General features: G+C 65.2%; 60 protein-coding genes (1 of these 60 only partly in view). 25 read left to right on the forward strand and 35 right to left on the reverse strand.

What is annotated here, in order from left to right; all coding sequences use genetic code 11:
* Window positions 1-96: 96 nt before the first annotated feature.
* A complete protein-coding gene (locus tag GGC65_RS16365) occupies window positions 97-810 on the forward strand; it encodes a 2OG-Fe(II) oxygenase (RefSeq protein WP_192648125.1) in 714 nt (237 codons plus the stop codon).
* A gap of 5 nt (window positions 811-815) precedes the next feature.
* Here GGC65_RS16365 and GGC65_RS16370 read toward each other — a convergent pair whose 3' ends face one another.
* From GGC65_RS16370 to GGC65_RS16380, 3 genes are all read right to left on the reverse strand, one after another.
* The gene (locus GGC65_RS16370) at window positions 816-1,262 is read right to left on the reverse strand and encodes a MarR family winged helix-turn-helix transcriptional regulator (protein WP_192648126.1); all 447 of its coding nucleotides are present in this window, start codon (window positions 1,260-1,262) and stop codon (window positions 816-818) included.
* Between the two features lie 115 nt (window positions 1,263-1,377).
* Window positions 1,378-1,773 (reverse strand): Ohr family peroxiredoxin, encoded by a 396-nt coding sequence (locus GGC65_RS16375; protein WP_192648127.1) that lies wholly within the window; start codon window positions 1,771-1,773, stop codon window positions 1,378-1,380.
* 337 nt (window positions 1,774-2,110) lie between these two features.
* A complete protein-coding gene (locus tag GGC65_RS16380) occupies window positions 2,111-4,261 on the reverse strand; it encodes an alpha/beta hydrolase family protein (RefSeq protein ID WP_192648128.1) in 2,151 nt (716 codons plus the stop codon).
* A 257-nt stretch (window positions 4,262-4,518) separates the two neighbouring features.
* Between GGC65_RS16380 and pip the strand changes: the two genes are divergently transcribed.
* On the forward strand, window positions 4,519-5,610 hold the full coding sequence (gene pip, locus GGC65_RS16385; RefSeq protein ID WP_192648129.1) for a prolyl aminopeptidase: 1,092 nt from the start codon (window positions 4,519-4,521) through the stop codon (window positions 5,608-5,610).
* Here the strand turns inward: pip and GGC65_RS16390 are convergent.
* Together GGC65_RS16390 and GGC65_RS16395 are read right to left on the reverse strand one after the other, a co-directional pair.
* Complete coding sequence (locus GGC65_RS16390; protein WP_192648130.1) at window positions 5,590-8,430, reverse strand: M16 family metallopeptidase; 2,841 nt, start codon at window positions 8,428-8,430, stop codon at window positions 5,590-5,592. The two genes, pip and GGC65_RS16390, sit on opposite strands and share 21 nt — an antisense overlap.
* 107 nt (window positions 8,431-8,537) lie before the next feature.
* The gene (locus GGC65_RS16395) at window positions 8,538-8,933 is read right to left on the reverse strand and encodes a YkvA family protein (protein ID WP_192648131.1); all 396 of its coding nucleotides are present in this window, start codon (window positions 8,931-8,933) and stop codon (window positions 8,538-8,540) included.
* 24 nt (window positions 8,934-8,957) lie between these two features.
* Between GGC65_RS16395 and GGC65_RS16400 the strand changes: the two genes are divergently transcribed.
* The gene (locus GGC65_RS16400; RefSeq protein WP_192648132.1) at window positions 8,958-9,950 is read left to right on the forward strand and encodes a dipeptide epimerase; all 993 of its coding nucleotides are present in this window, start codon (window positions 8,958-8,960) and stop codon (window positions 9,948-9,950) included.
* Between the two features lie 2 nt (window positions 9,951-9,952).
* On the opposite strand, the gene GGC65_RS16405 is transcribed toward GGC65_RS16400, so the two are convergent.
* Together GGC65_RS16405 and GGC65_RS16410 are read right to left on the reverse strand one after the other, a co-directional pair.
* A complete protein-coding gene (locus GGC65_RS16405; protein WP_192648133.1) occupies window positions 9,953-10,417 on the reverse strand; it encodes a pyridoxamine 5'-phosphate oxidase family protein in 465 nt (154 codons plus the stop codon).
* Window positions 10,418-10,481: 64 nt separating this feature from the next.
* Complete coding sequence (locus GGC65_RS16410; protein WP_192648134.1) at window positions 10,482-10,877, reverse strand: VOC family protein; 396 nt, start codon at window positions 10,875-10,877, stop codon at window positions 10,482-10,484.
* 85 nt (window positions 10,878-10,962) lie between these two features.
* On the opposite strand from GGC65_RS16410, the gene soxR reads away from it, so the two are divergent.
* A complete protein-coding gene (gene soxR, locus GGC65_RS16415) occupies window positions 10,963-11,433 on the forward strand; it encodes a redox-sensitive transcriptional activator SoxR (protein ID WP_192648135.1) in 471 nt (156 codons plus the stop codon).
* A 148-nt stretch (window positions 11,434-11,581) separates the two neighbouring features.
* Here the strand turns inward: soxR and GGC65_RS16420 are convergent, their stop codons facing one another.
* The 9 genes from GGC65_RS16420 to GGC65_RS16460 form a co-directional block, all read right to left on the reverse strand.
* The gene (locus GGC65_RS16420) at window positions 11,582-11,872 is read right to left on the reverse strand and encodes a putative quinol monooxygenase (RefSeq protein WP_192648136.1); all 291 of its coding nucleotides are present in this window, start codon (window positions 11,870-11,872) and stop codon (window positions 11,582-11,584) included.
* Between the two features lie 16 nt (window positions 11,873-11,888).
* On the reverse strand, window positions 11,889-12,473 hold the full coding sequence (locus tag GGC65_RS16425) for a carboxymuconolactone decarboxylase family protein (RefSeq protein ID WP_192648137.1): 585 nt from the start codon (window positions 12,471-12,473) through the stop codon (window positions 11,889-11,891).
* Between the two features lies 1 nt (window position 12,474).
* The gene (locus tag GGC65_RS16430; RefSeq protein ID WP_192648138.1) at window positions 12,475-13,656 is read right to left on the reverse strand and encodes an acetyl-CoA C-acyltransferase; all 1,182 of its coding nucleotides are present in this window, start codon (window positions 13,654-13,656) and stop codon (window positions 12,475-12,477) included.
* 65 nt (window positions 13,657-13,721) lie between these two features.
* Complete coding sequence (locus GGC65_RS16435; protein ID WP_192648139.1) at window positions 13,722-14,180, reverse strand: MaoC family dehydratase; 459 nt, start codon at window positions 14,178-14,180, stop codon at window positions 13,722-13,724.
* 95 nt (window positions 14,181-14,275) lie between these two features.
* Entirely contained in the window at window positions 14,276-15,481 is a 1,206-nt protein-coding gene (locus GGC65_RS16440) for a mechanosensitive ion channel family protein (protein ID WP_192648140.1), read from the reverse strand.
* Between the two features lie 21 nt (window positions 15,482-15,502).
* Window positions 15,503-16,513: a DNA topoisomerase IB gene (locus tag GGC65_RS16445; RefSeq protein ID WP_192648141.1), complete on the reverse strand. Its 1,011-nt coding sequence runs from the start codon at window positions 16,511-16,513 to the stop codon at window positions 15,503-15,505.
* 58 nt (window positions 16,514-16,571) lie between these two features.
* Window positions 16,572-17,702 (reverse strand): acyltransferase family protein, encoded by a 1,131-nt coding sequence (locus tag GGC65_RS16450; protein WP_192648142.1) that lies wholly within the window; start codon window positions 17,700-17,702, stop codon window positions 16,572-16,574.
* The gene (locus GGC65_RS16455) at window positions 17,699-19,036 is read right to left on the reverse strand and encodes a putative O-glycosylation ligase, exosortase A system-associated (protein ID WP_192648143.1); all 1,338 of its coding nucleotides are present in this window, start codon (window positions 19,034-19,036) and stop codon (window positions 17,699-17,701) included. The genes GGC65_RS16450 and GGC65_RS16455 overlap by 4 nt, the downstream gene beginning before the upstream one ends.
* Window positions 19,029-19,193: a hypothetical protein gene (locus tag GGC65_RS16460; protein WP_192648144.1), complete on the reverse strand. Its 165-nt coding sequence runs from the start codon at window positions 19,191-19,193 to the stop codon at window positions 19,029-19,031. Before GGC65_RS16460 ends, GGC65_RS16455 begins: the two co-directional genes overlap by 8 nt.
* Window positions 19,194-19,258: 65 nt before the next feature.
* Here GGC65_RS16460 and GGC65_RS16465 point away from each other — a divergent pair, with 65 nt between their 5' ends.
* Window positions 19,259-20,464: a TIGR04063 family PEP-CTERM/XrtA system glycosyltransferase gene (locus tag GGC65_RS16465; RefSeq protein WP_192648145.1), complete on the forward strand. Its 1,206-nt coding sequence runs from the start codon at window positions 19,259-19,261 to the stop codon at window positions 20,462-20,464.
* Window positions 20,465-20,497: 33 nt separating this feature from the next.
* A complete protein-coding gene (locus GGC65_RS16470; protein WP_225940860.1) occupies window positions 20,498-21,355 on the forward strand; it encodes a hypothetical protein in 858 nt (285 codons plus the stop codon).
* On the opposite strand, the gene GGC65_RS16475 is transcribed toward GGC65_RS16470, so the two are convergent.
* A complete protein-coding gene (locus GGC65_RS16475) occupies window positions 21,352-21,678 on the reverse strand; it encodes a hypothetical protein (RefSeq protein WP_225940861.1) in 327 nt (108 codons plus the stop codon). The two genes, GGC65_RS16470 and GGC65_RS16475, sit on opposite strands and share 4 nt — an antisense overlap.
* The gene (locus GGC65_RS16480) at window positions 21,675-21,938 is read right to left on the reverse strand and encodes a hypothetical protein (RefSeq protein WP_192649702.1); all 264 of its coding nucleotides are present in this window, start codon (window positions 21,936-21,938) and stop codon (window positions 21,675-21,677) included. The genes GGC65_RS16475 and GGC65_RS16480 overlap by 4 nt, the downstream gene beginning before the upstream one ends.
* A 135-nt stretch (window positions 21,939-22,073) precedes the next feature.
* Between GGC65_RS16480 and GGC65_RS16485 the strand changes: the two genes are divergently transcribed.
* On the forward strand, window positions 22,074-22,742 hold the full coding sequence (locus GGC65_RS16485) for a helix-turn-helix transcriptional regulator (RefSeq protein ID WP_192648147.1): 669 nt from the start codon (window positions 22,074-22,076) through the stop codon (window positions 22,740-22,742).
* A gap of 110 nt (window positions 22,743-22,852) precedes the next feature.
* Here the strand turns inward: GGC65_RS16485 and GGC65_RS16490 are convergent, their stop codons facing one another.
* Complete coding sequence (locus tag GGC65_RS16490) at window positions 22,853-23,158, reverse strand: hypothetical protein (RefSeq protein WP_192648148.1); 306 nt, start codon at window positions 23,156-23,158, stop codon at window positions 22,853-22,855.
* A gap of 180 nt (window positions 23,159-23,338) precedes the next feature.
* Here GGC65_RS16490 and GGC65_RS16495 point away from each other — a divergent pair, with 180 nt between their 5' ends.
* Together GGC65_RS16495 and aqpZ are read left to right on the forward strand one after the other, a co-directional pair.
* Window positions 23,339-24,625 carry a methyl-accepting chemotaxis protein gene (locus GGC65_RS16495; RefSeq protein ID WP_225940862.1) on the forward strand — a complete coding sequence of 429 codons (1,287 nt, stop codon included), beginning with the start codon at window positions 23,339-23,341 and terminating at the stop codon, window positions 24,623-24,625.
* Between the two features lie 101 nt (window positions 24,626-24,726).
* Window positions 24,727-25,452, forward strand: a complete 726-nt coding sequence (gene aqpZ / locus GGC65_RS16500) for an aquaporin Z (RefSeq protein WP_192648149.1) — start codon at window positions 24,727-24,729, stop codon at window positions 25,450-25,452.
* 37 nt (window positions 25,453-25,489) lie between these two features.
* Here the strand turns inward: aqpZ and galU are convergent, their stop codons facing one another.
* From galU to GGC65_RS16530, 6 genes are all read right to left on the reverse strand, one after another.
* Entirely contained in the window at window positions 25,490-26,353 is an 864-nt protein-coding gene (galU, locus tag GGC65_RS16505; RefSeq protein ID WP_192648150.1) for a UTP--glucose-1-phosphate uridylyltransferase GalU, read from the reverse strand.
* A gap of 61 nt (window positions 26,354-26,414) precedes the next feature.
* Window positions 26,415-26,915 (reverse strand): OmpA family protein, encoded by a 501-nt coding sequence (locus GGC65_RS16510; protein WP_192648151.1) that lies wholly within the window; start codon window positions 26,913-26,915, stop codon window positions 26,415-26,417.
* 16 nt (window positions 26,916-26,931) lie between these two features.
* On the reverse strand, window positions 26,932-28,158 hold the full coding sequence (locus GGC65_RS16515; RefSeq protein WP_192648152.1) for a diguanylate cyclase: 1,227 nt from the start codon (window positions 28,156-28,158) through the stop codon (window positions 26,932-26,934).
* Window positions 28,155-28,694 (reverse strand): YfiR family protein, encoded by a 540-nt coding sequence (locus tag GGC65_RS16520; protein WP_192648153.1) that lies wholly within the window; start codon window positions 28,692-28,694, stop codon window positions 28,155-28,157. The genes GGC65_RS16515 and GGC65_RS16520 overlap by 4 nt, the downstream gene beginning before the upstream one ends.
* A 139-nt stretch (window positions 28,695-28,833) precedes the next feature.
* A complete protein-coding gene (gene msrA / locus GGC65_RS16525) occupies window positions 28,834-29,370 on the reverse strand; it encodes a peptide-methionine (S)-S-oxide reductase MsrA (RefSeq protein ID WP_192648154.1) in 537 nt (178 codons plus the stop codon).
* 57 nt (window positions 29,371-29,427) lie between these two features.
* Entirely contained in the window at window positions 29,428-30,408 is a 981-nt protein-coding gene (locus GGC65_RS16530) for a M48 family metallopeptidase (protein ID WP_192648155.1), read from the reverse strand.
* 103 nt (window positions 30,409-30,511) lie between these two features.
* Here GGC65_RS16530 and GGC65_RS16535 point away from each other — a divergent pair, with 103 nt between their 5' ends.
* The 5 genes from GGC65_RS16535 (at window position 30,512) to GGC65_RS16555 (ending at window position 33,922) form a co-directional block, all read left to right on the forward strand.
* Complete coding sequence (locus GGC65_RS16535; RefSeq protein WP_192648156.1) at window positions 30,512-31,561, forward strand: COX15/CtaA family protein; 1,050 nt, start codon at window positions 30,512-30,514, stop codon at window positions 31,559-31,561.
* The gene (locus tag GGC65_RS16540) at window positions 31,558-32,367 is read left to right on the forward strand and encodes a hypothetical protein (RefSeq protein ID WP_192648157.1); all 810 of its coding nucleotides are present in this window, start codon (window positions 31,558-31,560) and stop codon (window positions 32,365-32,367) included. The genes GGC65_RS16535 and GGC65_RS16540 overlap by 4 nt, the downstream gene beginning before the upstream one ends.
* A gap of 167 nt (window positions 32,368-32,534) precedes the next feature.
* Window positions 32,535-33,014 carry a 50S ribosomal protein L13 gene (gene rplM / locus GGC65_RS16545; RefSeq protein ID WP_192648158.1) on the forward strand — a complete coding sequence of 160 codons (480 nt, stop codon included), beginning with the start codon at window positions 32,535-32,537 and terminating at the stop codon, window positions 33,012-33,014.
* Window positions 33,014-33,511: a 30S ribosomal protein S9 gene (gene rpsI / locus GGC65_RS16550; RefSeq protein ID WP_192648159.1), complete on the forward strand. Its 498-nt coding sequence runs from the start codon at window positions 33,014-33,016 to the stop codon at window positions 33,509-33,511. Before rplM ends, rpsI begins: the two co-directional genes overlap by 1 nt.
* 105 nt (window positions 33,512-33,616) lie before the next feature.
* The gene (locus tag GGC65_RS16555; RefSeq protein WP_192648160.1) at window positions 33,617-33,922 is read left to right on the forward strand and encodes a hypothetical protein; all 306 of its coding nucleotides are present in this window, start codon (window positions 33,617-33,619) and stop codon (window positions 33,920-33,922) included.
* On the opposite strand, the gene GGC65_RS16560 is transcribed toward GGC65_RS16555, so the two are convergent.
* From GGC65_RS16560 to GGC65_RS16575, 4 genes are read right to left on the reverse strand one after another with little or no spacing between them, the layout of a single operon-like run.
* The gene (locus tag GGC65_RS16560) at window positions 33,919-34,962 is read right to left on the reverse strand and encodes a phosphotransferase (RefSeq protein ID WP_192648161.1); all 1,044 of its coding nucleotides are present in this window, start codon (window positions 34,960-34,962) and stop codon (window positions 33,919-33,921) included. The genes GGC65_RS16555 and GGC65_RS16560 overlap by 4 nt on opposite strands.
* Window positions 34,959-36,065 (reverse strand): hypothetical protein, encoded by a 1,107-nt coding sequence (locus tag GGC65_RS16565; protein WP_192648162.1) that lies wholly within the window; start codon window positions 36,063-36,065, stop codon window positions 34,959-34,961. Before GGC65_RS16565 ends, GGC65_RS16560 begins: the two co-directional genes overlap by 4 nt.
* Before the next feature lie 49 nt (window positions 36,066-36,114).
* Window positions 36,115-36,963, reverse strand: coding sequence for a metallophosphoesterase family protein (locus GGC65_RS16570; protein ID WP_192648163.1), 849 nt, complete (start codon window positions 36,961-36,963; stop codon window positions 36,115-36,117).
* Window positions 36,960-37,790, reverse strand: coding sequence for a diacylglycerol/lipid kinase family protein (locus tag GGC65_RS16575; RefSeq protein ID WP_192648164.1), 831 nt, complete (start codon window positions 37,788-37,790; stop codon window positions 36,960-36,962). Before GGC65_RS16575 ends, GGC65_RS16570 begins: the two co-directional genes overlap by 4 nt.
* Window positions 37,791-37,912: 122 nt before the next feature.
* Here GGC65_RS16575 and GGC65_RS16580 point away from each other — a divergent pair, with 122 nt between their 5' ends.
* From GGC65_RS16580 to GGC65_RS16590, 3 genes are read left to right on the forward strand one after another with little or no spacing between them, the layout of a single operon-like run.
* A complete protein-coding gene (locus tag GGC65_RS16580; RefSeq protein WP_192648165.1) occupies window positions 37,913-38,839 on the forward strand; it encodes an alpha/beta hydrolase in 927 nt (308 codons plus the stop codon).
* Window positions 38,836-39,630, forward strand: coding sequence for a nucleotidyltransferase family protein (locus GGC65_RS16585; RefSeq protein WP_192648166.1), 795 nt, complete (start codon window positions 38,836-38,838; stop codon window positions 39,628-39,630). Before GGC65_RS16580 ends, GGC65_RS16585 begins: the two co-directional genes overlap by 4 nt.
* Complete coding sequence (locus GGC65_RS16590) at window positions 39,627-40,391, forward strand: sugar phosphate nucleotidyltransferase (RefSeq protein ID WP_037517822.1); 765 nt, start codon at window positions 39,627-39,629, stop codon at window positions 40,389-40,391. Before GGC65_RS16585 ends, GGC65_RS16590 begins: the two co-directional genes overlap by 4 nt.
* On the opposite strand, the gene GGC65_RS16595 is transcribed toward GGC65_RS16590, so the two are convergent.
* From GGC65_RS16595 to GGC65_RS16615, 5 genes are read right to left on the reverse strand one after another with little or no spacing between them, the layout of a single operon-like run.
* Window positions 40,379-40,807, reverse strand: a complete 429-nt coding sequence (locus GGC65_RS16595; RefSeq protein WP_192648167.1) for an HIT family protein — start codon at window positions 40,805-40,807, stop codon at window positions 40,379-40,381. The genes GGC65_RS16590 and GGC65_RS16595 overlap by 13 nt on opposite strands.
* A complete protein-coding gene (locus GGC65_RS16600) occupies window positions 40,804-41,862 on the reverse strand; it encodes a CDP-alcohol phosphatidyltransferase family protein (protein ID WP_192648168.1) in 1,059 nt (352 codons plus the stop codon). Before GGC65_RS16600 ends, GGC65_RS16595 begins: the two co-directional genes overlap by 4 nt.
* Window positions 41,859-42,935, reverse strand: a complete 1,077-nt coding sequence (locus tag GGC65_RS16605) for a glycosyl transferase (RefSeq protein WP_192648169.1) — start codon at window positions 42,933-42,935, stop codon at window positions 41,859-41,861. Before GGC65_RS16605 ends, GGC65_RS16600 begins: the two co-directional genes overlap by 4 nt.
* 45 nt (window positions 42,936-42,980) lie before the next feature.
* A complete protein-coding gene (locus GGC65_RS16610) occupies window positions 42,981-43,682 on the reverse strand; it encodes an HAD family hydrolase (protein ID WP_192648170.1) in 702 nt (233 codons plus the stop codon).
* Window positions 43,679-45,223, reverse strand: a complete 1,545-nt coding sequence (locus GGC65_RS16615) for a lipopolysaccharide biosynthesis protein (RefSeq protein WP_192648171.1) — start codon at window positions 45,221-45,223, stop codon at window positions 43,679-43,681. The genes GGC65_RS16610 and GGC65_RS16615 overlap by 4 nt, the downstream gene beginning before the upstream one ends.
* A 127-nt stretch (window positions 45,224-45,350) precedes the next feature.
* Between GGC65_RS16615 and GGC65_RS16620 the strand changes: the two genes are divergently transcribed.
* From GGC65_RS16620 to zapE, 4 genes are read left to right on the forward strand one after another with little or no spacing between them, the layout of a single operon-like run.
* On the forward strand, window positions 45,351-46,133 hold the full coding sequence (locus GGC65_RS16620; RefSeq protein WP_192648172.1) for a succinate dehydrogenase iron-sulfur subunit: 783 nt from the start codon (window positions 45,351-45,353) through the stop codon (window positions 46,131-46,133).
* Window positions 46,133-47,113 (forward strand): MBL fold metallo-hydrolase, encoded by a 981-nt coding sequence (locus GGC65_RS16625; protein ID WP_192648173.1) that lies wholly within the window; start codon window positions 46,133-46,135, stop codon window positions 47,111-47,113. Before GGC65_RS16620 ends, GGC65_RS16625 begins: the two co-directional genes overlap by 1 nt.
* Window positions 47,110-47,601, forward strand: a complete 492-nt coding sequence (locus GGC65_RS16630; RefSeq protein WP_192648174.1) for a PaaI family thioesterase — start codon at window positions 47,110-47,112, stop codon at window positions 47,599-47,601. The genes GGC65_RS16625 and GGC65_RS16630 overlap by 4 nt, the downstream gene beginning before the upstream one ends.
* The gene (zapE, locus tag GGC65_RS16635) at window positions 47,598-48,737 is read left to right on the forward strand and encodes a cell division protein ZapE (RefSeq protein WP_192648175.1); all 1,140 of its coding nucleotides are present in this window, start codon (window positions 47,598-47,600) and stop codon (window positions 48,735-48,737) included. The genes GGC65_RS16630 and zapE overlap by 4 nt, the downstream gene beginning before the upstream one ends.
* Here zapE and GGC65_RS16640 read toward each other — a convergent pair.
* The gene (locus tag GGC65_RS16640) at window positions 48,690-49,733 is read right to left on the reverse strand and encodes a polysaccharide deacetylase family protein (protein WP_192648176.1); all 1,044 of its coding nucleotides are present in this window, start codon (window positions 49,731-49,733) and stop codon (window positions 48,690-48,692) included. The two genes, zapE and GGC65_RS16640, sit on opposite strands and share 48 nt — an antisense overlap.
* Window positions 49,734-50,141: 408 nt before the next feature.
* On the opposite strand from GGC65_RS16640, the gene mdh reads away from it, so the two are divergent.
* The 4 genes from mdh to GGC65_RS16660 all read left to right on the forward strand — a co-directional run.
* Window positions 50,142-51,104, forward strand: a complete 963-nt coding sequence (gene mdh, locus GGC65_RS16645; RefSeq protein ID WP_192648177.1) for a malate dehydrogenase — start codon at window positions 50,142-50,144, stop codon at window positions 51,102-51,104.
* Window positions 51,101-51,772 (forward strand): hypothetical protein, encoded by a 672-nt coding sequence (locus GGC65_RS16650; RefSeq protein WP_192648178.1) that lies wholly within the window; start codon window positions 51,101-51,103, stop codon window positions 51,770-51,772. The genes mdh and GGC65_RS16650 overlap by 4 nt, the downstream gene beginning before the upstream one ends.
* Window positions 51,773-51,818: 46 nt before the next feature.
* Window positions 51,819-52,709, forward strand: coding sequence for a succinate--CoA ligase subunit alpha (gene sucD / locus GGC65_RS16655; RefSeq protein WP_037517798.1), 891 nt, complete (start codon window positions 51,819-51,821; stop codon window positions 52,707-52,709).
* 82 nt (window positions 52,710-52,791) lie between these two features.
* A protein-coding gene (locus GGC65_RS16660) for a 2-oxoglutarate dehydrogenase E1 component (protein ID WP_192648179.1) crosses the window boundary here: on the forward strand, window positions 52,792-54,308 show its 5' portion. It continues 1,306 nt past the right edge of the window; the window shows 1,517 of its 2,823 coding nt (coding positions 1-1,517); its start codon is at window positions 52,792-52,794; its stop codon lies beyond the right edge, outside the window.

Raw genomic sequence — 54,308 nt, forward strand, 5'->3', positions numbered from 1 at the left:
TTTCGATACGCCTAGCATGCGGTCGCGCCGCGTCGCCAATGATTTGACAGCAAGAAACGGGGCGTGCGGACGGGCGGGCGCTGGCAGGGTCGCAGTATGACAGAGACTATCGAAACGAAGATCGCCGCGCTGGATTGGGACGCGGTTGCCGCATCGCTCGACCGCGAGGGCTGGGCGGTGCTGCCGGGGTTGCTGGGCGGGGGGGCGTGTGACGCGACCGCGGCGCTCTATGCGCAGGACGCGGGGTTTCGCAGCCATGTCCATATGGCGCGGCACGGGTTCGGGCGGGGGGAGTATCGCTATTTCGCCTATCCGCTGCCGCCGCTGGTCGCGGATTTGCGTGGCGGATTATATCCGCACCTCGTGCAAATCGCGAACCGCTGGCACGAGCGGATGGGGATGGCGGTGCGCTTTCCGGACGAGCATGCCGCGTTTCTGGCGCGATGCCATGATGCAGGCCAGCGGCGGCCGACGCCGTTGCTGCTGCAATATGGCGCGGGCGATTATAATTGCCTGCATCAGGACCTGTATGGCGAGCATGTGTTTCCGTTGCAGGTCGCGGTGTTGCTGTCGGCGCCGGACGCGGACTTTGCCGGCGGCGAGTTCGTGCTGACCGAACAAAGGCCGCGGATGCAATCAAGGGCCGCTGTCGTGCCGCTGGCGAAAGGCGATGCCGTCGTCTTTGCGGTGAATGTACGGCCGGTGCGGGGTGCTCGCGGCGATTATCGGGTAATGATGCGCCACGGGGTGAGCGAAATCCGGTCGGGGCGGCGGCATACGCTCGGCGTCATCTTCCACGACGCGGCGTAGGCGCCTTAGTCGCCCAGCGACCGCATCAGATTGTCGCGGAGCTTAGCGACCGACTTCTGGACGTCGAAAAAGCTGTCGCCGAGGCCGGTCGCGTCGAAGAGTTCGTTGCCGATCTCGTGACTGCGCAGCTCGCTGCCCTTGGGGGTCAGGCGGATACGCACCTGGCGTTCGTCGGCGGGATCGCGGCGGCGCTCGATGAAGCCCGATTGTTCGAGCTTCTTGAGGATCGGGGTCAGCGTGTTCGATTCGAGGAACATCTTTTCGCCAAGCTCGCCGACGGTCTGGTCGTCCTGCTCCCACAAGGCGACGAGCGCGACATATTGGGTGTAGGTGAGGCCGAGCTTGTCGAGGATCGGCCGATAGGCGCGGCCGAAGGCGAGGTTCGCCGAATAGACCGCGAAGCAGAGGAATTCGCCGAGCTTGGGCCGGTCGGGGGCAGGCGATTTCGTCATGGGTTTTCCTTGGTCGATATCCGATAATTCAAGCGCATACGATGAAATCGGAATCCGGGGGTGTCAACCGGGCGGTGCCTGCCAAGGGAGAGAGCGGCACCGCCCGGTCGAGACATCAGACGAGGTTCAGTTCGATGTCGATATTGCCTTCGACCGCCTTCGAATAGGGGCAGATCTTGTGCGCGGTATCGACCAGCTCGCGGGCGGTGACGGCGTCGATGCCGGGGACCGCGATGTCGAGGCGGGCGCGGAGGAAGAAGCCGCCGTCGTTCATCAGAACTTCGATCGTGGTGTCGGCCTCGGGGCTGGCGGGCAGCTTGATCTTCTTCTGCGACGCGGCGAGTTCGAGCGCGCCGATGAAGCAGGCCGACCAGGCGGCGGCGAAGAGGTTTTCGGCCGCGGGGTGCGGCTGGGGCAGCGCGAGATCGAGGACGCCGTTGGTGCTGCGGGCATAGCCTTCGGCGCCGCCTTTGACGTGGGTCGTTCCGGTGAAGATAATTTTGTCAGCCATTTCAGGTTCCTTTCGGGGGTTGTGATCGCATCCGTTTAGATCGGATGCGAGTTAATTAAGTGGGGCGCGTGGCGTAGTCAAGCGTATACGATTAAATCGTATCTGATATAATTATAAGTTATTGTAATTAGGTTTATATAATTTCGCGGCTGATGGCGTTTTCGATCTTTTGGGGTGCCCGAGCGAATCTTTCCAGCCGGAATTCGCCCTATCCATCATCGTCACCCCGGACTTGATCCGGGGTCCACGGCGACGGCGCAGCTATGGATCCCGGATCAAGTCCGGGATGACGAGAGAAAATTGGATAGCGTTCGCGTCCTACCCCAAGGTGGGCCGGCTATTTCCCTGCCGCATCCGCCGCCGGGCGTGTCCAGCCTTTCTTATATTTCTCGAACCAGGCTAGGATTGCCGAAGCCTTGGCGGCTGATTGTGAGGGGCGCGCGGCGATACCGCCATGGCTGGCACCGGGAACCTTGATCAGCGCACTGGGCACGCCGCGGAGGCGGAGTGCGGTGTAATATTGTTCGGATTCGCTGACCGGGGTGCGGTAATCCTCGGCGCCGACGATGACGAGCGTCGGGGTTTCGACATTGCCGACGAGCGAAAGCGGCGAGCGCGACCAGAAAAGTTCGGGCTTTTCCCATGGCTCGGCGCCGAGCCAATAGGGGCCGAAAAAGCCGGGGCCGTCGGCGGTGAGCGCTTGCGTCGTCCAGTTGATCACCGGCTTTTGCGTGACCGCGGCCTTGAAGCGGTTCGTCTTGCCGACGATCCAGCTGGTGAGCACGCCGCCGCCCGAACCACCGGTGACGAAGAGCGCGTTCGGATCGGCGACGCCGAGCTCGATCGCGCGGTCGACGATGCTGATGAGGTCGAAATAGTCGTTGCCCGGATATTGCTTGTCGATCTCGTTCGCGAAGGCGGCGCCATAGCTGGTCGAGCCGCGCGGGTTCGCCGAGAGGACGGCATAGCCGCTGGCCGCATAAAGCTGGTTGTCGGTCGAGAAATGGCCGCCATAGGCCGCGAAAGGTCCGCCGTGGATTTCGAGGATCAGCGGCACGCGCTGGCCCTCGCGATAGCCGGGCGGGAGCGTCAGCCAGCCCTCGATTGTCTTGCCGTCGTGGCTCGACGCCACGGTGATCTTGCGCACCTCGCCGAGCGATTTGACTTCGCGGAGGCTGCGATTGAGGTCGGTGAGGATGCGCGCAGTGCCGCTGCGGTTCAGCTGAACCTCGGCCGGGCGCGTTCCGGTGCCGCCGGTGAAGGCGATCGCGCCGCCGTCCGAAACCGAGAAGCTGCCGCCCGTATAGGGGCGGTCGAGCCCGCCGCCCGACAGGCCCGTCGCGGCGGTGCGCACCGATCCGTCGAGGCCGATGCGCGCGACCTTGGTTTCGCCATGATCGTCGTACTGCGCGTAGACCGACTTGCCGTCGGCCGCCCACTGGATCGCATCGACCCCATAATCCCAATTGGCCGTCAGGCTGCGCTTGCCCGATCCGTCGCGGTTCATGACGTAGAGCTGCGTATTTTCATAGGCGCGCAATTTGTCGTCGAAGCCGAGATAGGCGATCTTGCCGCCGTCGGGCGAGACGAGCGGATTGCTGTCGGGACCGTTGCGATCGGTCAGCGCGGTGACCGCGCCGCTCGTCACGTCGAGCGCGTGGATTTCGCTTTCGACGGGGTCGCGCTCCCAGTCGGGCTTGCGGTTCGCGCTGAAATAGAGGGTGCGGCCATCGCGCGACCAGCTAAGCGGGCCGCCGTCATGATAGGGGCCGAAGGTCAGCTGGCGCGGCGAGCCGCCGGTCGCGGGCACGACGAAAATCTTCTCGAAGCCGGGTTCGAGATAGCCTTCGCCGTCGGCGCGATAGGCGAGAAGATCGTGGACCTCGAGCGGATCGGCCCATTTTGCGCCCTCGGGCTTGTTCTTCGGCGCCGAACCAAAGCTCGGGCCCTCATCCTTGACGAGCATCGTATAGGCTATCGATCGGCCGTCGGGCGACCAGGCGAGGCTCGACGGGCTGGTCGGCAGGCCGGTGAGGCGCACCGCCTCGCCGCCGTTCATCCAGCGCACCCAGAGCTGCGCGCTGCCGCCCTCGGTCGAGGCGAAGGCGAGGCGCTTGCCGTCGGGCGACCAGCGCGGCGCAAAGGCCCCGCCACTGCGGCCCGCAACGGGCGTTTCCTCTCCCGTCGCCGTGTCGATCAGCCAGATCGAGTTGACGGCGCGGTCGGTCATGATGTCGTTCGAACGGCGCACATAGGCGATGTGGCGACCGTCGGGGCTGATCTGCGGATCCGAAGCGATCGACAGGTCGAAGAGGTCGGCGCCGGTCAGGCGGCGCTCGGGGGTGAACCGCGCGCTGCCAGCGGCGGAGGCGGATATGGGGGCAGTGGGGGCGGCGGTCTCTGCGGCGGGCGCGGGCTCTTCCTGCGCGAGGCTCATTTGCGGGATGAGCGCGAGAAGGCTCGCGCCGAGGAATGCGAGTTTGTGCATGAAAAGCAGCCCCTTGTTGGATTGTCCCGGTCTGCTCCGTACCCACTATCGGCCAGCCGCGTACAAGGGGTCGCAAACTATCGCGACTTCTTCAACCCAAAATGCTGGAGCGATGTCTCCCCGTTCATCCCGCGATCATGGGTGGTTTTTGAGCGACGGCCTGACCAACAGCTTGCCAGGGTCCGCACAGAGGCGGTGGACATGGCGGCGCGGGAGGTTAAGTCGGCGACGCGAGACAGCGAAGAAAGGCATCGATCATGGATTTTTCCCGGCTTCAGGCCACGAGCAAGATCGGCGATAATTGGGTCTATCCGCAGCCGCCGTGCCTGAATTTCGGTTGGCTGGAGGTCGATCGCGATCCCGCGCACCGCATTTATTGGGAAGAATATGGCAATCCGGCGGGCGAGCCGGTGATGTTCCTCCACGGCGGGCCCGGCGGTGCGTGCGCGCCGGTGATGGCGCGCTTCTTCGATCCCAAACGCTACCGCGTCATCCTGTTCGACCAGCGCGGGTGCGGGAAGAGCGAGCCGACGGTGGCGTCGGCGGGCCCCGCCGTGGCGCTCGCCAAGAATACTACCGCCGACCTGATCGGCGATATCGAGAAATTGCGCGAGAAGCTGGAGATTAGCGGGCCGATGCATGTGTTCGGCGGGAGCTGGGGCAGTACGCTGGCGATGGCTTATGCAATCGCGCATCCGGCGCATACCGCGAGCCTGATCCTGCGCGGCATCTTTCTCGGCGCGCCCGAGGATTTGCTCTATCTCTATCAGGGCAATGCAGCGACGTGGGAGCAGGACCCCTATGGTCTGACCGAGCCCGGCGCTTACATGAAATATCCCGAGGAGTGGGCCGATCTGCTGTCGCTGCTGACCGCCGACGAACGGCAGGACGTGATGAAGTCGTACAAGGCGATTTTCGACATGGTGCCCGCGACCGAGGCCGAGAAGGAGCGGCAGCTCAAGGCCGCGCTGACCTGGTCTCTGTGGGAAGGCGTGATCTCGAACATGATCCCCGAGACCGCCGACACGGGCAAGTTCGGCGAGGCCGATTTCGCTTTAAGCTTTGCGCAGATCGAGGCGCATTATTTCGCCAATGAGCTCTTCATCCCGGCGGGGCATTTCTTTGACCATATCGACATACTCGCGTCGATCCCAGTCCATATCGTGCACGGCCGCTTCGACGAGGTGTGTCCGCTGACGCAGGCCTCGCGGCTGGTTCAGGCGCTGCGCGACGCGGGCAGCGAGCCCGCGACCTATGTTGTCACCAACGCCGGGCATAGCGCGATGGAGCGCGAGAATGCTCTCGCGCTCACCGCGATCATGGACGGATTACCGCGCCTCGGCACCTAATGTAGGCGACTCCAGATCGAGCTTGCTCGCCGGGATGACGACGAGGTCGGGGCGCAGCGCACGCAGCTTGTCGATGAATTTGGCGGAGTCGCCGACGACGATCAGCGACGCGCTTTCGGGAGTGACATTCTTCGCTGCGATCGCGTTAGCCGCTTCGGGGGTCACCGCGCCGAGCCGCGCGGCATAGTCGAGTGCGTCGGCGGGCTGGAGCCCCTGGAGGATCAGGCCCGCGACGATAGCGCCATAGCCGCCGCCGGTTTCCTGCTGGCGGCCATAGGCGCCCTCGAGGAAAGCGCGGCGCTTGGCGAGCGCGTCGGGGGTGATCGGTTCGGCACCGAGGCGCTTGAACTCGTTCAGGAAGATTTCGGCGACCTCGGTTGCGCTCTCATTCTTCGTCTGCGCGCTCGCGCTCAAAAGCGGGGTGTCGGCGCGCGCGGGCATCGAGCTGTACGCGCCATAGCTCAGCGCGCGTTTGCTGCGCACCTCGGTGAAGAGGCGGCCGTTCGAACCGACGCCGAGCACCGAATTGGCCAGAAGGAGCGAGGGGTAATCGGCGCTCGACCGGCTGACCCCGCGCACTGCGGCGAGCACCGCGGCCTGTCCCGCACCGGGCAGGTCGACGACGATCGTTCGCGGCGGCAGCGCGGCGCCTGCGCGCGATTTGGGCAGAACGGGTGCGGCACCATCGGCCTTCCAGTCTCCGAACAGGCGCTTTGCGAGCGCGGCGCCCGCTGCCGGATCGGCGCCGCCGGTGACGACGACCGACATATTTGCAGGGTGCCACCACGCGCGGCGATAGGCGACAAGGTCGTCGCGAGTAATCGCGGCAAGGCTCTTCACGGTGCCGCCTGCCTGGCCGCCATAAGGTGCGGCGCCATAGAGCAAAGGCTGCGCGACCATAGCGGCGATCGCGCCGGGGTCGTTGAGCGCAATGCGCAGGCCGTCGGTCATGCGCTTGCGCTCGAGCTCGAACTCGGCCTCGGGATAGCTGGCGTTCCGGATCACATCGGCCAGAATCGAGCCGACCGCATCAAGGTTCGCCGCGGGCGCGGTGACCGAAAAGATGCTGCCGTCGGGGTTGGCGCCCGCGTTGATCGATGCGCCGAGGCTTTCGAGCGCGGCGGCGATGTCTTCGGCCGAGCGCGTCGCGGTGCCTTTCGCTGCCAGATCGGCGGCCATTGTCGCGACGCCCGCACGGCCCTTGGGGTCGGTCGACGATCCGCCGCCGATCACGACACTCAAGGTCGCAAGCGGAACGCTGCCGGTCTTGACCGCGACCACGCGGATACCGTTGGCGAGGCGGCTTTCGGCAATCTTCTGCGGGGTTACTGCGGGGGCGGCGGTCGGCGCGGGGGGCGCCTGTCGCGCGGCTTCGGCGGCGAGTTCGTTCGCCGTTCCGGTCGCGGCGGGGACGCTCGGGAAGACGGGCATCGGCTTCGGGTTCGCCCAGCTCTTGGGATCGCCGTCGCCCGCCGTGTAGCGCAGCTCGACGCGTGCCTTGGGGTCGAGATAGTGTTTCGCAACGCGCGCGACGTCGGCCTTGGTGACGCGCGCGATCGCATCGAGGCGCTTGTTCGCGGCAGCGGGGTCGCCGGTCAGGACGAGCGCCTCGCCGAGTTCGAAGGCGCGACCCGAGAAGGTTTCGCGTTCCTCGAGTGTCGCCGCGAGCAGCTCGGTTTTCGCTTCGGTGAGTTCGGTGTCGCTGACCTCTGTCGCCGCGATACCCGCGAGCACCGCGTCGAGCGCGGCGGCGACCTTCTCCGGATCCTGCCCATCGCTCAGGAACGCGAAGGGAGTGAGGCCGCCGGCTTCTTCGGTGTAGTCGAAAATTGCGATCGCCTCCGTCGCGAGGCCTGTCCGCACGAGCGCCTTGTGCATCCGCGAGTTTTCGCCGCTGCCGAGAACCGCGTTCATGACTTGGAGTGCGGCAACATCGGCATGGCTCGCGCCGGGGGCCTTGTAGATGGCTCCGACGACCGGCAGCGGGACATTGGGGGCGGTCGCGTTGACGCGGCGCGGCGCCATCGGCGGTTCGGCGCCCGGAATCGCGAGCGCGATCGGCTTGGCACGTCTCGGGATTGCGCCGAAATAATTGTCGACGAGCGATTGGAGCCTCGCTTCGTCGAAATTGCCCGCGACGATCAGCGTCGCGGTGTCAGGGCCATAGAAGGCCTCGTGGAACGCGCGTGCGTCGTCGAGTGTCGCGGCGTCTAGGTCGGCGATGCTGCCGATCACCGGGCGGCGGTGCGGAAGAACGTCAAACGTGTTCTCGCTGAGCGCGAAGTTGAACAGCCGGCCATAGGGCGGCGCGAGCACGCGCTGGCGCAATTCCTCCTTCACGACATTGCGTTCGGTCTCGAACACCTCCTTGTCGACGACGGGGCGCGCCATGCGTTCGGCGTGCGTCCACAGCATCGTTTCGAGATATTGCGCGGGGACCGTCTCATAATAGTTGGTGCGGTCGAAGCTGGTCGACGCGTTGCGCACCCCGCCGACATCCTCGGTCAGCCGGTTGATCATATTATACGGCATGTTCACCGTCTTGCGGCTGAGGATATGTTCAAACAGGTGTGCGAAACCTGATCGTTTTTCGGGATCATGCTTCGACCCGACGTCGTACCACACCGACACCATGACATTGGCAGTCGAATTGTCCTGTAGCGAGAGGACGCGCAGGCCGTTCTTCAGGATGCGTTCTTTGTAGGCGATCGGCGGAACTTGCGTGGCGGCCGCAGCCGGATCGACGGCGGTGTGGGCGCTCGCGGCCGTCGCGGTGGCAAGCGCAAGCATGGCGGCGCCAAGAAAAGGAAATGCTTTCATGAAGATGCCCCTTCGAAATTTGAGCCGGATGAACCGGTCGATGGAGGAATTTTGCAGGGGTGGGGGCGATGTCAACTGCTGTTCTACGAAGTGCAGATATCCCGGCTTCAATGCCAGGGCGATGTGCGGACCGCCCAATAAACAAGATATAACAGCATCGCCCACAGCAGCAGGATGAACGCTAGGCCGGCGCGGCTTGAGGGGCGCTCGCTCGCGGTTTCGGCGGCGGCGTGGAGTTCGGCCCAGAGCGGATCGGCGATCAGTCGGCGCACGACCCACAGGCCGAGCGGTACGATCAGCAAATCGTCGAGCCAGCCGAGCACAGGGATGAAATCGGGGATCAGGTCGATCGGCGACAGCGCATAGGCCGCGACCGCGATCGCCAGCAGGCGTGCCGGCCAGGGCACGCGCGGGTCGCGCGCGGCGAGCCACGCGGCGTGGGCCTCGACCGCGAGACGGTGGCCAAGATCGCCGATGCGTTCGGAAAGGGATTTGCCGGTCATCGCGATCTACACTAGCCTTCCTTCATGGCTATCCAACTGAAAAGCGCGCGTGTCGAACGCTGGCCGGTCGCGGGATCGTTCGTGATCAGTCGCGGGGCGAAGACGCATGTCGATGTCGTCGTCGCCGAAATCGAGGGCGAGGGCATGCTGGGGCGTGGCGAGGGAACGCCCATCTATTATCTCGGCGAGGACGCGGCAGGGTGCCGCGACCAGATATTGCTCGCCGCGCCGCATATCGCCGATCTGGACGCCGCGAGCGCCCGCGCCGCGGTGCAGGAATTGATGGCGGCGGGCGCAGCGCGCAACGCGCTCGACTGCGCCTTGTGGGATCTCGAAGCGCGGCAACGCGGACTCCGCCTCTGGCAGCTCGCGGGGTGCGATGGCGCACCGACGTCGCGCGTCACCGCCTTCACCATCTCGCTCGGGTCGCCCGGCGCGATGGCGGAGCAGGCCGCGACCGCCGAGGCCGATGGTTATCGCCTGTTGAAGCTCAAGCTGACCGGCGAAGACGACCGTCTGCGCGTCGCGGCGGTACGCAAGGGCGCGCCCGAAGCGCGGCTGATCGTCGATGCCAACGAAAGCTGGCGCGACATCGACATTTTGAGCGAGGCCGAGGCGCTCGCCGATTTGGGGGTGGAAATGATCGAGCAACCGGTGCCGGTGGGCGCGGACGCGCTGCTCGATCCGATCTATGCGCCCATACCCTTTGTTGCCGACGAAAGCTGCCAAACGGCGGCCGATGTCGCGCGGATCGGGGCGTTTTACGATGGGGTGAATATCAAGCTCGACAAGGCGGGCGGGCTGACCGAGGCGCTCAAGATCGCCGATGCGGCGGACGCGGCGGGGCTATCGATCATGGTGGGATGCATGTTGTCGACCAGCCTTGCGATCGCGCCGGCGTTCGTGCTCGCGCAGCGCGCGCGCTGGGTCGACCTCGACGGCCCCGCGCTGTTGGAGCGGGACCGCGAGGGCGGGTTCGAATTCAGGGAAGGGCGGATCGGGCCGCCCGTCAGCTGAGACTATAGCGCAACCTCGGCATGAGCGCCGAGTTCGCCTTCCTTCATCGTCATTCCGGTTGCGAGCTTGAAAAGGCCCTTGATCCCGGGGTCGGCGGTCCAGATTTCGGCATTGTCCAAGTCGAAGCGGAGGAGGACGAGCTTCGGGTCGTCCTTGCCGCCCGGGTACCAGGCCGCGATACTGTTGTTCCACAATTTGTCGAGGACGGCGCGGTTGCTTTCGCGAACCAGCGTACCCGAAATGCAGGCGAACAGGTCGTGACCCTTGGCAGCGAATTGCGCCATCGCCGGGCCGCCTCCGGCAAGCCGATTGTCGGTTGCGGTGAAGAACCAGAAGGCGCTGTTCGCATCCTTGTCGAGCTGCGCGTTCATCGGGATATGATGTTCGCGCTCGCCGGTTGCGCCGACCATGACATAGGGGCTGTCGGCCAGCGCCTTCCAAAACTGCTTCTTGATGTCGTCGCTCATCGAAAGGCTCCTTCATGCCCCCCGATGATCGATCAACGCGGCAAAGGCGCGGTCGTTGCCCGGTTCAGCGTGGTCGCGCCTCGGCATAGCTGACGACCTCATATTCGATGCCGTCGGGGTCGAAGAAATAGAAGCGGCGGCCGGGTTCGTAATCGCCGTGGTTGAACGGGGTGAGGCCGACCGCCTTGACGCGCATTTCGATCGTGTCGAGATCGTCGACCTGCACCCCGACATGGTTGAGCGGCGCGCCCTTGGGATGTTGCGCGTCGGCGTGCTGGCCGTCGGGGCCCGTGTAGAGCGCGACATAGGCGGCATCGCTGCCGAGGTGGATCGTCCGCCCGCCGTCGCGCGCGGGGCCGCGCCAGCGTTCGTGCCAGCCAAAGATCGCCGAGAGGATTCCAGCGGTGCGATCGGGGTCGCTGACCGTCAGATTCACATGCTCGATGAAGGGATGCGTCACTTATCTTCTCCTGATTCGCGTTGACGCACGGCTTATGAAAGCTCAAGTCAGGTTGAGATCAAGCGGAAAGCGAGGAGTGACCGCGATGCATCGGACCGACCTGATCGCGATCGGCGAACTCGCGGCGCGCACCGGCGTCGCGGTTTCGGCGATCCGTTTTTACGAGGCGAAAGGGCTGATCGAGGCGCTGCGCACGGGCGGCGGGCAAAGGCGCTTTCTGCGCGCCGATATCCGCCGCGTCTCGTTCATCCTGATTGCGCAGCAACTCGGGCTGAGCCTGGAGGAGATCGCCGCCGAGCTGGCGCGGCTTCCCGCGGGTCGGACGCCGAATGGCGCCGACTGGACGCGGATCAGCACGGGGCTCAAGTCGCGGATCGACGCGCAGATCGCGTCGCTCGAACGCACGCGCGAACTGCTCGGTAACTGCATCGGTTGTGGCTGCCTGTCCTTGAAGAAGTGCGGGCTCTACAACCGCGAGGACAAAGCCGCGCAGCGTGGCGCGGGACCGCGATATGTGCTGGGCGATCGGTCGGGCGAGATTGCCGAGGTCGGGTGATGGGCGACGGGTTTGGGGGTGGTCAGCTGCCATTCTCGATTTTTGTCATCCCGGACCTGATCCGGGATCCGACGGCGCAGCTATGGATCCCGGATCAAGTCCGGGATGACGATGAAAGGAAGATCAGCTTGGGGTCGAAACCGGCCGCTCAGGCTGCGCTGAGCGTCTCGATCTCGGGTGCTCCGGCGAGACAAGGGCCGAGGCGCGCGCCGATGCTGCGGAAATGGTCCGAGGCGCGGTGCGCTTCGAGTGCCGTCTGGTCATCATAGCATTCGAGTACCTTGTAGACGCCCGTTTCGCCCGTCCGGAACAGGCGATAATAGCTGTTGCCCGCCTCATTGGCGTTCACCGCGGCGGCGAGTTCGGCAAAAACGCCTTCGAATTCGGCTTCCTTGCCGGGCTGGACGCGCAGCGTTGCGATCACACCGATTGCACTCATATCTCTCTCCTAAATTTCAGATTTTGAGGTCGGGGTCGACGTCCCAGCCGTCCTCGACCTGTATGCCGAAGCTGTTCAAAATCATCGATACCTGCGTGTACTGGCCGACGGTCATGACAAGATCCATGCGGCCCTTGTCACCGAGCCGCGTGAGCGCGGCCCAGCTTGCGTCGCTGACAAAATGATTGGTGGTGAGTTCGTCGGTCGCGCGGAGCATTGCGCGGTCGAACTCGTTCCAGCCGGCCGCGTCGGGGCCAGCCTTGATGCGCGCAATCTCGTCTTCGCTCAGGCCGCAATCGAGCCCGATGCGCTTGTGCTGCGTCCACTCATAACCCGAGCGGCAGTTATAGCCGGTGCGCAGGATCACGAGTTCGCGATCGCGGGGCGAAAGCGCATTTCGCTTCGATAGGATATAATTGCCCCAGCCGAGGAAGGCGGTGAGCGCCTTGGGCGCATGGGCAAGGGTGCGGAAGATATTGAGGATCTTGCCGCCCCCGACCTTGCCCCCATCGGTGGCAAGGAAGGGTTCGAGCGCGGCGCGCTGGTCGGCATCGAGCCGGTCGAGGTCGACCGGCTCGATACGCGGAGCACTCAGGCGCAAATCAGAAGACCTCGAACAGGCCCGCTGCGCCTTGGCCGCCACCGATGCACATGGTGACGACGGCATATTTGACGCCGCGGCGCTTGCCTTCGATCAGCGCGTGGCCGACGCAGCGCGCGCCGGTCATGCCAAAGGGGTGGCCGATCGAGATCGAGCCGCCGTTGACGTTCAGCAGCTCGTTCGGGATGCCGAGCTGATCGCGGCAGTAGAGGACCTGAACGGCAAAGGCTTCGTTGAGTTCCCAGAGGCCGATGTCGTCCATCTTGAGGTCAAAGCGTTCGAGCAGCTTGGGGATCGCGAAGACGGGGCCGATGCCCATTTCGTCGGGCTCGGTGCCCGCGACCGCCATGCCGACATAGCGGCCGAGCGGCTGGAGGCCCTTCTTTTCGGCGACCTTGGCTTCCATCAGCACCGCGGCCGATGCGCCGTCGGCGAGCTGGCTGGCGTTGCCCGCGGTGATCGAGAAACCTTCGCCCATCACGGGCTTCAGGCTGGCGAGACCTTCGAGCGTCGTGTCGGGACGGTTGCACTCGTCCTTGTCGGCGACGACGTCCTTGAAGGTGACTTCCTTGGTTTCCTTGTTCACGACCGCCATGGTGGCCGGGCAGGCGACGATTTCGTCGTCATATTTGCCGGCAGCCTGTGCTGCGGCGGTGCGCTGCTGCGACTGGAGCGAATATTCGTCCTGCAGCTCGCGGCTGATATTGTAACGCTTCGCGACGACCTCGGCGGTGCCGATCATCGGCATATAGGTGTCCTTGTGCATCGCGATCAGCTCGGCATCGGTCTCGATGAAGACCTTGCCGCTGCCGCTGACCTTCGAGATCGACTCGATGCCGCCGGCAACCGCAATGTCCTGACGGTCGACGATGATCTGCTTCGCGGCGGTCGCGATCGTCATCAGGCCCGACGAGCACTGGCGGTCGATCGACATGCCGGGGACGGTGACGGGCAGGCCCGAGCGCAGCGCGATCAGTCGCGCGACGTTCATCGTCTGCGAACCCTGCTGCATCGCGGCGCCGAACAGCACGTCGTCGATCTCGCCGCCTTCGATGCCGGCGCGCTCGACCGCGGCGCGAACCGCATGCGCGCCCAGCGTCGGGGCGAGGGTGTTGTTGAACGAGCCGCGCGCCGCCTTGGTCAGCGGGGTGCGGGCGGTGGAGACGATAACTGCGTCACGCATGTTGGGAGTCCTTCTTTCTGGTTCCGGTTATCTTAACGGGGGAGGTCGGCCGGCAAAACTATGCTTTAGACGAAGAACTGGCTGATCCATTCGGCGATCAGCGCGGGCTTTTCCTCGCCTTCAATCTCGACCGTGACTTCGTTGGTCTGCTGCCACTGGCCGGGACGCTTTTCCTCGAGCTCGAGCAGCTTGATGTGGCTGCGCACGCGCTTGCCCGAACGGACGGGCGACAGGAAGCGGACCTTGTTGCAGCCGTAGTTGACGCCCATCTTGACGCCGCCGACTTTGGGGCCGTCGGTGCTCGCGCCGAGCAGCGGCATGAGCGACAGGGTGAGGAAGCCGTGCGCGATCGTGCCGCCGAAGGGCGTCAGCTTGGCTTTTTCCTCGTCGACATGGATGAATTGATGGTCGCCGGTTGCGTCGGCGAACTTGTTGATCATGTCCTGATCGACGAGCACCCAATCGGACGTGCCGAGATGTTCGCCGACCTTGGTTTGCAGTTCCTGCGGCGTGATGGTGGCCATATATCGTTCCCTGAAATTGCTGGTTCGGGGCGCGTTCTAGGCCTCTCCGGACGCGTAGCACAAGGGCCTAGCGGCCACGCTACGGCGCCGTAGCGTCAGCCGGGCTTGGCCGCCTTTGTCGCCGCGGCCTTGCGCTTCGGGGACTCGGGATAGGGCAGGACCATCGTGCCGTCGGGCGCGGCGGTGAAGCTGGTCTGTGTCGGATAGGCGAAGGAATAGCCGGCCCTGGTCATCGCATCGAAAAGGCGGATCGCGACGTCGGTGCGCGCCGCCGCGACGACGTCATATTCGTCGCTGAACACGTCGAAGAGCAATTCGAAATCGAGGCTCGACGCGCCAAACGACAGAAAGCTCGAGCGGATGAATTCATGCCCCCCCGCAACGACCTGTTCCTCCAGAAGCTTGGGTAGGTCGCGCAGCATTTCGGGCGTCGTCTGATAGATGACGCCGAGCCGGAACGTGATCCGGCGGCGGTGGAGATGCGCGAAATTGGTGATTTCCTTGCTCAGCAAATTGGTGTTCGAGATCACCAGCAGTTCGCCGTTCAATGAGCGCAGGCGCGTACTCTTGAGCCCGATGCGTTCGACCGTCGCGGTGCTTGTGTCGTACTTGATCGTCTCGCCGACGCGGAACGGGCGGTCGAAGATGATCGAGAGCGAGGCGAAGAGGTCCGAGAAAATGCCCTGCGCAGCAAGGCCGATCGCGATGCCGCCGATGCCGAGGCCGGCGATCAGGCCGGTGACGTTCACCCCCATATTGTCGAGAATGACGATTGTCGCGATCGCGAACAGCGCGACGCTGATCAACAGGCGGATGATCCCCATCGCGTTGCTGAGCGTTTCGTTATTGCCCTCGGCGGCGCGGCGCTGGATCAATCCGAGCACGATCTCGCGCACCCAGATCGCGACCTGCAGCACGACCGCAACGGTGAAGACGAACTGGATCATCTGCATGATGACCGCGGGGGGCTGCGCATAGCCCGCGACCATGCGGATCGCGATGATGGCGAGCACGGACGATTTGGTCTTGTGGATGACGCGCCCCGCGATGTGCGTCAGCGTCATCTCGCCTTCCGCCCGTTGGGCATGCTTGAGCGCGAAAGTGCGGACCATCGACAGGACGAAATAGATCAGCAGCCCGGCGCCGATCGCGATGCCGATCTGCAGCCAGTGGCTGTTCACCCACGCGACGCTGAGGTCCCAATAACGCTGGATATCATCGAGCGGATTGGTCGCGGCGGCCTTTGCAGGCGCGGCTTTCGGGGCGGCGGTGGTCGCGGCGGCGAGCAGGGAGAAAGTCACGTCAGGTCCTCTTGGGTCGGATCAGGCGGATTGGAGCAGCACCGCGGCCGCGGGTGCCTGCTCCAGATAGGTCAAAAATCCGCGTTCGTAACGCGAAAGATAGCGCGTCGCGCGCGGCAGGCTGCCGACGGATGCGGCAAAGTCTTCGCGCGCCTGCGCCGCGGCGAGCATCGCGGGGTGGACATAGGCCTTGCGCGCGATAGCGGGGGTGTTGCCGAGGCGGCCCGCGACATGTTCGAGCATCGCCTTCAACGTCGGTGGTTCGGGCGCATCGTAAAGGAAGGCGAAAGCCTCGACGCTCGCCGACCAGGTGCGGAAATGCTTGGCGCTGAATTCGTCGCCCATCGCCTCGCGGATATAGGTGTTCACATCTTCGGAGGCGACGGCGCAGATGCCGTCGCCATCGTCATATTGGAAGAGGTGTTGGCCGGGCAGATCCTGAAGACGGCGGACGAGCGTCGTCAGGCTGCGATCGCTGATCGTTACCTCGCGCTTCGCGCCGCCCTTGGCGATATATTTGAGGCGCAGCGTCTTACCCGACAGTTTGGCGTGGCGCTGGCGCAGCGTCGTCGCGCCGAAGCTCTTGTTCGCGGCGACATATTGCTCGTTGCCGACGCGGAGCGCGGCTAGGTCGAGCAGGCGCACGACCGCCGCAACGACGCGCTCGGAACAGAGCGTCCGGCGATTGAGATCGTCCTCAAGGCGCGCGCGCAGCAAGGGCAGCGCGTGGCCGAAGGCGGCGCAACGATCATATTTGTCGGCCTCGCGCGCTATGCGGAAATCGGGGTGATAGCGGTATTGCTTGCGCCCGCGCGCATCGTATCCGGTCGCAAGAATATGGCCGTTGGGCGCGGGGCAGAACCACGCATCCTCATAGGCGGGCGGCAGCGCGATCGCGTTGAGGCGGTCGATTTCGTCGCGATCGCGGATGATCTTTCCCTTGGCATCGCGATAGAGCCAGCCGACGCCCGACCGCTTGCGGCTGATGCCGGGCAGGCTGTCGTCGACATGGATCAGGCGGGGTGCGGACATGGAGCAATAGCGCCTCGCCGCCGCCGATGGTTCCCCGTCTTGGCGGGGTGACGGCGGATCAGCTCTCGCTGCGGCCCGCCGCAAAGATGGTACGCGGCGCGGCGAGCAGGCGGTCGCCGACGCTCTGGGCGATGCGCCGTGCCGGCACTTCGAGCGCGATATGGAGCAGGTGCGACGCGGTCAGCGTTAGCAGGGTGAATGCCAGAATCATCGCCGGATGCACCCTCGCCGGGTCGTCGACGAAGAACAGTTTGAAGAGGATCCACAGGAAGAAATGCAACAGATAGACGGCATAGCTGATGTCCCCCAGCCATTGCGCGATCCGGCCCGACAAGAACGGCCGCGGCGCCGTCGAGGCCTGCAGCGCCAGGATGACCACCGCAGTCATGAACAGCGGCACCGCCGCCGGCTGCGACCCGGCCACGCCGAACAGGAGTGCCGCTACGCCGATCAGTCCGAGCGCAGTGCCATAGATGATCGTCGCGCCGCGAGGCCCTTGGCGCTGCGCCGTCCACCATTGGCAAAGCAGGACGCCGATACCGAACTCGACGAGGCAGCGCAGCAGTCCGGTCGCCGGGATATCGTCGCCGATGCTCGCGCGGCCCGTTGCCGCGAACCACCATCCCAGCGCCGCCGCCATCGCGATGATCAGCAACGGAAAACTCCATGCGCCGCGCGGCAGGCGTGCCAGCCAGCCGCCGGTAATCGCGAGCAGCAGATAGGCCGCCCATTCGGTCGAGATCGACCAGGCGGGGTCGTTCCACGCCAGACGGTCGCTGAACCCCCAATTCTGTACGAGGAGATAATGGGCGGGGAGTTCGGCGAAGCTGTAGTGCTCGCCCGGGTCGCGGCCGCTGACGATCAGGGCCGCCGCGAACAGCAACATCGCCGACAGGACCGCAAGGTGGAGCGGGAAGATACGGGCAAATCGGCGGACGATGAAATGCGGCGCGGCGCGCAAGCCGCGATCGCGGAATTGGTTGCCATAGGTCCACCACAGGACGAAACCCGACAGGACGAAGAACAGATCGACGGCGAGATAGCCCTGCGCCAAGACCGAAATGACGCGATCGGGCAGGAAGCCGGTCATTCCGCCGCGGATATGGTAAAATACCACCATCAGCGCAGCGAAGCCGCGCACGCCGGTAAGCGTTGGCAGCATTTGCCCCGGCGTGACGGCTCCGGTCATGCGGCGACCGTCCGATGCGTGGTCAGCGGACGCCAGCCTGCTTCCTGTTCGCGGCGGCGGCAATAGGTCGTCAGCCCGATCTCGAGCGCAAGCATCATATAGATGAAGGGCTGGAAGGCGATCGCGACGAACAGCGAACCGACGAGATAGACGATATGGCCGTGCTGCAGCGCGGTCGCCAGCGGCGCGATCCATTGCTCTTCGCCGCGCCGCGTTTTCAGGTAGCGCCGCCTGATCCGTTCCATCTGGACCAGACCCGCGATATGGAGGAGCAGCCACATGGCGGTTCCGGGATAGCCCTGTTCGCCCAGCATTTCGAAATAGGCGGAGTGATAGGCGCGCGATTCTTCCTCATAGACGCTCGCCGTTTCTTCGGGGCTGCTGGCTTCCTTTTCGACCCGAACGCGATTTTGCAGAAAGGCATTGAAGCCGCCGCCGAACGGATTGTCCTTGGCATATTCCCACGTCCACGCCCAAACCGCGACGCGCGTCGACGCCGACTGATCGGCCTTGTAACTGCGGATCGTCTCCATGCGTTCGGTATAGCTTTGCGGCAGGAAGGGAATCGCGGCTGCCGCGAGCAGCCCGGCGCCGACAATATAGAGAAGCCGGTGCTTGACCGCGCGCAGTGACAATATGCCAAGCACGACGAGGCAGATGAGCCCGGTGCGCGCCTGTGTCCCGACGGGCAGCAGGGCGCAGGCGAAGACCAGCGCGAAGCAGAAGAGCGAGACCATCCAGTCGGGCGGAAAGATCGTCCCGTGGCGGCGGTACCACAGGATCAGCGGGATGATCGATATCGCGACGCACGACATGGTGCTGCCCTCATACAGTCCGTAATTTTCGCTCATCAGCAGTTGGAGCGAGCCGTATCCGCCACCTCCGGCCGCGGTCTTGATTCCCCCCGCGATGGCGATCGCCGCCGCCGAGAGCAGCAGGATCAGCGCCAATGCCTCGATCCGGAGCTTGGTCCGCAAGGTGAGCGGCAGGAAGATGGCCCAGATCAGCGCCTTCCACACCCAGCTCCACTTGTCGGCGGCCTCGACCGGGAAGTCGGCGTAGATCGTTGTCATCCAGCAATAGACGAGCAGCATTACGAGCAGCGTTTGCCGTCCCGACCACCGCGTGTCCTTTTTGTCGTCCGCCACGAGCCATCCGGCGATCGCGAGCCCGAAGACGATCAGCGAGATCGGGATCGAGTTGATGAGGAAATAGCTGAGGCGCTGCGGCGCGACGACGTCGATGTAGCAAAAGCACAGCACGAACAGGAACGGCTTGCGAAAGCCGATCCCGATGAAGGCGAACAGGAAGGCGACGAACGCGATGTCACGCATCGGTGCGGGCATCCTCTGCGGCGCGTTCGGCGTCGCGGCGTTGCTGCCATTGCAGGCGCGGGCTGACTTCGCGGTCGAGATCGTCGCGATGGAGCAGGCGCCAGAGCGCAATCGCCATCAGCACGTGCGTCAGGGCAATGGAAAAATTGTCGACCATGTCCGCTCCCGCTACGCGATCGGGGTTGACGCCGCGTTAAGGCTTGTATGTCAATGCGCTGGCCCATGACACGCATCCTGCACGTCCTCGATCATAGCCTGCCCGCGCACAGCGGCTACACCTTTCGCACGCGCGCGCTGATGAAGGCGCAGGTGGCGAAGGGATGGGAGGTCGCGGGCGTGACCGGCGTACGGCATCCCGAGCCCGGGCCGGACGGCGAGACCGTCGACGGGCTGACCTTCTATCGCACAGCGAAGATCGCGCCCGCACGCGCGCCGATCCGCGAATGGCGCGAGATCGGCGCGCTGGCGCAGCGCGTCGAGGCGCTGGCGCGCGAATGGAAGCCCGATGTGCTGCATGCGCATTCGCCGGTGCTCGACGGGCTCGCGGCGCTGCGCGTCGGGAAGAAGCTCGGTATCCCGGTCATCTATGAAATTCGTGCTTTTTGGGAGGATGCGTCGGTCGGCAATGGCACCGGGCGTGAAGGCAGTTTGCGCTATTGGTTGACCAAGCAGCTTGAAACGCATGCGGTGAAATCGGCCGACGCGGTTGCGGTGATCTGCGAAGGATTGCGCGGCGATTTGATCGCGCGCGGTATCGATCCCGCCAAGATCACCGTGTCGCCCAACGGCGTCGACCTCGAATTGTTCGGCGATCCGACGCCGCGCGACGATGCGCTGGCCGACACGCTGGGCCTCGCGGTCGACGATGCCGTGATCGGCTATATCGGCAGCTTCTATGATTATGAGGGGATCGACGACCTGATCGCCGCGATGCCCGCACTCGTCGCGGCGCAGCCCACGGCGCGACTGCTCCTCGTCGGAGGTGGGCCGATGGAGGCGGTGTTGAAAGCGCAGGCGGCGGCATCGCCCGCGGCGGCTCATATCCATTTCGTTGGGCGGGTGCCGCATCAGGAGGTCGAGCGTTATTATTCGCTGATCGATATCCTCGCCTATCCGCGCAAGAAGATGCGGCTGACCGATCTCGTTACGCCGCTGAAACCGCTCGAGGCGATGGCGCAGGGCAAGCTGGTCGCGGCGTCGGATGTCGGCGGTCATCGCGAACTGATCGAAGACGGCGCCACGGGCACCTTGTTTGCGCCCGACGACCCCGCCGCGATTGCCGATGCGCTCGCGGCGTTGCTCGAAAATCGCGACATGTGGCCGGAGCGACGACGGACGGCACGTATTTTTGTCGAAAACCATCGTAACTGGTCATCAAACATTTTACGTTACGAACCCGTTTACCAGCAATTGCTGCGCCGCGTTTAGCGCAATCGCGCAGATAGATGACAGGACGGCCCGATGGGCTACACGGATTTGGACGATATGGACGAGATCAGCGAAAATCGGACCAAGGCGATAGCGACCGCGCTGCTGCGCGCGCTTCAGCCCGCGATCCCGGCGGTGATCGGCGCCGCGGCGCTGACCTTCCTGTTCGCCGCCGTAATGCCCTTTTCGTGGGTCGCTGGGATCAGTTGGAACCTCTATCTCGACCGGCTGTCCGACTTGTTCGTGCAGCCGATCGGCAATGGCGGCCGGCTTGCGCTGGCACTCGGCATGTCGGCGATTGCCGCGGTGATCGCGGGTTTTGTCGCGGTGCTGATCGCGAAACCCGAAGCGGCGGGCCTGACCTCGCTGCGCGAGCGTTTCCGCCGCACCTCTCATGATGTGGAGAGCGACGAAAGCGAAGAGATTCTGACGCGCCGCCGCCGCGTCGACCTGCATCCCGACGATCCGCCGCGTCCGCCGATCCGCGCGGGGCGCGATCTGCCCGCGGGCGGGCTCGACGGAAGCGCAATCGCCGAACCGGTTGCGCCCGGCTTGTGGCTGGGTGAAGCCGACGTCGAAGTCGAAGAAGCTGACGAACTCGTGCTCGCCGATCTGGCGCCCGAAGAGGAGTTCGACGGCGATGCGCCCTGGCTGCAACCCGCCGAGATGACATCGCCGCCGCCGATGCCCGATCCTGCCGACAAATCGCTCGATGCGATGGTCGCGCGCTTCGAAGCGGGGTTGGCGCGCCGCCGGCAGGCCGCGCCGATTTCGACCGCCGCGATCCCGATGCCCGACGCGGTGGAGCCCGAAAGCGAACCCGAAGTCGACTTCGCACTCGAAGCCGCGCTCAGCACGCTGCAGCGGATGACGCGCCAGTCGGTCGGCTAATCCTCGACCGTCAAGATTTCGATCCGCAGCGTTTGCGGATCCACGCCACTTTCTACCGCTACATCGGCGACAATATGGCCTGGAAGCGCCCATTCGGTCGCGCTCAGCCGGTCTTGTAACGCGCGGCACACCGCGGCGCTGTCGCCTGCCGCGAGCGTGCACGGAAAGATGTGGCGCGCGCCCACGAAACTCGCGCTCGCCCAAGGCCGGAATGTCGAGGCGCCAGTCGACAGACCGAACGGAAGCTCGCGCGTGAGCAGAACGCGAAGGCGGCGGTGCGGACAGCCCGGGCGCGGGGACCGCGCGGGAGACCAACGCATCATGCCCGCGCTCCCTTGCGCAAGGCGCGCATGGCGCGCGTTCGCCGGTCGCCGCCGGGGACGACGGTTCCTGCACGACGATCGGCCCGCCATTTGTTCATGAAATGTTCGGCACGACATATCACGTCGCGCCCGGGCTCGCGGCCGCCACGCAAATCGCTGACGAGACGCGGGTCGCGCACCGCGTAGCGGCCGAACACGCTGGGCGGCATGGCCGATTCCTTCAGGAAGGCTTCGATCCGTTGCAGCAGGCTGCGTTCCATATTTCCTCCCTGATCGCGCTAGAACCGGGCGACTCACCCGATAGGATATTTCCTATTTGATGCTCATTTTCCTACTTGTCTAGGAAAAATCCGTTTGGTAGAGACGAAATAGGAAGGACCAGCCCTCAGCGACCTATGGCCGATTTCGATCAGGATCCCCGCGCCGCGCTCGACCGCCTCTTGACCGAGAGAGGGATAGACTATGCGCGCATCTCGCAGGTGATCGGGCGCAACCCCGCCTATATCCAGCAATATATCAAGCGCGGGTCGCCGCGGCGGCTGGGCGAGCAGGATCGCGCGCGCATCGCCGCCTATCTGGGCGTGTCCGAAGCAATGCTGGGCGGGCCGGTGCAGCGTGTCGCGACTCCGGCGCGGACGCGCGGTCCCGGAATGATCCTCGTGCCCAAACTCGCGATCGGCGCCTCGGCGGGCGCGGGCGCGAGCGTCGATGGGGAAGCGGTCGAGGGCGAAGTGGCGTTCGACCCCAAATGGCTGCGCGACCTCGGTGCCGATCCGCGCGCGCTCAGCATTATTCGCGTCGAGGGCGATTCGATGGCGCCGACGCTCGACGATGGCGACGATATATTGGTCGACGGCGGCGATGCGGCTGCGCGGCTGCGCGATGGCATCTATGTGCTGCGTATGGACGATGTGCTGATGGTGAAGCGCGTCGCGCGCGCGCCGGGGCAGGGGCGGATTTCGGTGATCAGCGACAATCCGCACTATCGCAGCTGGGACAATTTGCCGATGGCGTCGGTTCAACTGGTTGGCCGCGTCGTGTGGACGGGGCGGCGGGTGCGATGATTATCTTCGCCTGACGGCGAAGGCGGCACCAGCCCGCTCCCCCACCCGACCTCCCACAGAGTATCCTGGAATGGGAGGCCGGGTGGGGGAGCGGGCTGGTGCCGCAACGATTAACGCGGCGCGGCCATCAACGCCTCGATTTCATGGTCGAGAACTTCGGCGCGCTGGCATTGGTCTTCGTTGCCGTCGCGGCATTTTTCGGCCGCCTTGTCGCGCTGGCGTGACAGCTTGCCCAGTTCTTCCTCGCGCTTGCGCATCTCGCGGCCACGGTTGCGGTCGGACTCGTCCTGGCTCGTCGTCGACCAGTCGGCGACCTGGCCGACGGCTTTGACGGGTGCGGTGACGACCGTCTTGACCGCGCTGATGCAGCCGGCGAGCAGGGGAGCGGCGACGACCGCCAGAATTAAAACGCGCATATTCTTCTCCTCGCCAATGGCGCCCCATCGCATAACCGCCGCGATCTGAACAGGATATTGCGACGGATCGGCACCGCGTACGGCCAATGTGTCACATCACTGAAATAAATGGTTAAATTCGTGTTTACCAAGCGGCTTTACGTCGGGGCGCGAACAAGGTCGCACACTGAAGAGAGATTGATGAACGCCATGGGATATGCCTTTACGCCATCGGCGGGCCACGCGTCCGCGATCGGCGCCGACGCGCATATGTCGCAGGTCATCGACCTGTTTCGCGGCAATCCACAGCTCCGCGCGCTCGCGGTTGTCGATGGCGAAGAGCGACCGGTGGGAATCATCCGCGAACAGCGGGTGCGCGAACTGCTTTTCTGCCCCTTCTGGTTTTCGTTGATGCAGAACCCGACGATCGGCGGCTCGATCGCGTCGATGATCGAACCATGCCCGACCGCCGACGTCGCGCGATCGACCACCGATCTGCTGCGCATCGTCGCGCAGTCGCCGGGGCAGCAGGAGCTTATTCTCGTTCGCGCCGGGCGGTTCGTCGAGACGCTCGATAGCGGCCAGCTCGCCAAGCTGGCGATGCTGCGCGAGGTCGAGCTGGCGCAGGAACGCGCGGCGCGGACGACGCACATCGACGATGCCGGACGGCGGTTCCAGCAAGAGATCACGACGCTCACCGCGACGCTCTCCGACATGGCGCGGAAAGTCGAGATGGTCGCCGGCACTTTGTCCGAACGCGCCCGGCAGACCGGCCGCGACGCGGTGACGGTTGCGGGTGCCACGGCGCAAACACTGGCGGGCCTCCACGAACTGGGTGATCGCGGCCATGCGCTGGCTGCGACGATGGCGAAGATCGTCGACGATGGTTCGCGCGCCCGTACCGTGCGCGGCGATGCGCATCTTAAGGTGAAACAGGCCAGCGAAAGATCGATCGCGTTGAAGGCCGCGAGCCAGTCGATCGAACAGATGCTCGCGCTGATCATCGACATGGCGAGCCGGACCAACATGCTCGCGCTCAACGCGGGGATCGAGGCGGCGCGCGCGGGCGATGCGGGCCGCGGCTTCGCCGTGGTTGCGTCGGAGGTCAAGACGCTCGCCAGCCAGACGCGCTCCGCGGCGGGCGACATCACCCAATATGTCGACCGGATTCGCGACATCGTCGAACAGGTCGCCGCGGGCTTTGTCGAGGTCGAAAAGGCGATCGATGCGAACAACGGCTTCTCCGACGCGATCGATCGCGCGGTCGATGGCCAGAGCGCGACGACGCTGATGATCGCGAGCTATGTCGAGCAGGCGGTGTCGGCCGGCCGCGAGATCGACGTGCGGGTGCGCGAGATCGGACATGGTGCGACCGCCGTCGGCGATGGCGCGCAGGCGCTCGGCCAATTGTCCGCCGGCCTGACCGAGGCGGCGCTGTCGCTGCATCAGCGCGCGCGGCATTTCGTCGAAACGGTTGCCGTCGCCTGATTTTGACGCGCTTGCGCAAGGGGTTGCCCGATGGCGCAGCGCTGATAGGATGATCTTCGCGCCGGAGGCGTCTGAGGCCGCCGGCGGGGAGGAGGGTCATCATGACGAGTATCCAAAAGGGTCTGGCCGAGTTTATCGGCACATTCTGGCTTGTGTTCGGTGGTTGCGGCAGTGCGGTTCTCGCCGCGGCGTTCCCCGATGTCGGCATCGGATTGCTCGGCGTCTCGCTCGCTTTCGGTTTGACGGTCGTTACCATGGCCTATGCGATCGGGCATATTTCGGGCTGTCATCTCAATCCGGCGGTGACGGTGGGGCTGTGGGCGGGGGGGCGTTTCGATGCGCGCGATATTCCCCTCTATGTCGTCGCGCAGGTGCTCGGCGCGATCGTCGCGGCGTTCCTGCTCTTCTATGTCGCGAGCGGCAATCCTGCCTATGATCTTGCGACCAACGGCCTTGCGGCCAATGGCTTCGATGCGGGGTCGCCGGGGCATTATGATATCTGGTCGGCGTTCATCATCGAGATCGTGCTGACCGCCGCTTTCCTCTGGATCATCATGGGGTCGACCGACGGCCGCGCCCCCGCGGGCTTTGCGCCGCTCGCGATCGGCCTTGCGCTGACCTTGATCCACCTGATCTCGATTCCGGTGACCAACACCTCGGTCAATCCGGCACGCAGCACCGGCCCGGCACTCGTCGTCGGAGGCATTGCGCTCCAGCAATTGTGGCTGTTCTGGCTTGCACCGCTGATCGGCGGGGCGATTGGCGGCCTGCTTTACAAGACGCTGGGGGCCGACACCTTCCCCAAACCGAATATCGAGGGCGAATAATCACCGATGCGGCGGGGGCAGAAAGCCTCCGCCGCTTTTATTTCAGCAGGTCGATTGCGAAGGCACGGACCTCGTCTGCCATGTCGGGCCGCCCGAGTGCGACCGCAAGGTTCGCCTGGATATAGCCGGCCTTCGATCCGCAGTCGTAACGCGCGCCATCGAAGGTGACGGCGTGAAAAGGCTGGTTGCCGATCATCGTCGCCATCGCGTCGGTTAGCTGGATTTCGCCGCCGGCGCCCTTTTCCTGTTTTTCGAGCACGCGCATCACTTCGGGTTGCAGGATATAGCGACCCGAAATGATCAGATTCGACGGCGCCTCGGCGACCGGCGGCTTCTCGACAAGCCCCGTCACTTCGGTCAGCGCCCCGTCGCGGGCCCCGGGTGCGATGACGCCATAGCTCGACACTTGCTCGTGCGGCACTTCCAAGACCGAGATCAGGTTGCCGCCGACCCTTTGATAGGCGTCGACCATCTGCTTCATGCAGCCGGGCGACCCGTGCATGAATTCGTCGGGAAGGAAGATCGCGAAGGGTTCGTCGCCGACGATGTCGCGTGCGCACCAGATCGCGTGGCCGAGGCCTAACGGCTCCTGCTGCCGGACATAAGCGCAGGCGCCGGGTCCGAGCCGCGTGGGGCCCAGAACCGACAGATCCTTGCCGCGTTCGGACATCGTCTTTTCGAGCTCGAAGGCGACGTCGAAATGATCCTCGATCGCGCTTTTGCCGCGGCCGGTGACGAAGATCATCTGCTCGATCCCCGCCTCGCGCGCTTCGTCGACCGCATATTGGATCAGCGGCCGATCAACGACGGGCAGCATCTCCTTGGGGATCGCCTTGGTCGCGGGGAGGAAGCGGGTGCCGAGACCGGCGACGGGGAACACGGCTTTGCGGATCGGTTTCATAAACGAAGGCCTAGCCGTGAACTTTGATCAAGAAAAGAGCGGTGAAGTCGCTGCTTGCCGGCTATTGCGGGGTAACGATCACTACCACCCGCCGGTTGTCCTGGCGGCCTTCGACGGTGTCGTTGCTCGACATCGGCACCGCTTCGCCCCGGCCGACAATCTGGTCCGGGGAAAGCTGCATCCCGCCGGCCTGGAGCGGGATCGCGACAGCCTGCGCGCGTGCTTGCGATAGCGCCAGATTATAAGCCGATGTGCCGGTGGAATCGCTGTGTCCCTCGACACGCGCGGTGGTGATACCCACCGAAAGGAGGTTGCGTGCGAGTCCCGCGATGCGCACGCGCAGGTCGGGTTGGACCGTCGCGTCGTTCGAAGCAAAGAGCAGCCGCTCGTTGAAGGTCAGCTCCCAGCCGGTGCCCGCTTCGACAAATCCCTCGGTCTTCAACGCCGCAATCTGTGCGGCCGTGAAGCCGGTCGTCTGCGGTACGCTTTGGCAGGCGGCGAGCAGCGCGGCGAAGGCGATCACGAACAGGGTCTGGATCGATCGGGGGAAATTAAACGTCACGGCGTCTCTCCGCTGGTCATCGTCTGGAACGGTTGGTCAATTTGTCGGCGTACATGGCGGCGTCGGCGGCGGTCAGCAGCGCGGTCGCGTCGCTGCCATTGTCGGGGAAGGTCGCAACGCCGACGCTGACCGCGGCGCGATATGTTTCGCCGCCGGGTAAAAGGATGGGTTCGGCCACGCTGGTGCGGATCCGGTTCGCCAGCATGTCGGGATGCAATTCCTCGTCGAGCTCGACGATGACAATGAATTCGTCGCCGCCGATGCGCGCGGCAAAATCGCCCTTGCGCAGCGCGTCCTGAATCCGCGCCGACAGTGCGACAAGCACCGTGTCCCCTGCGGCGTGGCCGAAATTGTCGTTGGCTGCCTTGAAATTGTCGGCATCGATGAACAGCAGAGCGAAGCGGTCGCCGCGTCCCGCCGCAGCCTCGATGCGCTGCGCGAGCTGCTCGTCGAAGGCATCGCGGTTGGGCAGCGCGGTCAACGTGTCGTGCGACGCCCGGTGCGCGAGCAAAGCGCGTTCGCTCTCCATATGGCCTTGCCAGCCTTGCAGTTCGTCGAGCAGGGAGTTGATGTCGCCGCCCAGCCGGTCGAGCTCGGCGATGCCGAGCGGCTGGACGCGCTTGTCGAAGCGGCGGTGCAGACGCACGTCGTGGGCGACCGTGGCAATCTCGTTGAGCGGTTTGACCAGCTCATATTCGAACCGCCGCGCGAGGAAGATGGTCCCGAACGCGGTGATGAGCAGGCAGCCGAGGCCCGCCAGAAGACCTAGGCGGACATAGTCGATTAACGTCGAACTATCGCCCCACACCTCGATCGTGCCGATCGCCGACCCGTTGCGCTGGACGGTGACCGCAAAGGGGCGAGGAAAGAAGATGCGGGTGAGGGTCGGCGCCGGGTCGGCGACCGGCGAAGTCCATTCGGTGACCGGCCGGCCGACGTCGTTGAGCACGCGAAGCCGCGCAATGCCCGGAATTCGGGTCAGCGGCTCGAGCCCTTCGCGGACCGCCTGCGGATCGTTGAACACCAGCGCGGGTTCGACGCCATAGGCGCCGAGCTGTGCTGCCAGTTCCATATTGCGGTCGGCATAGCCGCGCAGCGCGGTGACCCCTGCGAGCAGGATGGTCAGGCCCGAAAGTGCGACAGCGAACAGCGTGATACCGAAATGAAAGCGCGACAGCAGTTTTTGTAGCGTCGTGCGCGCACCGATCCGTTCGACGGGCGGGGTGATGGGCTGGCCGGTCATGCCGCCCCCCCTTCGCCGCCGCCGATGCGCAGGACCCGCGGATCGATGCGCAGCGGGCCGCGCCCGATCGCATCGATATTGACCGAAAAGCTGATGCTCGCCGCCTTGTTGCTCAGGCAAAACATCGCGCCATAGATGCAGGCGGCGTCATCGTCGGTGATCGTCAGAATCGGGCGCCCGCGTACCCAGGCGATGAGCTGACGCCGATCGGCGACCGGCATTTTGCCGAGAAAGAGGATGTCGCACTCGGGGGTAACGGTGGCGGTGGTCACCCGGCGGACCGTCACCGAGCCGGGTCCCGGAACATCGGGCGCCATGCGATCGGTAAGGCGCGGTGTGCCGACGACGCACATCGTCCGGGGCGCCGCGGCCGCTCCGGTGGGCCAGCGCGCATAGCTGACGATGCCGCCCACCATCCGGTTGACCGCGCGCGTCATCCCGCCCGAACCATCCTCGACGGCGGTCTGGTTTGCGGCTTGAACCGACATCTGGGGCGTCGTGACCAACGCGCCGATGAGAAACAATGATGCCAGCACCTGGCAGCGCCCCCAACTGCGTTTCAGGGGCATCCTGCCCCAGCAAAGGCGCGTCCGCTAGTCAAAACAATTGGAAAGTCAATGAAAAGTGACGTCATGCGGCCATGTTACAACAGCGGCCGCATGACCTGCCGCGATTCTACGCGTTACGCAAACGGTCACTGAATCCTTTGCGCAGTTTAGCCAGCTTGGGCGGGATGACCGCCATGCAATAGGGATTGCGCTGGCCTTCGCCCTCCCAATAGGCCTGGTGATAATCTTCGGCCGGATACCAGTCCGACGGGCTCTCGATCGTGGTCACGATCGGCGCCGGCCAATCCGTGGCGGCGCGTTCGATGCCGGCGCGCGCGGCGTCGGCCTGCGCGGCATCGAGCGGGAAGAGCGCGCTGCGATATTGGGTGCCGATGTCGTTGCCCTGACGATTGAGCGTCGTCGGATCGTGCGTTGCGAAATGGACGTCGAGCAGATCGTCATAGGAAATGACCGCCGGGTCGAAGGTGATGCGGATCGCCTCTGCATGGCCGGTGTCGCCGCCGCAGACCTGCTTGTAGGTCGGGTTTGGAACTGCGCCGCCAATATAACCGCTCTCGACGCCCTCGACGCCCTCGAGCGACTGGAACACCGCTTCGGTGCACCAGAAGCAACCTCCGGCAAAAATGGCGGTCTCTTGGGTCATGGGCGTCGATCCTTGTTGGGGAGAAGGGATTGTCGCCAAAATAGGACGCGAAGGGACTTATTCCAAGGGCGGCGGTGCGTCGATCAGCGGCGGATGCAGCGGCTGCCCCGCCGCGCGCGCTGCCGCGATGGCTGTCGCTTCGGCTTGCAGCGACGCGACGCGGTCGCGCCAGTTCGGGTGCGTGCTTGCCTGGAGCAGGGGGCGTCCCTTGCGCTGGCCGAAACGCTCCCAAAAGCGCGCGGCGGCAGCGGGATCATAACCCGCGCCCGCGAGCAGCCACACCGACAGCCGGTCGGCTTCGACCTCGGTCTGCTTGAACAGGCGGGCATTGCGGCCGAATTGCTTGCCGAGCCCACGATCGACCCCCGCTGCGTCGAGCCGCGCGCGGTGACGGAGGATATTGTGTGCCAGTTCGTGCGCGATCGCCGCGGCCAGTTCGTCGTCATCTGCAGCGAAATCGGCGAGCCCCTGATTGACGAGGACCATGCGCCCGTCGGCAACGGCGGCGGGCCGGTCATTGGCCTCGACGCGAAAATCGCTGGCGCATCCTGCAACGGGGGTGATGCTGACGATGCGTCCCGCGCCGGCGTCGAGCGCGAGCGGTGCGTCGACCGGGAGCGCGGCAACGCTGGTTTCGATCGCCGTGATGCGCGCGAAGGGATGATCCCCCACGCCATCCGGCACGGGCGCGTTCGCCATGCCGACGACGGGCGTACCGACGGTCATTCCGGCCGATGCCGCCGGAGAGGCGGACGCGAGGGCGGCAATATAGGCGTGCACTTGATCGTTCGCGCCATAAGCTGCGAGTGCTTCGGCACGCCGATCCGGGGCGTAAAGCCGCGGGTCGCCCCAGATCCACCCGAACTGCGGCTGGCGCGTAGGGCACCAAGCTGCGTTGGCGGTCGTGAGGCGAAAGCCGAGCGCCGCGACGCGCGCCTCGGTCGCCGCGAGTGCGGCGTACGGCGATTGCTCGGCAATAGCGGGCGCAGCCATCGACAATGACAGGATGGCGACGATCGATCGGGTGTTGCGAAGCATGGCCATTCCCTATCAATCCGCGCCTGTCGCGGCCATGAATTTCCCCTTTGGCGCGGTTTCGCGCCTCTTGCCTATCGCCCGGCAAGCGCCGATAGGGCGGACAATGACGCATGCCTCTGCCTTGTCGGCTCCCGCCGCCCGCCAACCCCGCCCCGCCGCGCTCGCGCGTTGGCTGTGGGCGGTTGCACTGCTGGTCATCATCGTCGTCGGTGTCGGCGGAATCACCCGACTGACCGAATCCGGGCTTTCGATCACCGAATGGCGCCCCGTTTCCGGCGTGCTGCCGCCGCTGAGCGAGGCCGGGTGGGTCGCGGAATTCGAGAAATACAAACAGATACCCGAATATAAGGAGATCAACCTCGGCATGACGCTGGCGGGGTTCAAGGCGATCTTTTTCTGGGAATGGCTGCACCGCATCCTTGGCCGCCTCGTCGGCATGGCGCTGCTCGTGCCGCTCGCCTGGTACGCCTGGCGCCGCGCGATCCCGGCGGGCTATGGTCCGCGTTTGCTTGCGCTCGCTGCACTCGTCGGGCTGCAAGGCGCGATCGGCTGGTGGATGGTCGCCTCGGGCCTCGAATATCGCACCGACGTTAGCCATTTTCGTCTCGCGACCCATTTGCTCACCGCGCTGTTCCTGCTTGGCGGTTTGGTGTGGACGGCGCGCGACCTCGATGCGCTGGCGCGCGATCCCGAAGCACGACCGGCGCGTCTGACCGGACCCGCGCTGGGCGTCATCGCGATTCTCTTTGTCCAGCTGCTGCTCGGTGCGTGGGTTGCGGGGCTCAATGCCGGCTATGTCGCTAGCACCTGGCCTTCGATGAACGATCATTTCGTGCCCGAGGGTATCGATTGGACGGGCGGCGCGTGGCTCGCTTTCACCAACGACCCCTTCCTGATCCATTTCCTCCATCGCTGGTGGTCGTGGGTTGCGGCGCTTGCGCTGCTTCTGCTTGCACGTGCCTTGTCGCGGCAGGGCGCGCGCAGCGAGGCGCGGCTGCTCGTCGCGGTCGTCGCGGCGCAGATGCTGCTCGGCATCTGGACCGTCGTATCGGGCGTTTCGATGTGGGTTGCCGTGTGGCATCAGGTGACCGGTGCGATCCTCGTCGCGACTGCCGCGGCGGGGCTTCACCGGCTGGGTCGCCGCCCGGCATGATGTCGGTCGGCGGCCTCGGCGGCGCGCTCCTGCTGCTGGCGGCTCAGCCCGTGCCGACCGCTGCGCCCGGCGATGTTTCCACCGCTGCGACCACGCATTTCCAATTCGCTCCCCCGGTAGGCCGGCCGATGACCTATCGCGTCACCACCCGCCGCATCGGCCGTGAAGGCGCGCTGATCAACTTTTCGCTCGTCTATGCGCTGCAATGGCAGCGCGTCGGGCGCGGCTATCGGCTCGAAGCGGTGCTACAGCGGATCGATTCCGACGCCCGCCCCGAAGTCACGCGCGCGCTGTCGCTGATGCTCGATCCGCTGGTCGGCGAGCCGATGGCCTATCTTGTCGCCCCCGACGGCAGCCGTGTTGACCTGGTCGATCCGGATGGGCTGTGGGCGCGGGTCACCGCGCGGATCGAGGCCGTCGGCGCCAAGGCGGGACGGCCCGAAGCCCGGCAATTGGCGCAGTTGGTCTCGGCGCTGCCGGCCGCGGAGCGTGATCGGCTGGCGAGCGCGGATATCCGTGCGCTGGTTGCGCCTGCGAATGGTGCCATTCCGGTCGCGGCGCAGGCGGACGGCGCCAGCGTGTCGATCAAGCACGACGGCGCGTTGCAGACGATCGCCAAGGTCGAACGCGATTCCGCGCCTGTCGCCGGCGCCGGCAAGCCGCTGGAAATCGACAATCTGTGGACCGTCGACACCGCCATCGGGCTGGTGATGCGCGAGCAGCGACAAAGCTGGATCGTCGAGGCCGAGGGCGATGCGCGGACGCTGGTCGAGGAGCGAGTGCGGGCGCTCGAGATCGCTCCCTGATTGCGATGGTATTATAATACCTGTCAGCAAAGCCGCGATCTGCTTGACTTTCTGCCCCATTGGCGTCATTGGCCCGCTCCGAAGCGCCGCTTCGTCCATTCGGGACAGGCGGCGCGGTTTGTTTCGGGGCGCTGTTGCTCCGGTCCATATCTGTCAAGGAGCGTGCCATGAAGGCGCTGACCAAGACGACTGTTTCGGCGAATGCCGGTACGGTCGAAAAGAAATGGGTGCTGATCGACGCCGAGGGTCTCGTTGTGGGCCGCGTTGCATCGATCATCGCCAACATCCTGCGCGGCAAGCACAAGCCGTCGTTCACCCCGCACGTCGATTGCGGTGACAATGTCATCGTCATCAACGCGGAGAAGGTGGCGTTCACCGGCAACAAGCTGCAGGACAAGCGTTACTACAAGCACACCGGTTATGCCGGCGGCATCAAGGAAACGAGCCCCGCGAAGATCCTCGAAGGTCGTTTCCCCGAGCGCGTGCTCGAAAAGGCTGTCGAGCGCATGATCCCGCGCGGCCCGCTCGGCCGCCAGCAGATGCGCAACCTGCGCATCTTCGCCGGCACCGAACATCCGCACGAAGGGCAGAACCCCGAAGTGATCGACGTCGCGTCGATGAACCGCAAGAACAAGGTGGGTGCATAATGGCTGACGAACAGACCATGACCGATCTCAAGGATCTCGCCGGCGCCGTCGAAGGCACCGTTGCCGCTCCGACCAGCAACACGCCGCTGCGCGAAAAGCAGGTCGACAAGCAGGGCCGCGCCTATGCGACCGGTCGCCGCAAGGACGCCGTTGCCCGCGTTTGGGTCAAGCCCGGCACGGGCAAGATCACCGTCAACGGCCGCGACCAGGAAGTCTATTTCGCACGTCCGACGCTGCGCCTCGTCATCAACCAGCCCTTCGGCCTGACCGAACGCGTTGGCCAGTATGACGTGATCGCTACCGTCAAGGGCGGTGGCCTCTCGGGCCAGGCTGGCGCCGTTCTGCACGGTATCGCGCAGGCGCTGACCCGCTTCGAACCGGCGCTGCGCAGCCCGGTCAAGGCGGCCGGCTTCCTGACCCGCGACAGCCGCGCGGTCGAACGTAAGAAGTACGGCAAGGCCAAGGCCCGCCGCAGCTTCCAGTTCTCGAAGCGCTAATACGCTTTTTCCGTCGACGGACGGAGAAGGAAGGGCGGTCCGGCAACGGGCCGCCCTTTTTCGTTGCGCGTTGAAGAAACGGGCCCGGCGTCATAGATTGGCGCCATGGTTTTCGACCTTCGCAGGGCCCTCCTCGCCAAGGAGGAAAAGGATACGGCGCGGCTGCTGGATTTCGAGTTCCGTCAGCGCGCACGGACCTTTCGCTTGCTGGCTGCTACGCTCGACCTCGACCCCGCCGTTCTGGTGCGCGAAATTGCGCTGCACGACGATCCGGCGATCCTCGATGCGCTCGCGAACGACCTGCCGATGTCGCGCGAAGAGCTAGGCCATCATTACGCGCGATGCCGGGCGGATGCTTATGCCCAGCTTGTCGGCGAGCTCGGCGACCCCACGCCGCACCGGTTCGGTTAGAGCAGGTCGAGGCTTCCGAGCGCGAGCGCCTGCCGCGCCGGGCGTTCGGCCATCACCGCGAACATCTCGTCGCCGCGCACCGTGCGTTCGACGCTCATCGACGCGAAGACGGCCATGAAATAGCCGCTGAGCGCCCCGACGCGATAGTCGGTCCAAAGCGCGTCGGGATCGGGATTGACGCCGCGCTGACGCAGTGCCGCGATCCAGTGGTCGAACGCCGGCCGGTCGGCCGCCGCGCGCTCGAACGGGTCGGCGATGCTGGTTCCGACCAGATAGGCAAGGTCGGTCGCGCCGCTGCCGCGTCCCAGCGTCTGCCAGTCGACGAGCCAGCAGCTCTCGCCGTCGGGCGCGAAGAGGATATTATCGATGCGCAGGTCGCCATGGACGATCGTCCGTGCGGCGGTCTGCCGCGAAAGATAGGCGTCGATCCGTTCGACGATCCCGGCGCCGAGGTCGAGCACTTCGGGGTCGAGCCGCTCCGCATAGCGCTCGCGAAAACCCACATAGAGCTGCGGAAACAGCGCGCGGATCACATCGCCATTGTCGCGCGCGAGCCAGGGCAGCGCGTCGAGCCGCGGATCGTTCCACAGCAGCGCGTGCAACCCGGCAGCAGCCTCGATGCAGGGAACCAGGCCTGCGAGCCCAAGCCCCGCGAGCTGGTCGCCCTGTCCCGCCGGAGCGAGATCCGAGAGGATCAGGATGAAATCGACATCGTCTTCGGCGATCTCGGCATGGTGGCACAAGGGCGCTGACACGCCGCTCCCGGCCGCCAGTTCGCGGTACCAGCTGACTTCCTTGACATAGGTGCCGGTAAGCTTGGCGATGTGGCGGCTTGCGTCATCGTGGCTCGGGCATTTGGCGACGACTGTGGCCGGTGCGCTCACATCGCCCGCCCAGTCGAGCGTCAGGCGGAAACTGTCGCACATCTGTCCGGTGCCGACCTTGGCGACAGCGAAGCCGCGCAGCGCCTCGGCCGGTTGTCCCAGCTTGTCCGCAAGCCATGCGGGCGACATTGCCTCGGGCGAGGTCGGGAAGCTCAAGCGACGGGATCCATCAGGCCGGTGAGGCCGGTGGGGCTATGCGGTCCCACGAACAATTGTTCGAGCACGCCGACGCCGCGATGCGTGCTGCCGCCGTCGGTCAACTCGGCGGTGACCAGCGCCTGGATATGCATCGCCAGCGGATTGCCCCAGCTGCGCTCGGCCTCGGTGAGTGTGTCGTGCGCGACCGCCAGTTCGGGGCCATGATCGAGGCCGTGCCCCCAGACCGGATGCGTGTAACCGAGCCCGCTCATCGCGAAGGCCGAGCCGGCCGGGATTAGCGTCAGCCTCTGGCCGTGGCCGAGATCGGCGGTCATTCGGGCGATGCGCCGCGATCCGCGTGACCACTCAATATCGAACGCGGCGTCGGCGAAATGCTGTTCGGTACCGTCTTCGCTGCTCTCGCTGTCGCTGACGATCACCGCGCGGCGGTTCCATGGGCTTCCCGCGCCGTCGTCGTTGCTATGGAAAAAGAGCGAGCGGTCGTCGAAATTGCACGGTGTCCACAGCCAGAAGAATTGGTTGAAATTGCCCTCGGGCGGCGGTTGCGGTTCGCTGGCGCCGACGGGACGCACGCCCCAGCTGCGGTCGCGCGTGCCGCTCCAGCCGTCGTCGAGATCGACGCGCTCGCCACCCACCGACAGCCAGCCCGACCAGCGGCCGTTCTGCGTCATGCGCGTATAGTCCATGAACAGCCGCGTGCCATTGCGACGGATGAAGCGCGGCTCCTCGATCGGGAAATGGCGGTTCATGAAACGCAGTTCGCCTTCGAGCGGACCGTCGTTCGGCGAAATATGGAGCGTCAGCACCTGCAGCGGGATGGCGATATCGAGGATGATCGGGCCGACCGACAGGTTCATCCGCTCACCGGCCGACCGGCGACTGGCGCGGAGATTATATTGGACGCCGTTCAGGATGACGCAAAAGCTGGCGTCGACGATGCCGAGCTGTGGATAGAAACCCATCGCCGCCGCAAAAAAGACCGACCCGTCGGGGCTGTAGCCGTTGAAGAAATAGCGGTCGTAGAAGTTGCGGTCGGTCCCGGCGAACGCGATCGGTTCGCTGGTCTGGTGCAACGGAAAATCGTCGCCTCGTGTCAGCATATGTCCTCGTCCCGTTTTTTCTTGCAACGTAACGGGAAGAAGGCGTGCGTCAATGCACCGGTGGATCAACCGGAGGCACCGCCCCGACGGGCGCGACCGGCTCGCCGGGGTCGCGCGGCGGCAGCGCGTCGGGCGGCACATCGTCGATCTGCATGTCGGGGGTTGGAACCTGTTCGAGGTTGCGCACGCGCACGTCGATCGCTGCGCCCTCGACGGTGAGGTCGTTGAAGCTGGGCGGGGTCGAGCGGATGCGTTGCGACAGCGTTCCCGCGCCGATCATGCGGACAGGACCGGCCGGTGTGTCCTTCACCAGATCGAAGGCATCATGGACATGCCCAGTGAGCACCGCTGCAATGCCGCGTTCCGCCAGCGCCGCGAGCGCGCGTTCGCCGCCGCGCGTCAGCGCGCGGCCCTTCGTGCCCGCTTCGACCAGCGGGTGGTGCGCGGTGACGAGCACCGTCGTGCCCCGAGGCAGCGCGTCGATCGCCGCGAGCGTCTTTTCCAGCGCGTGACGTGTCACCCAACCTTTTGACCAGTCGAGCCGCCATTGCGCGCGCGCGGTGGTCTTGAGCGGCACCACCGCGACACCCGCAAGGTCGAGCTCGCGTTCGACGAGCCGTTCAATCCCGCGAATACGGCGATAGGGATAGAAGAAGCGCTCGATGGGATTGAAATAGGGCAGATCATGGTTGCCGACCTCGACCGTCACCTTGACGTCGAGCGCACCGATCCAGTCGCACGCCGCGGCAAATTCACGGCTGCGAGCACGCATTGTAAGGTCGCCGGTGATCAGCACCGCATCGGGGCGTTCCGCCCGGACGCAATCGGTGAACCAGCCGAGCGCGGCGCGATCCTCCAGCCCGAAATGCAGGTCGCTGATATGGAAGAGCCGCGTCATGTCGTCGCGACGAAATCGACCGCGCTCGTCCCGAGCCCGAAGCGAGCGGGCGAGGCGGTTTCGCCGAGTTCGCCGTCATATTCGAGGCTGATCGGCGCTGCGCTTTCGAGGACGATCGTCTCGCCGCTGACGATCTCTTCGCTCGGCCCGTCTCGGAAATCGCCGCCGAGCCAGGCAAGGCCGTGACGGATTACATCGGCGGTGCCTTCGGTCAGGACGCCGTCGGCGCGGACACCTTGCGGCGTCGGGGTCAGGATGATCGCCGGATAGGCCCGTTCATGTCCGGCGACCGCGACTCCGGGTGCGTTGAGCATGGCATCGAGTGCGTCGGGCGCGGCGCGGCTTGCCTCGATCAACCCGTCCTGCCGCATAGTCTCGCGAACTTCGGCCCAGCGCGTTGCGGGGCCGGCAACGATGGTGATGAAGGCGTTGCCGTCGTCCGAGTGGATTGTCGGGATCGGCCGTCGCCGTCCTTTCCCCTGCAATGTGTCGGCCAGGATTTCGGGGGCCGGTCGGTCGCCGTGCAACGCCTTTGAGAGCAGGTTGAGTGTTCCGCCGGGTAGCGGCAGGACCGCGCCGTCCCAGCCGGCGGCCTTTGTCGCGGCGGCGTTGATCGTTCCGTCGCCGGTCCAGACGATGAGCAGGTCGATGTTTTGCCGGGTGAGTTCGGCGGCATCGGGGATATCGTCGCCGGGGAGCGCAAAAACGGCGGACAGCGGCGAACCGGCGGCGCGGCAGGTTTCGACGATCTCGGCGAGCATGGCGTCGTCATGGCTGCCGCTCTGGCTGTTGCAGACAAGAGCGGGGCGTGCGTAGGTGCTGGTCATCGCCCTATCCTACGCGCGAACGCCGAAAAGGTGTCCGTCTATATCGCGCCGCCGTCTTGTTCGCCGCCCCGCCGCCCTGTAGGGCGCGAAATATGGCGGGGCCGGTTTCCAAAGGACGACGGTTGATCAAATTCCTGTTCGTGGTGCTTTTGCTCGTGCTGTTGTTCGGCGGCGGCGCCAAGATGATCGTCGCGGGCGGCGCGAAGTCGCTCAACATGGCCGACCGACTGCTCGGGCAAGGCGATGGCGCGCGGCTGCTGCTCGCCGACCAGCCCTATGGCCGCGGGCCGCGCCAGTCGCTCGATATCTGGGTGCCCGAAAACGCCAAGGCGGACGACCGGCTGCCCGTGATCGTCTTCTTCTATGGCGGCGGCTGGGACAGCGGCGAACGCGACAGCTACGGCTTTGCCGGGCGCGCGCTGGCGCGGCAGGGCTTTGTCGTTGCGATCCCCGATTATCGGCTCGTGCCCAAGGCGCACTGGCCGGACTTTATCGAGGATAGCGCGGCAGCGGTTGCGTGGACGCATGAGCATATCGCCAAACTCGGCGGCGACCCCGACCGGATCGCGCTGATGGGCCATTCGGCGGGCGCCTATAATGCCGCGATGCTCGCGCTCGATCCGCAATGGCTGCGCGCGGCGAAGAGCGATCCGTCGATCATCCGCGGCGTCGCGGGACTGGCCGGCCCCTATGACTTCCTGCCGCTCGAAAAGGGCGGGCGGGGTGACCGCGCGATGGGCAAGGTCAAGCCGATCGAAAAGACTCAGCCGATCCATTTCGCGCGCGGCGATGCGCCGCCCCTGTGGCTCGCGACCGGCGACGAGGATGACACGGTCCGTCCGCGCAACAGCCAGAACCTCGCCGCCGCGATCGAGAAGGCGGGCGGGCCGGTGACGCTGCGCATCTACCCCGGCATGGGGCACACCGGCATCGTGATGGCGCTCGCCGCACCGTTCCAGAACAAGGGGCCGGTGTTCGAAGAGGCCACCGACTTTCTGCGCGGCGTGACCGGCCGCCGCATTGCGCCAGCGCCGGAGGCAGCGCAGTGAGCGCGCCGATCCCGGCGATCGTGCTGGCGGGCAGCCGGCCCGGTCCCGACCCTTTGCTTTCGGGAAGCGGCGTCTCGACCAAGGCGCTGCTGCCAATCGCCGGGCAGGCGATGCTCGTTCATGTCGTGAAGGCGCTCCGGGCTTCGCCCGAAGTCGGCGCGATCACGATTCTTGCGCAGAATAGCGCCGAACTCGCGGCCGAACCCGGACTTGCGGGCCTCGCCGACCTGCATTTCGTCGATTCGGGGCAGGGGATCAGCAGTTCGCTCGCCGCGGCGCTGCCGCCGGGCGACGATCCATTGCTCGTCACAACCGCCGACAATGTGCTGCTTCAGCCCACGATGGTCGCCGAATTTTTGCGCGGCGGCGCGGACAGCGACGTCGCGGTCGCGATGGTCGAGCGCGACATACTGCTCGCGCGCTACCCCGAATCGAAGCGCACCTGGCTCAAATTCCGCGGCGGCTGGTGGTCGGGGGCGAACATGTTCCGCCTGCGCGGGCGCCGCGTGCTGCCCCTGCTCGATTTCTGGGGACGCATCGAACGCGACCGCAAGAAGGGGCTGAAGATCGTCGCCGCCTTCGGCCCTTGGCTGCTCGTCGGCGCGCTGCTCCGCTTCTTCACGATCCAGCAAGGCGTCGCGCGCGCGGGGTTGCGGTTCGGCCTCAAAGCAAAGGTCGTGGCAATGTCCGAACCCGAGGCCTGCATCGACGCCGACAAGCCCGCCGACATCGAGTTGATCGAAGCGATATTTGCCGCGCGGCGGCAAGGCGCTATAGAGCAGCCCCTATGACCATCGACAAAGCCATCATCCTGTCGGCCGGGCAGGGCTCGCGCCTGCTGCCGCTGACCCGCGACATCCCCAAATGCCTGATCGAGTTCAACGGCCGCAGCCTCATCAGCTGGCAGGTCGCGGCGCTCGTCGCGAACGGGATCAAGGACATCGTCGTCGTCACGGGCTTTCGCACCGAACGCGTCGAGGACCATGCGCTACAGCTTTACCGCGACACCGGCGCGCGCATCCGCACGCTGTTCAATCCCTTCTTTCAGGTTGCCGACAATCTTGGCACCTGCTGGATCGCGCGCGAGGAGATGGACCGCGATTTCATCATCCTCAACGGCGACACCATCATTTCGGACGAGATCGTCGCAAAGCTGATCGCGGGCGCGAACGAGCCGATCAACGTCACCGTCGACGTCAAGGCCGACTATGACGATGACGACATGAAGGTGAACCGCGACGCCGAAGGGCGGCTGCATCACATCGGCAAGCGCCTGCTGCCCCCCGACACCAATGCCGAGTCGATCGGCATGCTGGCGTTCGTCGGCGATGGCCCGTCGATTTTCCGCAATCAGGTCGACCAGATGATGCGCACCCCCGACGGGGTCGAGCGCTGGTATCTGCGCGCGATCGACATCATCGCCAAGGGCAATCGCGTCGGCACCGTGTCGATCGAAGGGCTCGAGTGGCAGGAAGTCGACTTCCCTCAGGACGTCGAAGCCGCCGATGCGCTTACCGCGAAATGGGCCGAAGAAGGCCGCTACGCGAAATAGGGTTTGAGCCAGCCGGTGAGCGCGGCGACCTCTGCATCGCCCAGCTTCACCGCCTGCCCGAGGTCGGGCTGCGCGGGCCAACCGGCGTCGGCTACCGTCAGCCCGGCGCCAGAACGTTCGCCGTCGTAGCGCGGCAGGACGTGGAAATGGACGTGCGGGTCGACCATCATCAGCATCAGATAGTTGATCTTCGCATAGCCAACCGCTTGGCCGAGCGCGCTTTCGATGGCAGCGGTCGCGACTTTGAGTTCGGCATGCGCTTCGGCGGGCAGGTCGCCGAACGCGGTCGCATCGGATTTCGCTGCCAGCACGAGCGCGCCGAGCGTCGGCTGCGCGGGACGCAGCAGCACGACCCAATGCTCATATTCGGCGATCAGCGTCGCGGGGTGGCCGAATTTTGCGATGGTTTCGTTCATGCTTCTTCCATCCAGCTGACGATCGGGCGGCCCGACCGTTTGACGGCATAGGCCTGCACCAGCCGTACCGCATGGACGACGAGCGAGATGGCGGTCCACCATGCGAGCGCGATCAGCCCGATGTCGGGGCGGCCCGCGAGCGTTGCAAAAAAGAGGATCGCGAAGTTCGGGTTGCGGCGGGCGGTGACGAGACGGAAATCGCTGTCGAATTTCTGCCAGACATGGATGTCCATGCCGAAGTCCTTGATGAACAGCCCTTCGATCACGCGCTGGAGCACATAGCCTGCAACGACGGCGATCATCACAAGCAGGAAGGTCTGGTTCGAGAGCGCGAGGCCCCATGTGCCGAGTCCGACGCCCCAGAAATACCACCAGAAGGGCGGATGGACCAAGTCAACGCCATGGTCGGCGACATTGCCCCATTTGGACGAAGTGATCGTGCAGCGCGCGAGCTTTCCATCGACGGTGTCGAGCACCATGAAGATGAAGCCCGCGAGCATTCCAGTCCAGTAATGGCCGTAGGCGAACAAATAGGTCGCGTAGATGCACAGCGCCGCGCCGATCGCGGTGACCATGTTCGGCGTCATGCCGATGCTCGCGGCGCCGCGCGTCAGCCACAGGGCGAGCTCGGGCCACAGATATTTGGTGAGCGCGTCGGTGACGCCCTTGTAGGCGCCGAAATAGCTCTTCCGTTCGATCTCGCGCCGCGTTTCGGGAGTCAGCTCCCTGACGAAGGGCTGTTCGAGCTTGCGAAGCTGGCGGTTGTAGAGCTTGCGCCCGTCCGACAGGTCGATGACCGTCGCCGCCATCGGGTCGCTGCCGATCGGCACCTGTCCGATCACCGGCGCGCCGCCCCAGGCGAAAACCGTGCCCGGCTGCTCGATCACCCAGCGCAGGAGCATCGGGTCGAAGACATAGGCGAGATTGAAGACCAGTTCGTGGCCCGGCGCGAGCGGCTTGCCGTCCTTTTCTGCCATGCGGCGGCAGCGCTCGGCGTTGGTCATTCCCCAGATCGGGGTCGCGTTTTCGCCGAGCAGGCGGATCGGCGCGCTCATCGCTCCGCTCTCGCGAAATCGAGGATGATGTCGGCCTGCCGCACCGAGGCGGGGATCGGGAACTGGTCGATGGAATCGGTCATGGCGGCTTCCTGAGCATCAACAAAGCCCGGTTGCAAGTCCGCAGCCCGGGCAAGTGCGCCGGGCAGGTCTGCAATGTCCTCGATCACTTGGCCGAGATGCCAATGCGCAAACGCCGGATCGTCACGCCACGCGCACCGGTCGAGATTCAGAAAGATGCACGGGCGCGGGCGCAACAGGAATTCGTAAACCTGGCTGGACACATCGCCCAGATACACGTCCGAACTCATTGTATAGCTCATGTCGATCGAATGGTGGCTTCCCATGTCGACCTCAATGTGTGGCGCTTTGGTCGTGATCGGCGCTGTGCGCTGCGCCAGTTTTGTGTGCGGCGCGATGATGACGTTCCACCCGTCGAGCGCCTCGAGCGCGGCGAGCACTTCGGGGCCGTGCGCCGGCCACGACGACAGCGTCGCGTCGAAATGCGGATTGTAGAAGAGCACCGGCCGGTCATTGTCGAAATAGCGCTGCCGCTCGGCGCATATCTCGAACTTGGCATAGCCGCCCACGACGACATTGTCCGGTTCGGACAGCTTTTGTTCGATCATGCGCCGCCGGTCCTTTTCGCCGGCGACGAGCGTCAGGTCGATCAGCGCATGCCGCCGGCGATAACCGCCCTCGCGGTCGCCCGCGCCATGCTTGATGACGACGATGCGCGACGAAAAGCCGGGAATACGTTTCAACCACGCGCTCGAAATTTCGGTGGTGACCAGCACGGGAAATCGACGGATCGCGGAATAGTTGAGCAGCAGGGTCGCGAGCCGCGAAGGTTGGCGGAACAGCGAGTCGGGGCCGAAGGGCGGGCGGCGCAGCAGCACCGGTTCGAATCGGCCCTGAAGATCGTAGCTGAGCGCGAGATCGAGGATCTTGCGTGATGGCGACAGGATCGAAACCCGGACATCGTCTCGCCCGGCCAGCTCGAGCGCCGTCGGCAGCCAGTGATAAAGCTGCTGCGCTTCGGCGATGGCAAGAAAGGCGATGGGGGTCGGCAAGGTGGGCTCCGGTAGCGGGCGATTGGCGAAAAGGTTCGGGCGCATTCAGCCGGGCCCTGTCGCGATCTCGAAATCGAGCGTCTGCCAGCCTTTCCGCTCGGCAAGACGGGACAGTCTGGGACCGCGTCCGATCAGCCAGAATTCATTCGCCAACGCAAAGGTTGGCGCGTCGCTGGCGTGGTCCGAATAGGCGCGGATATGCGCCGCGCCGTCCGCCGCATTGGCATCGAGCCACTCGTTCACGCGCCGCGCCTTTTCAGCCCCATAACAATTCTCGCCATCGAGCTGCGGCAGCCAGTTTCCGTGGTCATCGCGCCGATGGCGCGTTGCGACAATCGCGTCGAACCCCAGTGCTTCGGCGATCGCGCCCGCGTAGAATTCGGGAGCCGCGGTCGCCATCAGCAGGCGGTATCCCTCGGTGCGGTCGCGCGCGATGCACGAGGCGGCGCCCGGCGGAACGTCGCGCGGGACTCGCCACGCTGCGAAATCTGTGGCGAGCTTCTCGGCGCGTTGGGGAGCAATGCTGGCGCCGAGCATCAGGCGAATGGCGGCAGGCTTGAACCGGTTGCGGCCATAGAGGCGCAGCGCATAACCGATCATCAACGCCGCAAGCACGGGAAGCAGCAGCAAGCGCCAACGGGCTTCGCTCCACGCCGCCCACAGCAGGAACAGCGTGAAGGTCGGCTTGCGCAGGACCGTGCGGTCGAGATCGTAGATCGCGACGCGGATTGGAACTGCGCCGCTCATCGCTCGGTCGATCCTATCAGGCGCAATTTTCGGGCCGTCTTGCCGAGCGAGGCGCGATCGGCGAGCGGCAGGGCAAAGCGCAGCGCGAGCCAGATCGCGGCCGCGGCGATCAGTCCAAGCAGGGGCAGCGACATGGCATCGGGTAGCAGGTCGGCGAACACCGCCGCCGTCCCGGCAACGAGCGTGATTGCAACCCCACGCAAGGCCACCGCCGGAAATTGCGTATCGAAAGGATGCAGCTTCTCGATCATAGCGAGCTGCAACGTCGGGATCGCCGCCATCACGACAAGCCCGATCGCCGTCGCCAGCGTCACTCCGGTCAGCGGATCGAGATGGCCGACGATCAGCCAGCCCGAGCCAATCGCGACGGCAACGCCGAAGATGCTTGCGGTGAGTTGCTGGCGGAAAGCCGCGACGACCTGAAGCACCGGCGCCGAAATGCCGAGCACGGCTTCGGCGGCGCGCGCGAACAGCAGGATGACGAGCGCGCCCTGTGCGGCTTGTGCGCCATGCCCGAACAGCCCGAGCAGCGATGCGCTGCCCGCGGCGAGCACTGCCGCCAGCGGCAGCGCGATCGCCGAAATCAGTCGCGTCGCATAGGCGTAAATGTCGGCAACCTGCCGCCGGTCCTCGCGCTCGGCGCTCGCGGCGAGCGGCGCCATGACATAGGTGAAGGCGATACGCACAAGCTGGACGACGCTCGACAGCTTGCGCGCGATCGTGAAGAGCCCGGCCGCCGCCGCGCCCGCCGCGCCGGGGAGCAGCATGTTGAGGATCAGCGCGGGTGCATCGCCGAACAGCCGCGTGATGATGTTCGACGGCAGGATCGAAAGCCCTGCCCAGAAAGTGTTGCGCGTCGTCTCGGTGGCCCAGGGCCCAGCCCACAGATCGGCAAAGCTATAGTGACGCGCGAGCAGGCGCACGCTGAGCGCCGCGGTGATTGCGAGCGAGCAGAGATGTGCGAGGAACAGGCCTTTTAGACCCAAGCCGAAGGCAAAAAATACCCCGGCGAACACCAGCCGCAACATCTGTTCCCAGACGATCCGCAGCCGGATTTCGGCGCCGAAAACCATGCGTGCGCGGAGCGCCGACGTCGCGATCTCGACGAAAGCCCACAGCGGCAACGCCCAGACGAAGACGCGGATCGCCGGCGTCACAAGTTCGCGGTCATGATCCGCAACATTGAGCAGCGGGCCGAGATCGGCGGCAAGCACGGCGATGATCGCCGCGACGATGATGCAGGGTCCGACGCCGAATATCATCGCGGTGCGCAGCGCCGCCGCGGCCTCGGCGTTGCTCGCCGATTGCGGCACGGTGCGCTGCATCGCGCTTGTCATGCCGAGGTCGAAGATATTTTCGAGCAGGTTCACCGCCGCCCACAGCACGGCATAGAGGCCATAGCCGGCGAGGCCGAACATCAGGACATAGAGCGGCTGGGCGACGATCTCGACCACGGCGCCGAGGCGCGCCAGCACGGTCGTGCCGAGCCCGCGCGCGACGCTGCGGCTGGTTACGGCGGGTTGGGCGACGTCTTCGCTCATCGTTGCCGCACCTAGCGACTCGTCCGCCGCGCCGCCAGCCGCTTTCGCGCTTTGGGGCCCTTCACCCTCTTGTCGACTCTGCCTTTCGGGTCTAGGCAGCGCCCAATTGCATAGGGAACCCCGCGATATGGCCCAATTCGTCCTGCCCAAGAACAGCCGCCCGCAAAAGACGGGCAAGGTCCACAAGGCCGAGGGCGCGACCGCCGTCAAGAAATTCAAAGTCTATCGCTATGACCCCGACAAGGGCCAGAACCCGCATTTCGACACGTTCGAGATCGACACCGAAAAATGCGGTCCGATGGTGCTCGACGCGCTCATCAAGATGAAGAGCGAGCAGGATTCGTCGCTGACCTTCCGCCGCTCGTGCCGCGAAGGCATCTGCGGCAGCTGTTCGATGAACATGAACGGCAAGAATGGCCTCGCCTGCACGACCGCGATCGAGGATCTGAAGGGCGACATCACGATCACCCCGCTGCCGTCGATGGACGTGATCAAGGACCTCGTCCCTGACTTCACCCATTTCTACGCGCAATATGCGTCGATCGAACCGTGGCTGAAGACCAAGACGACGACGCCGAGCGGCAAGGAACGGCTCCAGTCGCCCGAAGAGCGCGAAAAGCTCGACGGCCTCTATGAGTGCATCCTCTGCGCCTGCTGCTCGACGAGCTGCCCCAGCTATTGGTGGAACAGCGACAAATTCCTCGGCCCGGCGATCCTGCTTCAGGCCTATCGCTGGCTCGCCGACAGCCGCGACGAGATGACCGGCGAACGGCTCGACGAACTCGAAGATCCGTTCCGCCTCTATCGCTGCCACACGATCATGAACTGCGCCAACGCCTGCCCGAAGGGTCTGAGCCCCGCACGCGCGATCGCGGAGATCAAGAAGTTGGAAGCCGAGCGGCACGTCTGATGCGGATCGGGCTGCCAGCGCTGGTCGCGCTGGCGCTCGCTGGCTGCGCCGCCAATCCCAAGGTCGAATATGTAGAGATGCCGCGCACCTATGCGCATGGCATCGGTGGGGCGACCTTCCTCGTCGGCGGCGGCTTCGACCCCGGGCGCTCGCCCGACGGCAACAGCCTGATCCTCTACGGGCCCGAAGGCGCCTTCGTCATCGACACCGGGCGTCATGCCGAACATCTCGCGTCGATCAGGCGCGGGCTGAGCGGGATCGGCATGACCCCGGTCGCGATCATCAACACGCACTGGCATCTCGATCATGTCAGCGGCAATTCGGCGCTGAAGGCGGAATTTCCGGATGTCAAAGTCTATGGCACGTCGGCGATCGACGGCGCGTTGACCGGCTTCCTCGCGAAGAGCGCCGAAGCATCGCGCAAGGCGCTCGCCGAGGGCTCCGTCCCGGCAAGCGCGATTGCGGAGGTCGAGGGCGATCTTGCGACCATCGCGCGCGGAGCGGAGTTGCGGCCCGATATCGTCGTCGACGAATCGCGCGACATGGCGATTGCAGGCCGACCGCTGTCGCTACGCGTCGCGCGTCATGCCGTGACGACACGCGACCTCTGGATATATGATGCAGCGGAGAAGCGCGCGATCGTTGGCGATCTGGTGACGATTCCCGTGCCCTTCCTCGACACCGCCTGTCCCGAGGGTTGGCTCGCGGCGCTCGATGAGGTCGCCGCGTCGGGTGCAGAGCAGATCGTTCCTGGTCACGGCCCGATCATGCCGATTACCGATTTCAACGAGTGGCACGTCGCGTTCGGCGATTTTATCGCTTGCGCCAAGGGGACGGGCGCGCTTGAGACCTGTTCGGCCGGCTGGCTCACGGGCGCTGCAAAATGGATCGGCAGCGATACCGTGCGGGCAAAGGCGATGGCCGATTATTATGGCGAGCTTGTGCGCTCGAAGAAACTGGACGGATATTGCAGGGTATGAACGACGGGATCGAGGAGCCGAAGCGCCGCGAATATTTCAGTGCCGAGGAACTGGACGGCGGCTGGATCAGCTGGGATCTCAAGGACGCAACGCGCTTCAACAGCTTCATCGAGCCGCTGACCGTTCGGGTCGAGGCGCCGACCGAGGATGGCCGCCCGCGCGCAAGGGTGCGGATGTTGCCCGAACGCAAGCACAGCAATCTCGGCGATAATGTTCATGGCGCGGTGACGCTCGCGCTCGTCGATATCGCACTGTTCGCGGCATCGCACCAGTTCGGTTCGCTCAATGCCGGCCATTCGGTCACGCTCGACCTGTCGACACAGTTCGTCGGCGCGGGGCGGGTGGGCGAACCGCTCGATGCCGTGGTCGAGCTCGTCCGTGAGACCGGCCGGCTGATCTTCCTGCGCGGGCTCGTCGTGCAGGGCGAGGGTGACAGCCATATCGTGCTGAGTTTTGCCGGGGCGATCCGCAAGGCGAGCCAGAAGTGACGACCGTCCTTGCGGCCTATGACGCGCTCGTCGCGGCGAGCGAGCTTCGCCCCGACCCCGAACAGCGCGCCGCCGCCGAGCGGTTGAACCAGCTCCAGGCCGAACTCGAAGCGGTGCCCAAGCGCGGCAGCCTGCTCTGGCGCCTTGCCGGGCGCAAGCCGGAGGCGCTGCGCGGCGTCTATCTGTGGGGTGCGGTCGGGCGCGGCAAGTCGATGCTGATGGATTTGTTTTACGACCAGCTGAATATCCAGCGGAAGCGGCGCGTCCATTTCCATGCCTTCATGCTCGACGTCCACGCCCGGATGCGCGAGGTTCGGAAGAGCGAGAGCGGCGATCCGATCCCGCTCGTTGCCGATGCGCTCGCCGAAAATACGCGCTGCCTCGCGTTCGACGAGATCGTCGTGAATAACAGCGCCGATGCGATGATCCTGTCGCGCCTGTTCACCGCGCTGATCGACCGCGGGGTGACGATGGTCGCGACGTCGAACCGCCCGCCGAAGGACCTCTATAAGGACGGGCTCAACCGCGAGCATTTCCTGCCCTTTATCGCGCTCGTCGAAGAACGGCTCGACGTGATGAGCCTGAATGGCCCGACCGACTATCGCCGCGACCGATTGGGCGATGGCGCGCGCTGGTTCGTCCCGGCGGACGACGCGGCGAGCGCGGCGCTGTCGGCGGCCTTCTTTCGCCTGACCGACTATCCGCCCGAGGACCGCGCGCATGTCCCGACGCTCGAGCTCGATGTCGGCGGCGGGCGGACGCTCCACGTGCCCAAGGCGCTGAAGGGCGTCGCGGTCTTTTCGTTCAAGAAGTTGTGCGGCGAGGCGCGCGGTGCGGCCGATTATCTCGCGGTCGCGCGCCATTTCCACGCCGTCATTATCGTCGGCATCCCGCGCATGGGGCCCGAAAACCGCAATGAGGCTGCACGCTTCGTCACGCTGATCGACGCGCTCTACGAATATAAGGTCAAGCTGCTCGCGAGCGCGGCGGCGATGCCCGACCAGCTTTATATCGCGGGGGACGGGGCGTTTGAATTCGAGCGCACGGCGAGCCGCCTCGCCGAGATGCAGTCGGATGATTATCTGGCGCTAGGCCACGGCCAGGAGGACGCCGCTGGCAATCTTCCCCCAGCGTGACGAATTCACTGTGACGGCGATGAGGTTGCGGACGTAGCGCACCTCGTGCGCGAGATGGCCATACGCCTGCTCGATCGTGCGGCGGAGTGTGCGCAGCGGTTTGGGCGCGGCGACCGCGATCCGGGCCGGGCGTTCGGGCGGTCCGGGCAGGGTGGCGAAGCCACCGCTCGTCACGCGGGCATCATCGGCGACGGCACGGCACAAAGCCTCCATTCGCGAAATCGCGAGGCGGTTGGGGACTTCGCGGTCGCGGCTCAATAGTTCGAAGCTGTGGCTGAACGCCGAAAACTGGATCGCGCCGCTCGCCGCGCTGTGATCGAGCGCGTCGCGCATCTCTTCCTCGGACATCGCGCAAAGCTGTGCGGGACGGAAGCGGCTGGTGCGGTCCATCAATCCGCTCACCGGCACTTCGCAGACGCCCTGGTGGATACGCATGCCCAAATTGCCTGGGTCGAGCGAAATGTCGCAGCCATGACCCTGCCAGGCGCCGTTGAAACTGCTGTCGAATCGGAAACCCAGCGCCGCCAGCGCACGCAACGTGTCGTCGTTGGCGCCGAAATTGCCGGCGCGAAAAGCAGTGGGTCTGGGCGCGCCGGCGCCGATCAATATATCGCGCGCGAGCGCGATCAGCTTCTTTTGCGCCGCGAGCGGGAAATCGCCGATGTTGCGGCCGGTCAGCCGCCCGACCGGGTTGAAGCGTGCGAAGGCGAGCCATTCGGTGTGGATATGGACCTGCACCTCGTGCCCGCGCGTGACAACCGGGCGGACGATCGCGTCGATCACCGCGGGGCCATAGACGAGCGCGGGCATCGGATCGATGAAGAAGACGCCGGTCAGCCCATGGCGCTGGAGCATATCCATCTGGAAATGGATGCCGAAATCGCCGTCGCGGCAGCGGCCGAGGATCGAGCTTTCGAAATTGGCGCGCGCGTCGGCGCCGCGCTGATAGAGGCCGGCAGACAATTCGGTGTCAAAGCTGATAATTGCCCGGGTCACGCCTTCGCGCCTAACAATACTGCGATAAGGGAGAGTTAACCGGCCCCGCGGGATATCCCGTCTGTCGCGCCATGCTTTCGCCAAGCTAGCATAGGGCGCCTGGGTGGGACAACCCGGCCAAAGATCCATCTTTTCCGGCAGGACAATATGGTGTCAGCATTGCCCGAGCATCATATCCTGTCGCACTTTACCTCCATTCGCATGTGGGTAGGGGGACTCGTGACACGGCTTATAGTTATTGCGAACTATTAGCAAAGAAAGGCTGTTTTTCGTCCTTTTCGCGGTTGTTTCCTTAAGGGAATCGGCGTAGGGGCGTCGCCAGTCTTGGGACCGGAGCGGAGCTTTAGCCCGTGCTCCCGCCGGTCCGTGAACCAATGCCGGGCTTGCCACGAAGGAGTGCCGCGCGCCATGGGACGCAAGAAAATCGCTTTGATCGGAGCCGGGAATATCGGCGGAACGCTGGCCCTTCTCGCCGCGCAGAAAGAACTGGGCGATGTCGTCCTGTTCGACGTCGTCGAAGGCGTGCCGCAGGGCAAGGCGCTCGACCTGTCGCAGGTCGGACCGATCGCGGGCTTCGATGCGAAGATCACCGGCTCGAACGATTATAAGGATATCGTGGGCGCCGACGTCATCATCGTCACCGCCGGTGTCGCCCGCAAGCCGGGCATGAGCCGCGACGACCTGCTCGGCATCAACCTCAAGGTCATGAAGGCCGTCGGCGAAGGCATCAAGGCGAACGCCCCCGACGCGTTCGTCATCTGCATCACCAACCCGCTCGACGCGATGGTCTGGGCGCTGCGCGAATTCTCGGGCCTCCCGCACAACAAGGTCGTCGGCATGGCCGGCGTTCTCGACTCGGCGCGTTTCAGCCACTTCATCGCCGACGAGTTCGACGTGTCGGTGAAGGATGTGAACACCTTCGTGCTCGGCGGCCACGGCGACACCATGGTTCCCGTCGTCCGCTATTCGACCGTCAACGGCATCCCCGTTCCCGACCTCGTCAAGATGGGCCTGTCGTCGCAGGACAAGATCGACGCGATCGTCAAGCGCACGCGTGGCGGCGGCGGCGAGATCGTCGCTTTGCTCGGCACCGGCTCGGCTTTCTACGCCCCCGCGGCCTCGGGCATCGCGATGGCCGAAGCCTATCTGGGTGACCAGAAGCGCATCCTGCCCTGCGCCGCCTATGTCGACGGCCAATATGGCCTCGACGGCCTGTACGTTGGTGTGCCTGTGCTGATCGGCGCCGGCGGCGTCGAGAAGATTGTCGAGATCGAACTCGATGACGCCGACAAGGCGGGCCTGCAGGTCTCGGTCGACGCGGTCAAGGAACTGCTCGAGGCATGCAAGAATCTGGATCCGTCGCTGGCATGATATCGCGCATTGCCATCCTGGCGCTTGGCTTGGGCATCGCCCAAGGCGCCTCCGCCCAGTCCGTGACGCTGACGGTCAAGGACGGGCGGGCGCTGGTCGTCGGCGGCGAGACGCTTCTCGGAGCGAATCTTGCCGCCACCGATCTCGATGGTGCCGCGATCGTGGCGGAGTTCGGGCGACTTTGCGCGGACCCCGAGACGGTTGGCGACCGGGTAGCATCATCACCCCTCCGCTTGTCGGAGGCCGATGCTGTATTCCCCGCCGAGGGCAAGCAGGGCGAGGCACGGGTCAAGCAGTGGCGCGGTTCGGCAGCGACCGTGTCGGTATGGACCGGTGACGATGCCAACCTCAAGAATCGTGCGATCACGATGCCGAGCCGTGCTGGCGCGACGACGGGACCCTATGGTCCGTTTCGTGCCTCCGGCAAGCAGTGCAATCTGGTGTTCGGCGTTCGCGATTTCGCGAGCGTCGCCCCCATCATCGAGGCGCTTCGGACCACCTATGGCGAACCGGGCAAGCTGGTCGTCAAAAATACTTTTGCCGATGGCTTCTGGGCGGTGAGCACGGGCGGCGTATCCGCGCGCGTCAATCTAAACGCGCCGACAACACGAAACGGACCGCAGCCGGTGCATCTGTCGATGCAAATGGTCGAGCCAGCGACAAAGTGACGATTTGAGCCCATCCCGTGGGCCTCTCCAAGGAGTTAGACAGGTTATGAGCATCCTCATCGACAAGAATACCAAGGTCATCACGCAAGGGATGACCGGCGCGACCGGTACCTTCCACACCGAACAGGCGCTCGCCTATGGGACGCAGATGGTCGGCGGCGTGACGCCGGGCAAGGGCGGCACGACGCATATCGGCCTGCCGAACTTCAACACCGTTGAAGAGGCGAAGGCCGCGACCGGCGCGACCGCGAGCTGCATCTATGTTCCGCCGCCGTTCGCCGCCGACTCGATCCTCGAGGCGATCGATGCCGAGATGGAGTTGATCGTCTGCATCACCGAAGGCATTCCGGTGCTCGACATGGTCAAGGTGAAGCGCGCGCTGTCGGGTTCGAAATCGCGCCTGATCGGCCCGAACTGCCCTGGCGTTCTGACCCCCGGCGAGTGCAAGATCGGCATCATGCCCGGCAGCATCTTCTCGAAGGGCAGCGTCGGCGTCGTTTCGCGCTCGGGCACGCTCACCTATGAGGCCGTGTTCCAGACGACGAACGTCGGCCTCGGTCAGACGACCGCGGTCGGCATCGGCGGCGACCCCGTCAACGGCACCAACTTCATCGACGTGCTCGAACTCTTCCTTGCCGACGAAGCGACCAAGTCGATCATCATGATCGGCGAAATCGGCGGCGACGCCGAGGAGCAGGCCGCACAATTCCTGATCGACGAGGCCAAGCGCGGCCGCAAGAAGCCGATGGCCGGCTTTATCGCGGGCCGCACGGCGCCTCCGGGGCGTCGCATGGGTCATGCCGGCGCGATCGTGTCGGGCGGCAAGGGCGACGCCGAAAGCAAGATCGCGGCGATGGAAGCCGCTGGCATCAAGGTGTCGGCGAGCCCGTCGGAACTCGGCTCGACGCTGGCCGAAGTGCTGAAAGAACGCGTCTGACCGGACGGCCCGCCGGCACCCTTTGCCGGCGGGCCTTCGCTCCCCATATAAAACCCACCCCTACCTCCCCGTGGAAATGCAGATGAACCTCGAACGACAAAGCTTCGACATCGACGAGCCGCAGGCCGGCCCGAGCTGGGCGCCGAAGAACTGGCCCCAGATCGACAGCGACGACCTGACCGCCGCGCTCGACCCGCAGCAGATGCAGGTCGCGGTGAAGGCCGCCGCCGCAAAGGCGGGTGCGCCGTTGTCGAATGCCGAAGTCGAGCGCGCCGCGGACGATTCGATCCGCGCGATGATGCTGATCCGCACCTATCGCGTGCGCGGCCATCTGGCTGCCAACCTCGATCCGCTCGGGCTCAGCCAGCGCGAGCTGCCCGCTGACCTCACGCCCGAATATCACGGCTTCGTCGGTGCCGACCTCGACCGTCCGGTGTGGCTTGGCGGCACGCTCGGCCTCGAGCGCGCGACGGTGCGCGAGATCGTCGCGATCCTGCGCGCCAATTATTGCGGCAATGTCGGCCTCGAATATATGCACATCGCCGACATCGAGGAGCGCCAGTTCCTGCAGGAACGGATGGAAGGCGCCGACAAGATCATCGAATTCTCGGTCGAGGGCAAGCGCGCCATCCTGAGCAAGGTGATCCAGGCCGAGGAGTGGGAGAAATTCCTCGCGCGCAAATATGTCGGCACCAAGCGCTTCGGCCTCGACGGCGGCGAGAGCATGATCCCAGCGATGGAAGCGATCATCAAATATGGCGCGCAATATGGCGTGCGCGAGATCGTCTATGGCATGGCGCATCGCGGGCGCCTCAACATGCTCGCGAACGTCATGGCGAAGCCCTATCAGGTGATCTTCCACGAATTCGCCGGCGGATCGGCGAACCCCGACGACATCGGCGGTTCGGGCGACGTCAAATATCACCTCGGCACCTCGACCGACCGCGAATTCGGCGGCGCGTCGGTGCATATGTCGCTCGTCCCCAACCCGTCGCACCTCGAAGCCGCCGATCCGGTCGTGCTCGGCAAGGTGCGCGCGCAGCAGGTTGTGCGCGACGACCTTGAAAAGCACGAGCAGGTGCTGCCCGTGCTGATCCACGGCGACGCGGCGTTCGCGGGGCAGGGGATCGTCTGGGAATGCCTCGGCTTCTCGGGTATCCGCGGCTACAACACCGGCGGCTGCATCCACTTCATCGTCAACAACCAGATCGGCTTCACGACCAGCCCGCAATTCGCACGCTCGTCGCCCTATCCGTCGGACGTCGCAAAGGGCGTGATGGCGCCGATCCTGCACGTCAACGGTGACGATCCGGAGGCGGTGACCTTCGCGTGCAAGCTCGCGATCGATTTCCGCCAGCAGTTCAAGCGCGACGTCGTGATCGACATGTGGTGCTATCGCCGCTTCGGCCATAACGAGGGCGATGAGCCTTCGTTTACGCAGCCGCTGATGTACGGCGTCATCCGGCAGCATCCGCCGGTGTCGCAGCTGTGCGCCGCAAAGCTCGAAGCCGAAGGCGTGATCGACGCGGGCTGGGCCGATGCCCGGCGCGCCGAATTCACCACGCGGCTCGAAGAGGATTTCGAAGCGGCGAAGAGCTA

Origin of the sequence: Sphingopyxis sp. OAS728 (assembly GCF_014873485.1) — a bacterium.
Taxonomy (GTDB): Bacteria; Pseudomonadota; Alphaproteobacteria; order Sphingomonadales; family Sphingomonadaceae; genus Sphingopyxis.

What these genes read in the sequence shown, in the direction of transcription:
- GGC65_RS16460 (WP_192648144.1), bottom strand. Translation starts at nt 19,193, where the DNA reads ATGGTCGACAATTTTTCCATTGCCCTGACGCACGTGCTGATGGCGATT.
- rpsI (WP_192648159.1), top strand. Translation starts at nt 33,014, where the DNA reads ATGGCTGACGAACAGACCATGACCGATCTCAAGGATCTCGCCGGCGCC.
- GGC65_RS16485 (WP_192648147.1), top strand. Translation starts at nt 22,074, where the DNA reads ATGGCCGATTTCGATCAGGATCCCCGCGCCGCGCTCGACCGCCTCTTG.
- GGC65_RS16465 (WP_192648145.1), top strand. Translation starts at nt 19,259, where the DNA reads ATGACACGCATCCTGCACGTCCTCGATCATAGCCTGCCCGCGCACAGC.
- rplM (WP_192648158.1), top strand. Translation starts at nt 32,535, where the DNA reads ATGAAGGCGCTGACCAAGACGACTGTTTCGGCGAATGCCGGTACGGTC.
- GGC65_RS16600 (WP_192648168.1), bottom strand. Translation starts at nt 41,862, where the DNA reads ATGAGCGCGCCGATCCGCCTGCTCGGCGAAAACGCGACCCCGATCTGG.
- GGC65_RS16390 (WP_192648130.1), bottom strand. Translation starts at nt 8,430, where the DNA reads ATGAAAGCATTTCCTTTTCTTGGCGCCGCCATGCTTGCGCTTGCCACC.
- GGC65_RS16380 (WP_192648128.1), bottom strand. Translation starts at nt 4,261, where the DNA reads ATGCACAAACTCGCATTCCTCGGCGCGAGCCTTCTCGCGCTCATCCCG.
- GGC65_RS16595 (WP_192648167.1), bottom strand. Translation starts at nt 40,807, where the DNA reads ATGAACGAAACCATCGCAAAATTCGGCCACCCCGCGACGCTGATCGCC.
- GGC65_RS16430 (WP_192648138.1), bottom strand. Translation starts at nt 13,656, where the DNA reads ATGCGTGACGCAGTTATCGTCTCCACCGCCCGCACCCCGCTGACCAAG.
- GGC65_RS16590 (WP_037517822.1), top strand. Translation starts at nt 39,627, where the DNA reads ATGACCATCGACAAAGCCATCATCCTGTCGGCCGGGCAGGGCTCGCGC.
- GGC65_RS16420 (WP_192648136.1), bottom strand. Translation starts at nt 11,872, where the DNA reads ATGAGTGCAATCGGTGTGATCGCAACGCTGCGCGTCCAGCCCGGCAAG.
- GGC65_RS16570 (WP_192648163.1), bottom strand. Translation starts at nt 36,963, where the DNA reads ATGACGCGGCTCTTCCATATCAGCGACCTGCATTTCGGGCTGGAGGAT.
- soxR (WP_192648135.1), top strand. Translation starts at nt 10,963, where the DNA reads ATGCATCGGACCGACCTGATCGCGATCGGCGAACTCGCGGCGCGCACC.
- GGC65_RS16475 (WP_225940861.1), bottom strand. Translation starts at nt 21,678, where the DNA reads ATGATGCGTTGGTCTCCCGCGCGGTCCCCGCGCCCGGGCTGTCCGCAC.
- GGC65_RS16630 (WP_192648174.1), top strand. Translation starts at nt 47,110, where the DNA reads ATGAACGACGGGATCGAGGAGCCGAAGCGCCGCGAATATTTCAGTGCC.
- GGC65_RS16405 (WP_192648133.1), bottom strand. Translation starts at nt 10,417, where the DNA reads ATGAGCGACGACATCAAGAAGCAGTTTTGGAAGGCGCTGGCCGACAGC.
- GGC65_RS16370 (WP_192648126.1), bottom strand. Translation starts at nt 1,262, where the DNA reads ATGACGAAATCGCCTGCCCCCGACCGGCCCAAGCTCGGCGAATTCCTC.
- pip (WP_192648129.1), top strand. Translation starts at nt 4,519, where the DNA reads ATGGATTTTTCCCGGCTTCAGGCCACGAGCAAGATCGGCGATAATTGG.
- galU (WP_192648150.1), bottom strand. Translation starts at nt 26,353, where the DNA reads ATGAAACCGATCCGCAAAGCCGTGTTCCCCGTCGCCGGTCTCGGCACC.
- GGC65_RS16535 (WP_192648156.1), top strand. Translation starts at nt 30,512, where the DNA reads ATGACGCATGCCTCTGCCTTGTCGGCTCCCGCCGCCCGCCAACCCCGC.
- msrA (WP_192648154.1), bottom strand. Translation starts at nt 29,370, where the DNA reads ATGACCCAAGAGACCGCCATTTTTGCCGGAGGTTGCTTCTGGTGCACC.
- GGC65_RS16395 (WP_192648131.1), bottom strand. Translation starts at nt 8,933, where the DNA reads ATGACCGGCAAATCCCTTTCCGAACGCATCGGCGATCTTGGCCACCGT.
- mdh (WP_192648177.1), top strand. Translation starts at nt 50,142, where the DNA reads ATGGGACGCAAGAAAATCGCTTTGATCGGAGCCGGGAATATCGGCGGA.
- GGC65_RS16565 (WP_192648162.1), bottom strand. Translation starts at nt 36,065, where the DNA reads ATGCTGACACGAGGCGACGATTTTCCGTTGCACCAGACCAGCGAACCG.
- GGC65_RS16375 (WP_192648127.1), bottom strand. Translation starts at nt 1,773, where the DNA reads ATGGCTGACAAAATTATCTTCACCGGAACGACCCACGTCAAAGGCGGC.
- GGC65_RS16610 (WP_192648170.1), bottom strand. Translation starts at nt 43,682, where the DNA reads ATGAGCGGCGCAGTTCCAATCCGCGTCGCGATCTACGATCTCGACCGC.
- GGC65_RS16400 (WP_192648132.1), top strand. Translation starts at nt 8,958, where the DNA reads ATGGCTATCCAACTGAAAAGCGCGCGTGTCGAACGCTGGCCGGTCGCG.
- sucD (WP_037517798.1), top strand. Translation starts at nt 51,819, where the DNA reads ATGAGCATCCTCATCGACAAGAATACCAAGGTCATCACGCAAGGGATG.
- GGC65_RS16625 (WP_192648173.1), top strand. Translation starts at nt 46,133, where the DNA reads ATGCGGATCGGGCTGCCAGCGCTGGTCGCGCTGGCGCTCGCTGGCTGC.
- GGC65_RS16515 (WP_192648152.1), bottom strand. Translation starts at nt 28,158, where the DNA reads ATGACCGGCCAGCCCATCACCCCGCCCGTCGAACGGATCGGTGCGCGC.
- GGC65_RS16620 (WP_192648172.1), top strand. Translation starts at nt 45,351, where the DNA reads ATGGCCCAATTCGTCCTGCCCAAGAACAGCCGCCCGCAAAAGACGGGC.
- GGC65_RS16530 (WP_192648155.1), bottom strand. Translation starts at nt 30,408, where the DNA reads ATGCTTCGCAACACCCGATCGATCGTCGCCATCCTGTCATTGTCGATG.
- GGC65_RS16365 (WP_192648125.1), top strand. Translation starts at nt 97, where the DNA reads ATGACAGAGACTATCGAAACGAAGATCGCCGCGCTGGATTGGGACGCG.
- GGC65_RS16455 (WP_192648143.1), bottom strand. Translation starts at nt 19,036, where the DNA reads ATGCGTGACATCGCGTTCGTCGCCTTCCTGTTCGCCTTCATCGGGATC.
- aqpZ (WP_192648149.1), top strand. Translation starts at nt 24,727, where the DNA reads ATGACGAGTATCCAAAAGGGTCTGGCCGAGTTTATCGGCACATTCTGG.
- GGC65_RS16540 (WP_192648157.1), top strand. Translation starts at nt 31,558, where the DNA reads ATGATGTCGGTCGGCGGCCTCGGCGGCGCGCTCCTGCTGCTGGCGGCT.
- GGC65_RS16615 (WP_192648171.1), bottom strand. Translation starts at nt 45,223, where the DNA reads ATGAGCGAAGACGTCGCCCAACCCGCCGTAACCAGCCGCAGCGTCGCG.
- GGC65_RS16575 (WP_192648164.1), bottom strand. Translation starts at nt 37,790, where the DNA reads ATGACCAGCACCTACGCACGCCCCGCTCTTGTCTGCAACAGCCAGAGC.
- GGC65_RS16445 (WP_192648141.1), bottom strand. Translation starts at nt 16,513, where the DNA reads ATGTCCGCACCCCGCCTGATCCATGTCGACGACAGCCTGCCCGGCATC.
- GGC65_RS16480 (WP_192649702.1), bottom strand. Translation starts at nt 21,938, where the DNA reads ATGGAACGCAGCCTGCTGCAACGGATCGAAGCCTTCCTGAAGGAATCG.
- GGC65_RS16435 (WP_192648139.1), bottom strand. Translation starts at nt 14,180, where the DNA reads ATGGCCACCATCACGCCGCAGGAACTGCAAACCAAGGTCGGCGAACAT.
- GGC65_RS16555 (WP_192648160.1), top strand. Translation starts at nt 33,617, where the DNA reads ATGGTTTTCGACCTTCGCAGGGCCCTCCTCGCCAAGGAGGAAAAGGAT.
- GGC65_RS16490 (WP_192648148.1), bottom strand. Translation starts at nt 23,158, where the DNA reads ATGCGCGTTTTAATTCTGGCGGTCGTCGCCGCTCCCCTGCTCGCCGGC.
- GGC65_RS16650 (WP_192648178.1), top strand. Translation starts at nt 51,101, where the DNA reads ATGATATCGCGCATTGCCATCCTGGCGCTTGGCTTGGGCATCGCCCAA.
- GGC65_RS16495 (WP_225940862.1), top strand. Translation starts at nt 23,339, where the DNA reads ATGAACGCCATGGGATATGCCTTTACGCCATCGGCGGGCCACGCGTCC.
- GGC65_RS16470 (WP_225940860.1), top strand. Translation starts at nt 20,498, where the DNA reads ATGGGCTACACGGATTTGGACGATATGGACGAGATCAGCGAAAATCGG.
- GGC65_RS16450 (WP_192648142.1), bottom strand. Translation starts at nt 17,702, where the DNA reads ATGACCGGAGCCGTCACGCCGGGGCAAATGCTGCCAACGCTTACCGGC.